At 37.1% G+C, this 57,671-nt stretch carries 47 protein-coding genes, 2 tRNA genes and 1 pseudogene (1 of these 50 running past the window's edge); 20 read left to right on the forward strand and 30 right to left on the reverse strand.

Annotation, left to right across the window (positions count from 1 at the left end; genetic code table 11):
• Positions 1 to 214 (reverse strand): annotated as a pseudogene (locus H5968_RS09455) (photosystem II q(b) protein); the annotation flags it as partial.
• Positions 215 to 428: 214 nt separating this feature from the next.
• The gene (locus H5968_RS09460) at positions 429 to 779 is read right to left on the reverse strand and encodes a histidine triad nucleotide-binding protein (protein ID WP_187039751.1); all 351 of its coding nucleotides are present in this window, start codon (positions 777 to 779) and stop codon (positions 429 to 431) included.
• On the opposite strand from H5968_RS09460, the gene H5968_RS09465 reads away from it, so the two are divergent.
• Together H5968_RS09465 and H5968_RS09470 are read left to right on the forward strand one after the other, a co-directional pair.
• Entirely contained in the window at positions 778 to 924 is a 147-nt protein-coding gene (locus H5968_RS09465) for a hypothetical protein (protein WP_187039752.1), read from the forward strand. The genes H5968_RS09460 and H5968_RS09465 overlap by 2 nt on opposite strands.
• 157 nt (positions 925 to 1,081) lie before the next feature.
• Positions 1,082 to 1,960: an Rpn family recombination-promoting nuclease/putative transposase gene (locus H5968_RS09470; RefSeq protein ID WP_187039793.1), complete on the forward strand. Its 879-nt coding sequence runs from the start codon at positions 1,082 to 1,084 to the stop codon at positions 1,958 to 1,960.
• A 68-nt stretch (positions 1,961 to 2,028) separates the two neighbouring features.
• Here H5968_RS09470 and H5968_RS09475 read toward each other — a convergent pair whose 3' ends face one another.
• A complete protein-coding gene (locus H5968_RS09475; RefSeq protein ID WP_187039753.1) occupies positions 2,029 to 2,643 on the reverse strand; it encodes a Uma2 family endonuclease in 615 nt (204 codons plus the stop codon).
• Positions 2,644 to 2,932: 289 nt separating this feature from the next.
• Here H5968_RS09475 and H5968_RS09480 point away from each other — a divergent pair, with 289 nt between their 5' ends.
• Positions 2,933 to 3,577, forward strand: a complete 645-nt coding sequence (locus H5968_RS09480) for a fimbria/pilus outer membrane usher protein (protein ID WP_370569762.1) — start codon at positions 2,933 to 2,935, stop codon at positions 3,575 to 3,577.
• 108 nt (positions 3,578 to 3,685) lie between these two features.
• Positions 3,686 to 5,221 carry a YifB family Mg chelatase-like AAA ATPase gene (locus tag H5968_RS09485; protein ID WP_187039754.1) on the forward strand — a complete coding sequence of 512 codons (1,536 nt, stop codon included), beginning with the start codon at positions 3,686 to 3,688 and terminating at the stop codon, positions 5,219 to 5,221.
• A gap of 133 nt (positions 5,222 to 5,354) precedes the next feature.
• Here the strand turns inward: H5968_RS09485 and H5968_RS09490 are convergent, their stop codons facing one another.
• The 17 genes from H5968_RS09490 to H5968_RS09565 form a co-directional block, all read right to left on the reverse strand.
• Complete coding sequence (locus H5968_RS09490; RefSeq protein WP_137668291.1) at positions 5,355 to 5,600, reverse strand: HNH endonuclease; 246 nt, start codon at positions 5,598 to 5,600, stop codon at positions 5,355 to 5,357.
• Positions 5,597 to 6,790: a DUF2252 domain-containing protein gene (locus H5968_RS09495; protein WP_187039755.1), complete on the reverse strand. Its 1,194-nt coding sequence runs from the start codon at positions 6,788 to 6,790 to the stop codon at positions 5,597 to 5,599. The genes H5968_RS09490 and H5968_RS09495 overlap by 4 nt, the downstream gene beginning before the upstream one ends.
• A 34-nt stretch (positions 6,791 to 6,824) precedes the next feature.
• Positions 6,825 to 7,400: a Uma2 family endonuclease gene (locus H5968_RS09500; RefSeq protein ID WP_187039756.1), complete on the reverse strand. Its 576-nt coding sequence runs from the start codon at positions 7,398 to 7,400 to the stop codon at positions 6,825 to 6,827.
• A 426-nt stretch (positions 7,401 to 7,826) separates the two neighbouring features.
• Entirely contained in the window at positions 7,827 to 8,195 is a 369-nt protein-coding gene (locus H5968_RS09505) for a KGK domain-containing protein (RefSeq protein WP_187039757.1), read from the reverse strand.
• 95 nt (positions 8,196 to 8,290) lie between these two features.
• A complete protein-coding gene (locus H5968_RS09510; RefSeq protein WP_187039758.1) occupies positions 8,291 to 10,675 on the reverse strand; it encodes a dynamin-like GTPase family protein in 2,385 nt (794 codons plus the stop codon).
• 348 nt (positions 10,676 to 11,023) lie between these two features.
• The gene (locus tag H5968_RS09515; RefSeq protein ID WP_187039759.1) at positions 11,024 to 11,752 is read right to left on the reverse strand and encodes a phosphate/phosphite/phosphonate ABC transporter substrate-binding protein; all 729 of its coding nucleotides are present in this window, start codon (positions 11,750 to 11,752) and stop codon (positions 11,024 to 11,026) included.
• 424 nt (positions 11,753 to 12,176) lie between these two features.
• On the reverse strand, positions 12,177 to 14,789 hold the full coding sequence (locus H5968_RS09520) for a U32 family peptidase (protein ID WP_187039760.1): 2,613 nt from the start codon (positions 14,787 to 14,789) through the stop codon (positions 12,177 to 12,179).
• Positions 14,790 to 14,928: 139 nt separating this feature from the next.
• Positions 14,929 to 15,078, reverse strand: coding sequence for a hypothetical protein (locus tag H5968_RS09525; protein WP_187039796.1), 150 nt, complete (start codon positions 15,076 to 15,078; stop codon positions 14,929 to 14,931).
• A gap of 57 nt (positions 15,079 to 15,135) precedes the next feature.
• Positions 15,136 to 15,360 carry a hypothetical protein gene (locus H5968_RS25100; RefSeq protein WP_222620629.1) on the reverse strand — a complete coding sequence of 75 codons (225 nt, stop codon included), beginning with the start codon at positions 15,358 to 15,360 and terminating at the stop codon, positions 15,136 to 15,138.
• The gene (locus tag H5968_RS09530) at positions 15,357 to 16,190 is read right to left on the reverse strand and encodes a ParA family protein (RefSeq protein WP_222620630.1); all 834 of its coding nucleotides are present in this window, start codon (positions 16,188 to 16,190) and stop codon (positions 15,357 to 15,359) included. The genes H5968_RS25100 and H5968_RS09530 overlap by 4 nt, the downstream gene beginning before the upstream one ends.
• A gap of 252 nt (positions 16,191 to 16,442) precedes the next feature.
• Positions 16,443 to 16,516 (reverse strand) — tRNA-Met (locus tag H5968_RS09535).
• 261 nt (positions 16,517 to 16,777) lie between these two features.
• Positions 16,778 to 19,087 carry a peptidoglycan DD-metalloendopeptidase family protein gene (locus tag H5968_RS09540; protein WP_370569761.1) on the reverse strand — a complete coding sequence of 770 codons (2,310 nt, stop codon included), beginning with the start codon at positions 19,085 to 19,087 and terminating at the stop codon, positions 16,778 to 16,780.
• Between the two features lie 810 nt (positions 19,088 to 19,897).
• Entirely contained in the window at positions 19,898 to 20,359 is a 462-nt protein-coding gene (locus H5968_RS09545; protein WP_096567441.1) for a tRNA (cytidine(34)-2'-O)-methyltransferase, read from the reverse strand.
• A gap of 306 nt (positions 20,360 to 20,665) precedes the next feature.
• On the reverse strand, positions 20,666 to 21,808 hold the full coding sequence (gene gshA, locus H5968_RS09550; RefSeq protein WP_187039762.1) for a glutamate--cysteine ligase: 1,143 nt from the start codon (positions 21,806 to 21,808) through the stop codon (positions 20,666 to 20,668).
• 160 nt (positions 21,809 to 21,968) lie between these two features.
• Positions 21,969 to 22,832 carry a hypothetical protein gene (locus tag H5968_RS09555; protein WP_255427093.1) on the reverse strand — a complete coding sequence of 288 codons (864 nt, stop codon included), beginning with the start codon at positions 22,830 to 22,832 and terminating at the stop codon, positions 21,969 to 21,971.
• Positions 22,798 to 27,126 (reverse strand): AAA domain-containing protein, encoded by a 4,329-nt coding sequence (locus tag H5968_RS09560; protein WP_187039763.1) that lies wholly within the window; start codon positions 27,124 to 27,126, stop codon positions 22,798 to 22,800. Before H5968_RS09560 ends, H5968_RS09555 begins: the two co-directional genes overlap by 35 nt.
• Positions 27,127 to 27,181: 55 nt before the next feature.
• Positions 27,182 to 28,099, reverse strand: coding sequence for a histone deacetylase (locus H5968_RS09565; protein WP_187039764.1), 918 nt, complete (start codon positions 28,097 to 28,099; stop codon positions 27,182 to 27,184).
• A 398-nt stretch (positions 28,100 to 28,497) separates the two neighbouring features.
• On the opposite strand from H5968_RS09565, the gene H5968_RS09570 reads away from it, so the two are divergent.
• From H5968_RS09570 to H5968_RS09590, 5 genes are all read left to right on the forward strand, one after another.
• Positions 28,498 to 29,505: a mechanosensitive ion channel family protein gene (locus H5968_RS09570; RefSeq protein ID WP_187039765.1), complete on the forward strand. Its 1,008-nt coding sequence runs from the start codon at positions 28,498 to 28,500 to the stop codon at positions 29,503 to 29,505.
• A gap of 225 nt (positions 29,506 to 29,730) precedes the next feature.
• Complete coding sequence (locus tag H5968_RS09575; protein WP_187039766.1) at positions 29,731 to 30,381, forward strand: DUF4178 domain-containing protein; 651 nt, start codon at positions 29,731 to 29,733, stop codon at positions 30,379 to 30,381.
• A 7-nt stretch (positions 30,382 to 30,388) separates the two neighbouring features.
• Positions 30,389 to 31,831 (forward strand): spermine synthase, encoded by a 1,443-nt coding sequence (locus H5968_RS09580; RefSeq protein ID WP_187039767.1) that lies wholly within the window; start codon positions 30,389 to 30,391, stop codon positions 31,829 to 31,831.
• 2 nt (positions 31,832 to 31,833) lie between these two features.
• Positions 31,834 to 32,904, forward strand: coding sequence for a peptidoglycan bridge formation glycyltransferase FemA/FemB family protein (locus H5968_RS09585; RefSeq protein ID WP_255427094.1), 1,071 nt, complete (start codon positions 31,834 to 31,836; stop codon positions 32,902 to 32,904).
• Entirely contained in the window at positions 32,897 to 33,766 is an 870-nt protein-coding gene (locus tag H5968_RS09590) for a DUF350 domain-containing protein (RefSeq protein ID WP_187039768.1), read from the forward strand. The genes H5968_RS09585 and H5968_RS09590 overlap by 8 nt, the downstream gene beginning before the upstream one ends.
• Before the next feature lie 96 nt (positions 33,767 to 33,862).
• On the opposite strand, the gene H5968_RS09595 is transcribed toward H5968_RS09590, so the two are convergent.
• Positions 33,863 to 34,222, reverse strand: a complete 360-nt coding sequence (locus H5968_RS09595) for an S-adenosylmethionine decarboxylase (RefSeq protein WP_187039769.1) — start codon at positions 34,220 to 34,222, stop codon at positions 33,863 to 33,865.
• A gap of 13 nt (positions 34,223 to 34,235) precedes the next feature.
• On the reverse strand, positions 34,236 to 35,738 hold the full coding sequence (locus tag H5968_RS09600; RefSeq protein WP_187039770.1) for an S-layer homology domain-containing protein: 1,503 nt from the start codon (positions 35,736 to 35,738) through the stop codon (positions 34,236 to 34,238).
• Positions 35,739 to 35,909: 171 nt separating this feature from the next.
• Here H5968_RS09600 and H5968_RS09605 point away from each other — a divergent pair, with 171 nt between their 5' ends.
• Together H5968_RS09605 and H5968_RS09610 are read left to right on the forward strand one after the other, a co-directional pair.
• Positions 35,910 to 36,812 (forward strand): alpha/beta fold hydrolase, encoded by a 903-nt coding sequence (locus H5968_RS09605; protein WP_187039771.1) that lies wholly within the window; start codon positions 35,910 to 35,912, stop codon positions 36,810 to 36,812.
• Positions 36,813 to 36,963: 151 nt separating this feature from the next.
• Positions 36,964 to 38,037: a serine/threonine-protein kinase gene (locus tag H5968_RS09610; protein ID WP_187039772.1), complete on the forward strand. Its 1,074-nt coding sequence runs from the start codon at positions 36,964 to 36,966 to the stop codon at positions 38,035 to 38,037.
• A gap of 260 nt (positions 38,038 to 38,297) precedes the next feature.
• Here H5968_RS09610 and H5968_RS09615 read toward each other — a convergent pair whose 3' ends face one another.
• On the reverse strand, positions 38,298 to 39,209 hold the full coding sequence (locus H5968_RS09615; RefSeq protein ID WP_187039773.1) for a tRNA (5-methylaminomethyl-2-thiouridine)(34)-methyltransferase MnmD: 912 nt from the start codon (positions 39,207 to 39,209) through the stop codon (positions 38,298 to 38,300).
• Between the two features lie 103 nt (positions 39,210 to 39,312).
• Between H5968_RS09615 and H5968_RS09620 the strand changes: the two genes are divergently transcribed.
• From H5968_RS09620 to H5968_RS09630, 3 genes are all read left to right on the forward strand, one after another.
• Positions 39,313 to 40,155, forward strand: a complete 843-nt coding sequence (locus tag H5968_RS09620; protein ID WP_187039774.1) for a sulfurtransferase — start codon at positions 39,313 to 39,315, stop codon at positions 40,153 to 40,155.
• Positions 40,156 to 40,548: 393 nt separating this feature from the next.
• Complete coding sequence (locus tag H5968_RS09625; protein ID WP_187039775.1) at positions 40,549 to 41,247, forward strand: YqiA/YcfP family alpha/beta fold hydrolase; 699 nt, start codon at positions 40,549 to 40,551, stop codon at positions 41,245 to 41,247.
• A gap of 371 nt (positions 41,248 to 41,618) precedes the next feature.
• Positions 41,619 to 42,767: a histidinol-phosphate transaminase gene (locus tag H5968_RS09630; protein ID WP_187039795.1), complete on the forward strand. Its 1,149-nt coding sequence runs from the start codon at positions 41,619 to 41,621 to the stop codon at positions 42,765 to 42,767.
• A 12-nt stretch (positions 42,768 to 42,779) separates the two neighbouring features.
• On the opposite strand, the gene H5968_RS09635 is transcribed toward H5968_RS09630, so the two are convergent.
• The gene (locus tag H5968_RS09635; protein ID WP_187039776.1) at positions 42,780 to 43,337 is read right to left on the reverse strand and encodes a hypothetical protein; all 558 of its coding nucleotides are present in this window, start codon (positions 43,335 to 43,337) and stop codon (positions 42,780 to 42,782) included.
• Between the two features lie 796 nt (positions 43,338 to 44,133).
• The gene (locus H5968_RS09640) at positions 44,134 to 44,754 is read right to left on the reverse strand and encodes an N-acetyltransferase (RefSeq protein ID WP_096567463.1); all 621 of its coding nucleotides are present in this window, start codon (positions 44,752 to 44,754) and stop codon (positions 44,134 to 44,136) included.
• Positions 44,755 to 45,475: 721 nt separating this feature from the next.
• Between H5968_RS09640 and H5968_RS09645 the strand changes: the two genes are divergently transcribed.
• The 3 genes from H5968_RS09645 (at position 45,476) to H5968_RS09655 (ending at position 50,308) form a co-directional block, all read left to right on the forward strand.
• Positions 45,476 to 49,048 carry a response regulator gene (locus H5968_RS09645; RefSeq protein ID WP_187039777.1) on the forward strand — a complete coding sequence of 1,191 codons (3,573 nt, stop codon included), beginning with the start codon at positions 45,476 to 45,478 and terminating at the stop codon, positions 49,046 to 49,048.
• Positions 49,049 to 49,074: 26 nt separating this feature from the next.
• A complete protein-coding gene (locus tag H5968_RS09650) occupies positions 49,075 to 50,187 on the forward strand; it encodes a hypothetical protein (protein ID WP_187039778.1) in 1,113 nt (370 codons plus the stop codon).
• A gap of 50 nt (positions 50,188 to 50,237) precedes the next feature.
• A tRNA-Gly gene (locus tag H5968_RS09655) sits at positions 50,238 to 50,308 on the forward strand.
• A gap of 195 nt (positions 50,309 to 50,503) precedes the next feature.
• Here H5968_RS09655 and pstB read toward each other — a convergent pair.
• From pstB to pstS, 4 genes are all read right to left on the reverse strand, one after another.
• A complete protein-coding gene (pstB, locus tag H5968_RS09660) occupies positions 50,504 to 51,310 on the reverse strand; it encodes a phosphate ABC transporter ATP-binding protein PstB (RefSeq protein WP_096572654.1) in 807 nt (268 codons plus the stop codon).
• 51 nt (positions 51,311 to 51,361) lie between these two features.
• Positions 51,362 to 52,243 (reverse strand): phosphate ABC transporter permease PstA, encoded by an 882-nt coding sequence (gene pstA / locus H5968_RS09665; protein WP_187039779.1) that lies wholly within the window; start codon positions 52,241 to 52,243, stop codon positions 51,362 to 51,364.
• Positions 52,244 to 52,406: 163 nt separating this feature from the next.
• Positions 52,407 to 53,357, reverse strand: a complete 951-nt coding sequence (gene pstC / locus H5968_RS09670; RefSeq protein ID WP_187039780.1) for a phosphate ABC transporter permease subunit PstC — start codon at positions 53,355 to 53,357, stop codon at positions 52,407 to 52,409.
• Positions 53,358 to 53,575: 218 nt separating this feature from the next.
• Positions 53,576 to 54,757 carry a phosphate ABC transporter substrate-binding protein PstS gene (gene pstS, locus H5968_RS09675; RefSeq protein WP_187039781.1) on the reverse strand — a complete coding sequence of 394 codons (1,182 nt, stop codon included), beginning with the start codon at positions 54,755 to 54,757 and terminating at the stop codon, positions 53,576 to 53,578.
• Between the two features lie 292 nt (positions 54,758 to 55,049).
• On the opposite strand from pstS, the gene H5968_RS09680 reads away from it, so the two are divergent.
• Entirely contained in the window at positions 55,050 to 55,637 is a 588-nt protein-coding gene (locus tag H5968_RS09680; protein WP_096567475.1) for a biotin transporter BioY, read from the forward strand.
• Between the two features lie 103 nt (positions 55,638 to 55,740).
• A complete protein-coding gene (gene lspA / locus H5968_RS09685) occupies positions 55,741 to 56,217 on the forward strand; it encodes a signal peptidase II (RefSeq protein ID WP_137666328.1) in 477 nt (158 codons plus the stop codon).
• A 379-nt stretch (positions 56,218 to 56,596) separates the two neighbouring features.
• Here lspA and H5968_RS09690 read toward each other — a convergent pair whose 3' ends face one another.
• Positions 56,597 to 57,067 (reverse strand): hypothetical protein, encoded by a 471-nt coding sequence (locus H5968_RS09690; RefSeq protein ID WP_187039782.1) that lies wholly within the window; start codon positions 57,065 to 57,067, stop codon positions 56,597 to 56,599.
• A gap of 441 nt (positions 57,068 to 57,508) precedes the next feature.
• On the opposite strand from H5968_RS09690, the gene H5968_RS09695 reads away from it, so the two are divergent.
• Positions 57,509 to 57,671 carry the start of a transglycosylase domain-containing protein gene (locus tag H5968_RS09695; RefSeq protein WP_187039783.1) on the forward strand. It continues 2,108 nt past the right edge of the window, so 163 of the gene's 2,271 nt are visible here — the first part of the coding sequence; it begins with the start codon at positions 57,509 to 57,511; its stop codon lies beyond the right edge, outside the window.

Here is a 57,671-nt window from a genome sequence, read left to right on the forward strand (position 1 = left end):
TTAATGAACCTGCAACGGGTTCACGGATGCCGTCGATGTCAACGGGAGGAGCAGCGATAAATGCGATGATGAAGCAAGTGGTTGCTGCTAACAGGGTGGGGATCATTAATACACCGAACCAGCCGATATAAAGGCGGTTGTTGGTGCTGGTGATAAATTCACAGAAACGATCCCATACGTTGGCGCTTTGGCGCTGTTGAATGGTTGCGGTCATGTTTTTATGATTGCTCTGTTTATAATATCGGCGAGTTGTTTTTCTCACCTCTGCACAAATCATAAACTGTCTATTTAGTTTTGTAAAGAGAATTAAAATTAGTTTTGTTTATAACTTTTATAGATTTTTCTAATGTAGTGGCGTTGACAGAAATGATCATGGGACGGGCAAGATGCCTATCCCATAAGATTGGTAGATGATTGATAGGTGAAGATCAACCAGGAGGCCATGCCATAGGACGACCGCCTAAGATGTGTATGTGTAGGTGATAGACAGTTTGACCGCCATCGTTACCAGTGTTCATAACCAAGCGATAACCGTTTTCTAGTCCTGCTTGGGCGGCGACTGTTTGGACTGTTAATAATAGATGTCCTAATAATGCTTGATCTTCCGGTTGGGCGGTAGCTATGTTAACTATGGGTTTTTTGGGAATGACAAGGATGTGAACTGGTGCTTGGGGGTTAACATCTGTAAAGGCTAAAGCCAAATCATCCTCATAAACGATGTTTGCGGGGATTTCCCGACGGATGATTTTACCGAAAATGGTATCTTTGGTTTCACTCATGCGGTTTTACCTAGTATATCTGTTAGAGATTTTAGGGGATAGTTGGGTGAGGTGGCGATCGCTTACCGTAGGTATCGCTTTTTTGCAGAGAAGGGAGCATCCCAATTTTGAACAAATAACCGCAGCAACACCAAAAAATCGCTGAAACTCTCTTACCTTTGTGTCCTTCGCGCCCTTTGCGGTTCAATCATATCAACCTCTTGGAGAATTGTATGTAATTAGAGAAAAATAAATTTACACATTTGGGATGCTCCCGTAGAGAAAAAGTTAAGCTGTAATTTATTCAGTGCATCTATAGCTTTATTGCCAAACCTGCGGATGTCAGCAGCAAACGTTTAATTAGTCTCGCACCCAACAACTGGGTAAAATGGGTAACACAAATCCCGGATGTAGTTGCTAAAGAAATACTCAATTCTGAATTTCAGTGGATTAGTAGAGAAAGTGATGTACTTATTCGCGCTGAGAGTCAAGAATACGGAAAATTTCTGGTTCTTAATGAACTGCAATTGCGGTATAAACCAGAAATGCCTCGAAGAATGCGAGCTTATGCAGGACTAGCTGAGGAAAAATATCAATTACCCACCTATCCTGTACTCATTAACATTCTGAAAACAGGTAATGAAGAAATACCAACTCGATATCAGTCAAATATTGCTGGTTTGGAGGTGCGTCAAGATTACCGAGTAATTAATCTTTGGGAAGTAGATGTTAAAATTGCCTTAGAACAACCTTTACCTTCTTTACTGCCTTTTGTACCAATTCTCAAAGGTGGTGAAGATGAAACTATAATTCGGGAAGCATTGCGTTTATTAAAAGCTGATGAACAGTTAAATCAATTAGAAACAGTTCTCGCTTTTTTTGCTACTTTTGTATTAGATAGTGCCTTAGTTCAAGAAATCATGAGGTGGGATATGGCTGTTTTACGTGAATCACCTTGGTATCAGGAAATATTGAAACAAGGGGAAAAACAAGGTGAAGAAAAAGGAGAACAAAAAGGGAAAAGAGAAGAAAGAATCTCAAGTATTGAGTTATCTTTAGAAGTGAAATTTGGCAATGAAGGATTAAAGTTTATGCCGAAAATATCAGAAATATCGGATTTTGAAACATTAAAAATAATTCAACGTTCAATTCTCACAGTTGAAAGTTTAGAGGAATTAAGACTGATCATGGAAAACTTGTAACCATTAATTACTCAAAGAGTGAATTGAGAATCAAGTAATGCGTAAAGAACAATAAAGATAAATATTGCTCAAATATTACCAGCTTGAAAAATTTTTTGAGCAGTCAAATTCAAATCTGGAAAAGTTGGTGATATTATCTTTTCATCATTTCTAAACTGCGTTACTTGATACTCACCATCAATTAATAAATGAATAGATATAGTAGGTTGTTTAGGACTACCTATATAACGAATACCTCCTAAAGCTAAATAATCAATAATCCAATATTCAGGAATGCCAATTTCTTCATAATCTCGTAATTTAGTTAAGTAGTCATCACGCCAATTTGTACTGACAACCTCAACAATTAAGGGAATAGAAGCAGCTTGAGTTACAGTTGATTGTTTTTGCCACAGAGGTTCATTGACTAAATTAGTCCGGTTTAATAATAGAATATCTGGAACATAACCTGATTCGCTTTCAGGTGGTTTGACTAATGCTTGTTTAGGAATGGAATAAGGAAGATTGAATCTATCAAATTCTACAGTTATTTTTCTAGCTGTAAAACCTATGATATCTTCATGTAGTCCTGTTGGTTGTGACATTTCCACAATTACTCCATTATGCAGTTCATAGCGTTCTCCATCTGGTTTCCAATCTGCAAATTCTGCAAAGGTTACTGGTTTTTGTAAAACTTGAACCATGATTTATATACCTTAACTTCACCGTTATGAATGATTTAATTATACTTGATAGAAAATGAATTGTCCCAAATATAGGACTCCTATTTGATTTTTGAACAACACTCAGTAGGTATCAGTTCTGTCTTTCCTGTTCCCTGTTCCCTGACCACACAAGTAAATTCAGGAATCAAACCGGAAGCCTATATGATCGCTATATCAATTACCAGCGTCTCACATCATCTAACCGCAGTTGCAGGGAGAGTAAAAGATGCTTAACGGGTGACGGGAAAAATTTCCCGCCAATGGTAGTATCCAGTATCGCGCTCCCTTTGGCGTTTATGAGTTAAACCTCAACCGCAATAATGGTAAAAATAGTGGTTCTGTTAATGTTTCTGGTAGTATTATCGGCATAGGAAATAGTGTTTTTCTTGCTCCTCCTGTTACCCAAAGCTTTGCACTCATGCAAGTTCCAGGGGTCAGGGGTGTGCGTGGTTATAGTAATAATCAGGAAATTGGACGTACTGATTCTCAGGGTAATTTAATAATTACTAAGCTGCGCCCTTATAATGGGAATAATTTGAAAATCCAAGATGAGGATATTCCTTTAAACTACAAAATTGATGCTAATGAAAAAGTAATTACTCCACCTTTTCGAGGTGGGGCGCTTGTGCCTTTTCCTGTGCGACTAATTCAGAGTTTTGTCGGTACTTTATCGGTAGAAACATCAGGAAAAACTGTAATTCCGTCCTATGGTCAGTTAAATATCACTGTGAATAATCAAATTATTAACTCACCTATTGGTAAGGAAGGAGATTTTTATTTAGACAGTGTTGCTCCGGGAAAATATGCAGCTAATGTGGACTATGAAGGCGGTATTTGTAATTTTGAGCTAACTATTCCCCAGTCTCAGGAACAAATGGTTAATTTAGGTAATTTAAAGTGTATCATTCCTTAAAGGGTGTTTGAAAAGTTTTTAATAACATTTGTATTCGGTGATTTCACTCATTGTTAATTTACCTGAAAATCTGCTTTGATATAATTAGGGTTTATTCATATATGAACAATGCTGGCTAGAGTCTGGAGTGCATCTATTGTTGGTATCGACGCGGTGAAGGTGGGTGTGGAAGTGGATGTTTCTGGTGGTTTACCAGGAATTGTCATTTTAGGTTTACCAGATTCCGCCATTCAAGAATCTAAAGAAAGGGTAAAAGCAACATTGAAAAATGCGGGTTTTGCTTTTCCCATGCGAAAGATTGTAATTAACCTCACTCCCGCTGATTTAAGGAAAGAAGGACCAGCTTTTGATTTACCGATTAGTGTGGGAATTTTAGCAGCTTCTGAACAAGTAAACCCTGATTTATTAGGGGATTTTTTATTTTTAGGTGAAGTTTCTTTAGATGGTAGTTTGCGTCCGGTTGCTGGTATTTTACCCATTGCTGCAACTGCTGAGAAAATGGGAATTTCTGGTTTAATTGTTCCTATGGAAAATACTCAAGAAGCTGCGGTAGTGGAAGGTTTAAATGTTTATGGATGTAGTAATATTTCTGATGTAGTTGATTTACTAAATAATCCGGGGAAATTCAAACCTGTTAAATTAAATGACAACCCAAAGACATTAGCAGAGACATCTTTAAATTTAGCAGATTTACAAGATGTCAAAGGACAAGCTCATGCACGTCGAGCTTTAGAAATTGCTGCTGCTGGAGGACATAATTTAATTTTTGTCGGACCTCCGGGAAGTGGTAAAACAATGTTAGCAAGACGTTTACCAGGTATTTTACCACCTTTGGAATTTTCGGAATCTTTAGAAGTTACTCGGATTCATTCTGTAGCTGGTTTATTAAAAAATCGTGGTTCATTAGTACGAGAAAGACCTTTTCGCAGTCCTCATCATTCTGCATCTGGTCCGTCTTTAGTTGGTGGTGGTAGTTTTCCCCGTCCTGGTGAAATTTCTTTATCTCATCGGGGGATACTTTTTTTAGATGAATTAACGGAATTTAAAAGAGATGTTTTAGAGTTTTTACGACAACCTTTAGAAGATGGTTATGTGACGATTTCTCGTACTCGGCAATCTGTAGTTTTTCCGGCACAATTTACATTAGTTGCTTCTACAAATCCCTGTCCCTGTGGTTTTTATGGTGATACAATTCAACCTTGTACTTGTTCACCTAGACAAAGAGAGCAATATTGGGCAAAATTATCAGGACCATTGATGGATAGAATTGATTTACAAGTAGCTGTAAATCGGTTAAAACCAGAAGAAATTACCCAAGCTGCAACAACAGGAGAACCATCAAAATCTGTGCGGGAAAGAGTGCAAAAAGCAAGGGATATTGCGACAAATCGTTTTCAATCAGAAGCTAATGTTAAATGTAATGCACAAATGCAAAGTCGTCATTTACAAACCTGGTGTAAATTAGATGATGCTAGTCGTAATTTATTAGAAGCAGCAATTAGAAAATTAGGGTTATCTGCAAGAGCGAGCGATCGCATTCTCAAAGTATCACGCACCATTGCAGATTTAGCAGGAGATGAAAATTTAAAACCTCAGCACGTAGCAGAAGCAATTCAATATCGAACAATTGATAGAATGCAATGATTGGTGATTGGTGATTGGGTAATCAATTTTATGTTTCCCCATTATTACCTATTCCCTATTCCCCATTCCCCATTCCCCATTCTCACAAAAGTTTATAATGGATTGCTTGTTCAGGAGGAGTTAGGGGGATCTACTAAAGATAGAAATGTCGGTAAAACCGATGATCAATTTTATTTGTTTTGTTTTGATTACAAGTTAAACAAAGGGTTTGCAGGTTACTAATATCGTTTTTTCCCCCACGGGATAAAGGGATAATATGATCAATACTGAGGTTTGTTTCTAGGGAAGTTTTACCACAGCTTTGACATTGATATTTATCTCTTTGATAAACATACTGTCTCACTTCTGGAGGTATGGGAATACGTGGGGTTTTGTTCATATTGATTGACTAAATTCTTGAAAGTCTTTTTCTACTTGTTGGGCATAATTGCGGGCATATTCTATAATAGAGTTATTATAATTATGCCCTGATGTAGTTTGAGCAAATTCAATTAATTCATCAGCGATCGCAGAACCTTGTCTACCACTACTTCGTAATTGATCCCAAGCTGTAACTTCGGCCATTGTTTGGATTAATTTTTCTAAATGTCCTAAATTTCCATCCCAAGCTTGTAAATGGACTGTATCTTTTTCTGGTTGCAATTCTTTTAAAACATAAGATTTTTCACCATCATTGATATGTTCTAATAATGCAGGTGCAATACCTTGAAAACGATTTTGAATTGCAACAACTCTTGCACCTGGAGTTTCCCATTTTGGTTGCGAAACAGTCAGATAAGGTTGTAAAGAACTGGGTTGAGTTTCTTTAAAATCTAGCAAATAGTTCTCATCCGGTGAACCATTACCTTCTACTAGAACTATATAACGTTCTAATCCTAAACTCCCATTACCAGCAATGCGTTTTTCGACATCGAGAATTTCATAAAAATCAGGATTTTGTTCTGTGGTATGATGCCATTGTGTAATTAAGTTTTTAACTTTCTTTTGTTCTGCATCTGTAGCTTTTGCAATTCGTTTATCATCAACTACTAAACGTCGCTTACCTTTCTTTTCTTTGGTGTATTTATCTAAAAATTTAGCCCGTTTTCTGTGTTCTAAACTGTCTAATAAGTCTTTAACTAAACCTTTTGCAGTTTCCTTTTCTACAGTTCTTGCTTTTCCATCAGCGAGATTTGCAGTGTAGGTTTTTAAATAAATCTCACTTAAATGTAATGCTTCTTCGTCATTTATTCCCACTGCATGAGAACCCACAATAATACTTGTGATAAATCTCACTAAATCCCAGGTACAAGGTGCAATAACTGATTCATCAAAATCATTAATATCAAAATAAACTAAACGGTTATCACCTTTATAACTTCCGAAGTTTTCTAAATGTAAATCACCACATATCCAGCTAAGAGGTGCATTATTCAAAGATGATTCTTGAGGTAAATCTTCATAGAATAAATGACAAGTTCCCCGAAAGAAAGAAAATGGATCAGTAGAGATTTTTTTGTATTTTAATTTTAATAATTCTGGATCTCTTCCGTGGTTAAAAGTTTCAATGCGGGTTTTGATGTTGTTCATAGGTGGATGTTGTTTGAATGATAATTTACAGGATTTAACGAATTAAACCTGCATTTTTAAATATATCATAAGGTGTAATTTGCAAACCTGATAATAATTCATTACTAATAATTTGCTGATTTCTATAAGTGACAGGTAGAGAAGATGAGGTAAAGACTGTGATAGTTTGCGAAACTGTATCTACTACCCAAACTAAAGAAATTCCAGCTTGTAAATAATAGGTAGCTTTTTCAATCATATCTCCAAAAGTTTGACCAGGAGAAATAATTTCAATTACTAATTCTGGTATCACTGGACAAGGTTCATCTTTTAACCAGTCAATAGGAAGACGCTCATAAGAAACATAAGTTAAATCTGGTACGGGTATCCAATCTTGTCGATTTTTGGTTAATTTGACACTCCATTCAATTACAACACGGCCTTTTTCTTGCGCCCATTTTGATAATAATATAAATAGCGATCCTGTAGTTGAACCGTGAAAAAATTTAGGTGACATTTGTTCATTTTTATATTTAGGTATAGCTTCACCGTTAACCAATTCATATATAGTGTCACTTTCAGGAAGTGCGGTAAATTCTTCGAGGGTGAGTTTATTTTTAAGTTGAATCATTTTTTGTCTGAATCAGGATGTCCAGGATTAAAGGATTTACAGGATGGGGTTGGATGCTTAGATTTGGAAATTTTTTGTATGTTTTATAACATGGAATAATTATAATAAATAATATTTTTAAATTTATTGTTTTTAACATAAATTAATTTTCTCAACATAATATAATGTCAATATCAGTATATAATTTATATCTTTTTATAACATCCAGAAAATCCTTAAATCCTGGACATCCTGATTCAGACCAAAAATATCTATGGTGAACACAGAAAAAGCCACATTCACCACAAACAATTATACCTCTTTTTATAACATCCAGAAAATCTTCAAATCCTGGATATCCTGATTCAGACAATTAAAAAAAATCTCAACCCAGCGATTAGAAATCGCGTCTACACAAACAAAGTCCACTTCGGTGGACTAATTTATTTATGATGTAGCTTCGTTTATTTTACGTCGTAAATCATCAAGGGGTGATTCAGGTTCTTTAATTTCTGGTTCATCAGGATAAAATTCTAGGGTAAATTTGACTCTAAACTTTCCAGACTCCCAATTTTTACCAGGTTTTAAAACTTTACAATCAACACCTTGCTCTATCCAATCTTTTTTATTTTTCGTAGATGGTAAAGTACGACTATTTATCTTATCTAACTTCTCATTTAATTGCTTTAATCCATCATTATCTAAAATCACTTTTGATATTGCTTGATCCAATTGACTGACTTTTAATATATGTCCATCAAAATCAATCACAATATCGCCATCTTCCAAATCAAACACTTCAAAATTATCTTCCATTTTCTTTCCTCCTCTGCGTTTTCTGCGTCTCTGCGTGAAAAAAATCTAAATTGTGGTGAACACAGAAAAACCCTGCATTCACCCAAAAAATTATACTACACCTCCTCACCCCCAATCACAGGTAACAGATGTTCATATAACTGCATAGCTTGTAGACAATTATTAATCCCCAAAACTGCTGTATTGTATTCCTGAATTTTCTCCTCAACCTGATTTAACAAACGTTGATTATTAGCAATTTTTTCCTCAGCTTCCTGTTGTAAACTCTTCTCTAAATAAGCACGCGCTTGGGGATAAAGTTGTAAAATCTCATCAGCTTGTTTTTCCCCCATTGGTAACAACTGAGTCTTAATAGTTTGGTTGATAGTTTGACGGAAAGATTGACGAATAGTGTAAGAAACTTTCGGTTCAAAATCTAATTTCAACAATTGTCTAATTGCAGGTTGAGCTTCTATCACACTTTCTGCACCATAAGATTGAGAAGTTTGTTCTAACACTTGTCGAAATTGATAAATCGAAAATGTCCCTTCATTATAAAATCTAGGACTTTCTTTCACAAATCTATCACATTCCACCCTAGCAGCAGTTACCAAAGCTTGAGTAATTAATTTCTCTACCTCTTTAACTTGTAATTCAATTCCCCCATCATTACCCAACAAACGATACAATTGACGGTAATATTCTGATTTTCTAATCTTCTCCATTAACTGTTGGAATAAATTACCAATCACCTGTTCACAAGACTCAGTTAAAATATCCTCCAACTGATTTGATAAATAATAGAAAGCTTCCACCAAAATCGCTAATAAAGGTGCGGTTGCATTTCTGGGATGACTCAAAGTTGCACGACGATAAGCATCAGCGACGGAAAAGGTATCTAATAACTCATCTAAACGACGAATCATTTTTGATTGTAATTGTCGAAAATCATTTTCAAATTCCTCACAATGATTATTAATGATTTGATTGACTTCTTCATTGATATGTTGATTGAAATATCTACCAACCTGTTGGAGTTGCTGATTTAATTTTTGCAACTCATATTCTTTCATACTTTCAATTTCTCGCGGTTGACTATCTAAATCTCGTTGGATAGTTTGATAGTGTTTTTCTAGTTTGATGCAAATATCTCCTAAGTCATCCGCAAGATTTTTAAATAACTGAGGACGTTTTTCTTTTGTCAAATACCGGGTAACTGCATTGCGAAATTCCTCAATTCCGCTATCTTGAATCAATTGTTTAATTAACGGTGTTCCCTGTTCATTTAAAATTCTCACATAGTTTTGATTAGGACTTTCAAAACCGTTAATAGAAATGCGAAATTGACTAGGAGAAAGTTTACCAGAACTCACACAATAATTATTGAAAGCATAAACAAATTGAGGTGTTTCTTCTTTCCCATCTAAACCTTTGACACTTTCTGCAAAAATCGAATCTAAACCAAATCTATCTAGTTGACTGGTTTGTTTTAGGAGACTTCCATAAAAACCTAACAAACCACTGGTTTTATAAACTCTTTGACTATCCCGAAATTGTCCATTAATTAAATCTTCTAATCTTTGTCGCAGTTGGTTATTGTACCAAGTTTCATCAATGCGGTTAAAAATATAAAAAACCCTGTCTCTAATACCTGCATTTTCCCGCATGGTTTCCAAAAGTTCTGTTTCTTCTTTTGTCATATCTCCTGCGGATGCAGGTTTGAGAACACAGACTACTGCGGATGTATCTGGATGTTGAATTTTTGCATAAGTTAATTGTGCATCTTTCGCTACTGGTGCATCAATTCCTGGTGTGTCAATAATAATATTACCATCTTCTAAAAGCGGATGATGACAATAATATTCAATCCGTTTTAAAACCGCGCTATTACTACCTCGTCTTGCATATCCCGCAGCTTCTTTGAGGTTAGAAAAGTTAAATTGTTCCATTGAATAAGTAGCATTATTCAAAGTATTGATTCTCTCCCGATTTGCTACATATCCATCTAATAATAAAGTTAATGCTTTAGCTAGTTTTGCACGTTCTGATTTACTTTCTCCCCCTTCTTTTTGAATAATCATATCACACCCTTGATGCAATAAATCAATTACATCTTGTTTGTTGATATTTTCAACAGTATTGAATCCCAATTGTTGACATAAAAAAATCGCTTGTTCTCTGATTTCTGCTTCACTCAAAAAAGTTAAAACTACCCTTTCTTCATTTGCAGACGCATATTCAATTTTACATTCTGTTCCTGTTGCGTGTCCTTCTGCACTATATAATAATTCTCTTTCCAAAAGTGCATTAATTAACATTGATTTCCCAGCACTAAAAGCACCTGCAAAGACAATTTCAAACCTGGGAGAAATTGCTTTATCTAAGGATATCTGCACAGATGTGATATCTTGAGAACGCAAAGCAGGTTCTTGATGTAGTAGTTGCAGAATCATCTCAACTTGTGTTTGCAGTTGCTGACACTGGGGCGCTAAATTTGACATGGTAAGTAGTAAATAAGTTTTATCAGTATTGTAATACTACTTATCGCAACTTGGGTAGATTTGACAGAAATACAAGTATTTTCAGGTGCGTCATACTGCAAAAATATGTAAACAATATATATAGCTGTAGACAAGTAGTTAGGACATCTATTGATAATAAAACTCTCACTACAATAAGGTTTTACTCCTGAATCCTTTGGGTTTTAGCATTACTAAAACCCTACTTACGTCCTTTGATGGCTATAGCTATAAATAAGCAAATTGGTTACCCGGTGATATATGACGCACCCTATTAATATGCTAGTTGCGTAATTCCTATCATGTCTCAATGACAATAAATAGGACGCACTATTCGGCTACAACTTGTTTTAGCTTTTCTATTTCAGATGTAGTAGGAATAATCCATTGTTCAATATTCAATTCATTTAAAATATCTTTCCCTTTGGGATTTTGATTCATTTCTAAAATAACTGAAGTCAAACTTTCCTGAATTTGAGTTGCTTTTGGCGCTAAAACAAGCTGATGAAAAACTGTTTTTTGTTCAGAAGTTGCTATATATTTCACCAGACTTTTTGTGGTTTCTCCTAATTCTTCATAGGTATCCTTATAAACAAAACCTAAAGATGCGTCATTTTCCTGATTAGCGACAGCTTTAACCACCGCTAACCAACTAGGTTTATCAATCACTTCTAAAGGTTTAATTCCTTGACTTTCCAAAGCATTTAAACCTACTTTCGTTGCTAACATACTCATCACACTCAGCAATTTAGCACCTTGAAAAGATGCAAGAGAAGGATTATTTAACTCATTGTGAGCAATAAAAACCACCTCATCATATAAATTACTGGAACGAGCTACAGAAATAAAATTGCTGTTCAACAAAGTAACGGAATCACCTGGATTAGCATAAACGATATCAGCATCATTCATTTTTTGCCGAAATTCCTGAAAATCCATTGCTAATTCAAAATGAACTGTTGCATGAAGATTAAGACTTAGATACTGTGCAAATCTAAACCAACGATCTGGTTTTTTTGCTGTATCATGGGGGCAAACCATTAAAGTTAGTTTATCCATTGTTAACTTTTCCTTAAATTAACACCATCAGATTGATTTTTGTGTTCTCTTTTCTGTTGTAATCGGTAAATTTTCTTAATTGTGATTCCTGTGACAAAAGTTCATATAAAGTATGAAAACGACTCAAATGTTTACGTAAAATTAATTCGCTTGTTGTATTTAATTTATACAAGTTTAGCAGGCATTTTGCCCGCAACACAAGACTTACAGCTATTTTCAGGTAAATAAACCACATTTTGATTTAGGTTTCGTGTCAACAATGTAGGGGTGTTCGCGAAGCGTGCTGGAAGCATCAGCATTCGGACAATTAATTATCGGTTTTTACCTAAGACTATCATCCGAATGCTTCGCCCTTACTGTGGTCTAAAGACATGAAAACTGCTGTAACAATGTGAGGATGATAAAATTTAGCTGTATAACAGCTTTAGGTCAAACCTAAAGCACCACGAGTCACACCTAATTGATTTTGTAAAAATTGATTTTGTAACTTTAATGTTTTCCACAGTTCTGAACCTGTGATTTCTCCTTGGATAAGTTGTTGATAATAATGTATGGTTTCCTGTACTTGTGCTGGTGTTTCGTTGAGAAATTCAATTCTCAAATTTTGCAAACCCAAACCTATTAATTTTTGTACGTATTCTGCCCCTGTTTGAGCAGCACCATTGTATACTGTATTTCTACATCCTGCGTCTGCTTTGAGGATGTGTTCACTACCTACCCTATCTCTAATTTTGACCTCGTGTTTTTCGCATGGTCTACCACAGTTAGTGTAGTCTGTTCCTTCAGAAAGAAAAGCACAAAAAACGCAATGTTCCATGTGGAACATAGGAATATGTTGATGTATTGTCACCTCCAAAAATTGCGGTGCATAACTGGTAATTAAATCTACGAGTTGGTTAATATTTAAATCGTAGGATGCAGTTAACCTTTCTAAATTAAACCGCTTAATAAAATAATCTGCGGTGAGAGGATTAGCAACATTTAAGGAAAAATCCCCAATACATCTTTCCCCTGCAAAATATTCTAACTGGTCGTAATTTCTAATCAAATAACCATCTGCTTGGGAATCTTTAACCTGTTTTAAAATCCAATTTTCTCCCGGTTTAGTAATGCGGGGAGGTGCTACAAAAATACTGGGGACTGGGGACTGGTGATTGGTGACTGGGTATTCTTTAAAGATTTTGACCGCTTCTCTATAATTGCGCGGATCTTCAAATTCACAGTATATTGTTTTAATATCTGCTGTTAATGCTGCTTTGAGTTGTTGAATATTTCTGACTAAAACAACCAAATTATTTTTACAATCTTCATCACAAAACCCATAACTCTCTTCAACCCTCTTTCCTTCGTGTCCTTCGCGTTCTTTGTGGTTCATTCCTCTGGAAATTATACTTAAATTTTGATTAATTAAATCCGTCCATTTTGCACTATGATTTAATTGCCAAAGTTTAGGTTTATTTCTTAACTCCTCTAATTTTGCTACTATTTGCCGACGCATTTTATTTAACTCACTCACGGGTAACATTGCATTACCAATAATCTGATTTTGCAAACTTGCTAAATGAAAAGGTGTATTTCCTAAACGTCCAAATTGTTCCTTTAATTTTTCTGATGTTAAAGGTTTAGTATGTGCTGACTGTAATAATATGTCTGATTCAACTTTGACAATATTACCAAGTTCATCATCAGCAATAGCTATTAATTTATCTCCCACTTCCCCATAGACATCTATATTAATAGGTTTGGTAAAGTTGGGATATTCACCTTCATAACTTTGACGAATTTGTTTATCTAATTCTGGGTCACTGGTTTTCCAAACTTTATCACCGATATTTATTTTATGTATGTTTAAATTATTTCTCCCAAAAGTTAAAATTACTTCTTTACCTTTGGGAATAACTTCATATATTCTTCCTCCTTCTTCTTTCGCTTCTGGGTGTCCACTATCAAACACTACCCCATCACCAGGTTTAACAGGTGCGGAAATTTTAACGGTTATTTGTTCATTTTTAATGTGAGTAACTTCTCCTAAATAAACACCGCGTTTTTTACCGAAGTTTGCATGAACCAATTCTTGATTATTTATTCCCTCAAACCAACCCGTATAAAGTCCGCGAGAAAAGGCCATTTCTAAATTATATTGGTCTTGACCTCTTGTTCCCCCTTCCCTTGTAGGGAAGGGGGTTAGGGGGTTAGGTATTTCCGCTATTTTATCTAATCCTTTTCTATAAACTTGAGTTACATTAGCAACATATTCTGCTGTTTTTAATCGTCCTTCTATTTTTAAAGAAGTCACCCCAGTTTTTACTAATTCTGGTAAAACTTCTAAACCTGCTAAATCTTGCGGACTGAGTAAATATTTTCTATTACCTAAATCTACAAATTTTCCATCTGCAATTAAATGATATGGCATTCTACAAGCTTGAGCGCATTCACCCCTATTTGCGGAACGTCCTCCTAATGCTTCGCTGGTTAAACATTGTCCAGAATATGCGACGCACAAAGCACCATGAACGAATATTTCTAAGGGTAAAATAATATTTTTTTCAGATATTTGTTGTTGAATTTTATTGATTTCTTTAATTGAACATTCTCGCGCTAAAACTACCAATTGACATCCTAAAGATTTAGCAAATTCTACCCCCGCAGCACTGGTAATAGTCATCTGGGTTGATGCGTGAATGGGAAAGTCTGGGGAAAGATGACGAATTAAACGACAAATACCCACATCTTGCACAATAACAGCATCAACACCAGCAGAAATGATGTTTTTGAGGTATTGCTCTGCTTCTGTCAGTTCTGAGGGGAAAATTAGGGTGTTTAAGGTGATATAACCTTTGACTCCCCGTAGGTGTAGAAATTCCATTAATTCGGGTAAGTCTGCAATGGTGAAATTATCTGCTCTCATTCTGGCATTAAATTTCTCTAAACCAAAATAAATTGCATCTGCACCATTTTCGACTGCTGCAGTTGCACATTCCCAGTTACCCGCAGGTGCTAAGAGTTCGGGGAGTTTGATTTTTGTGGTGGTTGTCATTTTGCGTAGTTTGATTTTATTGTGAATTTATTGATTATATCTAAATTGGGGTATGGTTGGGGGTAGATGAAAATCCTCGGCTTCTTTTTTAATCATCTCAATAAATTATTAATCTATTTGATAATTCGGGGATCTGGATTTATCTAAGATTATAAAATTTGATGAATACTGTCAACGACTGGTTCAATACTGCATCACCAACCATCAATTCATCTATAGGCCAGCGATTTCCTAACCCAAAGGTAGGATCTATATCTGCTTCATGAGCAATTTTATTTCTACGATACACGATAGAATTTAATGAGAAATTAAATCCCGAACACGCTGAATACTAATCCGAAATTGATCAAGTGCTGACTGCATAACTCGATGATAAGGCAATAATTTTATCTGCTAAATTGGAAAACGTTGTTTTAAATTCTTGTTGCTTTCTTTGATTAGCTTCTAATACTCTACCATACTGTTTTAACTGTTCAGATGTTAAAGCATAAATAGATGTAGAATGTTCTTGAGATAGGGCAATTAGACTATTGAAATTAGATATTTTTGTCATGGTCAAATTAACATTCATTCCCTGTTCAGCATATTAGGCAACAACAAATTATTTATTTCTAGAATTGGTTTTAACTTATGATTAACTGTATTTTCAATTTTTTCTATCCATATTTGAAATGCTGTGGTTTCTTTACCCCTAATAATTCTATAGTTTTGAACTATAGTTCCTAAAAATTTCAATCTAAATTCAGGAAATGGATAATTAGCTTCCTTTAATATAGGATTTTCACTTGCTTTTCTTGCCCAGGCACACCATTTTGGTAAAATTCTAGCTAGAGAATCTATAGCCATAACTGAAAAGAAATCGGCAGTTGTGGGAACTAAGAAAAAATCGCTAATCATTAATAAATTTTGATTGATAGATCCTAAACTGGGACTCATATCAATTAAAATGTAGTCAGCGTTAAATTTACTCGCAGTCTCTTCTAATAAATCATAAATTGCACCTGGTAAATTTTTTAGTGTTTGAATTGAACCACTAAGTTCTTGGGCAATTCCTAACGTTACTTCATATTCACCAAAACCCACATGACCTGGTAATAAAAATAATCCTTCTTGTCCTTGTATGGGTATACAATCTACAGCTTCAATAGCTCTTGGTTGAGATTCAAAAGCAGGTGCTAAACCTGTTTTAATATTAGAATGTGTATTGTAGATATTTTCTATTCTTGCTTCGTCTTCTTCTGTTTCTTCTTTTAAAGCCATCCCTGTCAGATTACATTGAGGATCTGTATCCACAAGTATTACTCTCTTGCCTTTTGCAGCAAGCATCCAACCTAAATTAAAGGTAGTGGTGGTTTTGCTAACACCACCTTTATGATTAAATAAGGCGATTTTCTGAACCATTGTAATTATTTTGGTAAATGTCTCATTGGAAAATCTGTATTACTTAGTATAGCCTAAGTAAATTATTTCTAACTTAATACGCTCACAACATTTGTAATAATTGAACCCGTATCTATTTCTGTTATTAAACTAAATCAAAACACTATTAACCAGCACTGGTTAAACTATATCAATACTAAAAGAAAGCCTGAAAATCAGGTTTAATTTAGCAAATAACCAATTCTGGCTTGACTATATTTATTCTTTTAAAAATGGCTCAGGTCGGATTTGAACCAACGACCCCAGGCTTATGAGTCCCGTGCTCTAACCAACTGAGCTACTGAGCCAAACGTTTCATCAACATTAATTAATATAGCACACTATTTTGGCTGTGGCAATGACCAAAACAAATTTTTTGCCAAATTTTTTCTTCCATATAGCCGTAGACAGAGTAGTTAGGACATCAATATAATAATGAACCTCTTACTACAAAACGTTTGTACTCCTGCCTCCTGCCTCCTGCCTCCTGCTATATTTCCAAAATAAAAGAGGGAGTCAAACTCCCTCCACAAACAAGACAATTACTAAATTAACCAGCAGCCAAGTATTTACAGGCGTGCCTGTGTCCGTGATGGCAAGAAAGCAATGGGGTTAACTGCGCCCTTACCTGCGGGGTGAACTTCAAAGTGGATGTGGGGACCTGTGCTAAAACCAGTGCTACCCATCGCTGCAATGGTTTGTCCTTGTTCCACTTCTTGACCTACTTGCACTAAAATCCGGCTGTTGTGAGCATAGCGGGTCAAGCTGCCATCAGCATGGCGGATATCAACTAACAGTCCATAACCACCGTTGTTCCAACCTGCTCTTTCTACCCTACCGGCAGACGAGGCGTAAATTGGTGTACCCACGCCGTTAGCAATATCAATACCTCTGTGCATTCTACCCCAGCGCCAGCCATAGCCAGAGGTAAGCACACCCTTGGCAGGCCAAATATGCGCGTTGGAAGAGGAAGGCTCTGTAGTTTCTTCAACAGATTTGGGCAGATATAAATCTACTGCTGCCAAAGGTGGTAAAGCTGGGGATACTCTGGTTCCGCGCAAGTTACCCAAGGAGTCACTAGAGTTGACACCAGCGGTAGGTACGTTTAACCTAATGCTAGAAGAACTACCAGAGGAGTTACCAGGTAAAGCTGTTTGCCTTGATATGAATTGGGGGTTAATTGGCTCGTTATTGGGTCGAGCCGCACTTATTAAGGGCTTAATCGGTGGTTGACTATAGCCTGGTTGTATGGGCTTGGGTACAGAAATTGATACCGCATTCAGTTGAGCATTAACTGGAAAATTTGTTTGATTATTGGCTTTCTCCACCACAACGGGGACTGGTGTATTTTCAGTTTCATCCACGTTAGCCACAGTTACACCAGACTTTTGAGCGCGGTATTTTTCCCTTAGTCTTTCAATTTCGGCTTGCAAGCTGCGGATACGCTCAGGACCTTTGAGCTTTGCTGTTTTTTCAGGTAGTTGTTGCTCTGTTTGTGTTTCTGTCGCAATATCCAGTTGTGAATTATCACCCCCCACTGCCAAGGAATTAGGAGCAGTGAATTCAGTTTCTGGGGTTGGCGGCAGTTGATTCCCAGCTACAGGTACGGGAATGGCAAAACTGTTATTGTTGCTTTCCACTGGTGACTGTTTGACTACAGGTACGGGAATGGCAACACTGTTATTGTTGCTTTCCACTGGTGACTGTGGAATCAGAGGTAGATTAGCTTCTGGATCAGGTTTACTCAGCGGAGAAACAGCAAGTTTGGGATTGCTGCTAGGCCGGATGAAAGTAGGAATGATTGCTACAGTTGGCTGAGTGTAACTGGTACGCTCTGCTTTAGCTGTGGGAATAATCAGTTTTTGACTGATTTGCAGCTGGTTGGGATCATCGAGATTATTAGCTTTGATGATATCGGAAACAGAAGTCCCGTAATTATCAGCAATCTCGGCTAATGTGTCTCCGGGTTTAACTTCGTAGGTTGTCGTTGCTAATTGCGCGACAACTGCGGGTGCGGGTGCAGGTGTCAATGCTTTCTGCACTGGCGCACTTGTTTGTTTATCCTGTTTTAACCTGGATATCAGGTCGGCTTGGTGAGCATCTATCACCTGTGACGACTGTACTGGCAAACTGTTATCAGCTACAGTTGTTGGTTGTGCTACGTCAATACCAGTTTCTGAGAACTTATTGGTCTCATCAGGCCGCAACTGGGCAAGACTATTTCTTAAACGGTTGGATTTTTCCTGTAAGCGATTGAGTGCGAACTCTTGCTGCGCTTTTAGTTGTGCATTAACATCATTGCTAACTGGGTTTGCTGATTCTACTATTACGACTGGGGATAGAGAATCAGCAACACCCTGATTTTGAGAAAATTGCGATTCTGTCTGGGACAGTGGTTTTTCTGTTTGTAACCGAGATTGAACTGAGTTGTTATTCAATCCCTGCTCTACTTGGGGTTGCAAGTAGATAGCATTTTTGTTAGCTTCTGATGTTTGAATTTGTACAGCCATTTCCTTGGCTGCAACTGGCCATTTAGCTTCAAGCCCAGGCATTTGCGAAACTGCTGTTGGTTCCCCGACAATGACAGGATTTTCAGGCACGCTCGCTGAAGGGACGGCTTGGGACTCCAGCTTTGTGGCCGCAAATTTTATCTCAGTGTCAGAAGCAGCAGGAATTGTTGAGGCTGCTTTTTGACTGCCAACAGGCGCGGCTGCTTGGGCTTGATCGCTTTGTCGAGTCACCAAAAGGCTGGTTGCGCCCATTGAGATTGCCAAGCCAATCATCGCGGCTTGGGTTCCCGCCCGGCGGTTTGTTTTGTGAATTGTCTCATTTGACGGCTCGATCAGGACACCATCGCTGTTGGGAGTATTGTTTAACACAGCCTTTACTCTCTTTTTCAATGCTCGTTTCAAAGACGACCTCCTATGATCACGCTTCGCTTAACTGATCTTGATTTTTCTGTTGGATATTAATCCATAATTTGAGATCACATCAAACGATAGATCAAGATCACATTTACCAGAGATACTTAGGCAAGATTAACCTGCTTCTCTGATTTAGACAAGTTCACACTTGTTAGTCAACCTTAAGATTTTTGCGTTGAATTGTCTGTTTTCACTCCTCACAAAACCCAGGATTTTTCGCTCTTGACAGTTATGCCTGATGCTCATGCTTTCAAAGCGGGGACTGGACAAATCTGATAGCTTTGATCACGTCCACTATCGCTGTTAGCATTTGCTCTGCTGCAACTTTCAAAAAAACGATGTTCCTGCTGTAGATATTTTCTAAGTTTTTTTATCTAATCAGTCTTATCAACAGGAGACTTTACGGCTTTTATTTCCTAAAAAACAACCGTACAAATCCGCCGCAGTTTCTGATATGGTCGATTGTATTTCATAATACAAATAGCTAAGATGCTTGACAGTAAATGCTTTGATGATTTTACCTCTGACAGAGATAAAATTTCAATTCACTAAAATCTATCATTGTCTCTTGGTTTGGAATCAAAGTTTCTATACAAATTTCTTATATGACTATCTTTGGACTCAGCAATTTTTTTTATCTAGGTTGATTTAGTATATAAATGTTGTTACATCTAAATCTTGTCTCAGCAATAATACTTAAACAGTTAAGTGGAGAATTTGCTTCTTTCCTAACTGATTCAGTCTTTATAAGTAAAACCTAGCTAACTATTGTAGATACCCTAACTGTCGTCGGCATTCAAACAAGCCAATAGCCACACTTACGGATAGATTCAAGCTGCGAACGCCGGGTTCGTGCATGGGTATGTAGAGGGTAGAGTGACAGACATTGAGAACATCTGGCGGTAAACCTGTGGTTTCACTGCCAAACAATAACCAATCATCGGTTTGATACTGGTAGTTAATATAGTTAAAACTGCCACGAACGCTAAACCCTAACAATCTGCCTCCACGCTGTTGATGGATGATTTGGAATGCTTCTGGGGATTCGTGATAGTGCAGTTTGACGTAAGGCCAGTAATCTAAACCTGCTCTTTTGAGGTAGCGATCGCTAATTTCAAACCCTAATGGACCGACCAAATGCAATTCTGTCCCTGTAGCGGCACAAGTACGGGCAATATTGCCTGTATTTGGAGGAATTTGCGGGTTAACTAAAACTACCTGGGGCATAAGACAAGTCAAAAGTTAAAAGTTAAAAGTCAAAATCCAGTAGAAACCAAGGAAGATACTGGGGTTTATGAGTATATCAGAGAAAATATACCGAAAAACACATATAGACGATATATAGGTTTTGTTAATAGGCATTAACCACTAGGGACACATTAGATTTTTAAAACAAATAAGGTCAAGGAGGCAGGAGAATTTTAGATTTTAGATTTTAGATTTTAGATTTTAGATTTTAGATTTTAGATTTTAGATTGGAGTCAACAAAAACAATCCAAAATCCAAAATCCAAAATTGTCTCCCCAGTCACCACTAGGTGACGACAGAAGAACACAATAATTTGCTTTCTAGTTCTTGTTCCCGTTCTTGGGTGGCAATGATGGCTTGTTTAATGACTTGCTGGGCATCGACACCAAGTTTGTGTAACTGTAACCATTGTTGGGCTTCGTTGCCTTCACGGAGAATTTTCTGTAAGGGAGACAGGAAACAACCGAAGCCTTGTTGTTTGGCTATGCCCCAAACTTCTTGATATAGCTGGTTAATCCAATCTCTGGCGAGTATGGTACTACCATCTTGCCAATGTTGCAATTGGGCATCAAGACTGGATGTGGCTGCTGCCATTTCATTTTTAGCGGTTATATTAATTAGTTCTTCAGGTGAGAAACTGCTTTGGGTTAAGGGGTCAATATTGGGGTTGTCAATGATTTGCAATAACCGCGCTTCTAATAAGGCTGTAATTGCTAATAAGAAAATAGGATCTGTGACTAAATCACAAATTCGCAATTCTAAGCGATTTAAATCATAAGGACGGCGATCGCCATTTGGTCTAACTGATGTCCACAAATGTCGGACATTTTGCATTGTTCTAGCTTTTAACTGTGCTTCCACCCATTGAATATGATGGTCATGACTGGCAAATAGAGGTACATGACTGGGAGTTTGGGGGAAGAGTCCCCAACGGGTAGAATGATAACCTGTGGCTTTACCATCTAAAAATGGTGATGAGGCGCTTAGGGCAAGGAAAAGTGGCGCTTCTATACGGATAATCCGACAGGCACGCATTAATATTTCTGGATCGGGAATGCCAATATTAATATGTACGCTGGCGGTGACAACTTTTGTCCCGTAGGTTTGCTCAATGTAGTCATGATAAGGGTTAGTGAGGTCAGAACGGTAAAAGCGATCGCTTCTTCCCAAGGACAGGGTACTCCCTGGTATCAATGTGTAATTGTTTAACCGCTGCAAATATTTCCGTAACTGCTGACGTGGGCGCAATAAACCACACAATTGATTTTCGTAACTGGTGGAAGCTTTAGTGATGTATTCTACGTTGCGGCTATCTGGCTCTCGCATAAATCCCTGTAAATCCGCAACAATTTGGTCGGAGAGACCAACTATTTCACCTTGAGGTGTGCCAGTATACATCTCAATTTCAAAGCCTTTCGTTAAGACCACTTTATTTTGCTCCTTGGCTCTCCTAATTTTGATAAATTGTATCAAATTTAACGATTTTTTGCATCTGGGGATTGGGGATTGGGGATTGGGGATTGGTGATTGGTGATTGGTGATTGGGTAGTAATTTATAATTACGAATTACTTATTACCTATTACCCAATTATGAATTACTCATTATTTTTGCTCTTGCAGAATTGATTGTTGCATCAGATAAATCACATAATGCTGCTAAGGAAATTCTGCCTTCATTTAATAAGGAAGTTACCCTAGTTGATGCTGCTTCTGATATGCGCTTACCGCTACGAATTTGAATTTTAAATTTGTCAGCTATACCATCGAAAATCACCAAAAGAGATATATTTTTCCAAATAATTTGTGTAGGTTGAATCACCTTAAAAGCAGTGACTATTTTTCCTGCTTCTGGTACATGAAATGTTAATCCTGAGTTTTGAATAATCTGCTGTATTCTTTCCAAAGGTAAAATAGAGATATCAATATTTATATGTTCTATTTTCACCAAGTTGGCTAAATCAGGTAATTTCATAGAGACATCATTATTTAAATCTTCGTTTTTACAGGTAAGTTTACCTTCTAAAAAATCGGTAACTGCATAAATTTCCACTGTATAAGCCGGCAGTGGTACTGTACCTTTTTCATAAAATAATTGTCCTTCTGGGGTAACGGTAATAGGTGATTTCAATGCCAAAGTTTGTAATGATTGAAGTGTGGAAATTGTACTGTGAACAAATACAGGATCAAGTCCCAGGATAGATGCTAATTCATCTCCTGTTGGTGGGGGTTCAAATTCCAGTCCAGCACGGATGATAAACTCTTCCATGACATTAAATGGACGTGGTTCTTTAACTGTTAATTCTAAGGTATTTTTACGCAAACTATAGCGAAATTGACGGGCTGCAAAAACTGATAATTGGGGATTTTCTGTTTCAATTTCGGTAACTATATTTTTGAGATGCGGATCAATATTTCTATCAACAGAACCAGGAAACATCAATAAAACCTCCATGACGAGTGGCGAGATTTGCTACTTCTGAATACATTCGACCAACTTTACCAGAGTTGCTGGTAAATAAATCGTGACAACCAACAATTACTAATAATTCTTGAGCGCGAGAAAAAGCGACGTTTACCCTTTCTGGTTTTTTAGCAAATCCCACATCTCCTAAAGGATTATTCCGCACCATACTCACAATTACAACTGGTCTTTCCATACCTTGAAATCTATCAACTGTACCTGTTCTAATGTGCAAGGATGGAAAAAGTTCCGGTTGTAAACGTTCATCTATTTTTCGCAGTTGAGCGCCATAAAATGTAATAACTGCTATTTCTTTTTTAGGTTCACCATTAGCAACTCTAGAACGCCAAGCATTTTCAAAATCTTGACAGATTTTTTCAATGACATCTACTTCTTGGGGATTAAAAAATGATGTTCCTAATTTTTCTTCTGCAAATTCATCTTCTCTAGGCGTTGTCACCCACAGTAAATGATGTTCTGGTTTAATGATTTCACCTGCTAAATTATGGGCGCGTTTGCTATCTGGTTCTAAAATGCCACATTCTAATTTACCATCATAAAACTGATTGATTGCTCCCATAATATTGGGGTGCATTCGATATTGGGTATTGAGCATTTGTTTAATGCTATTATCGGCATTTTCAAACTGAAATTTAAATAAGGATTCTTCGAGAAATCCCATTTCTTCTCTAGAATGTCCCATTGTTTCTGCGACTTCTTCTATTGTGTCAATTTCTAGCATTGGTGGTAGTTGTCGGTGATCTCCTACCATGACTAATTTTTTGGCTTTCAATGCGGGGATAACTAATTCTGGAGGTGTACATTTACTTACTTCATCAATAATGACAACATCAAAATATTTAAATTCTTCCGAGAAGTTGTAATTTGCAGCTTGCACGCAGGTGATACCAACGACGTTAGCGTTATCTAAATAAATTTGTCTTAAATCGTTACTATCTCTTTCTGAAGGTTGACGTAGTTTGGTAATCCAATCTTGGACAAAGTTTTGATATTTCCGCAAATAATCTTCTTCATTTTGTAGTTGTTGTTGCCAAAGATCAAATTGTTGTTTTATCTGCTGCAAAAATTCCAAATTCAAGAAATCTGTTTCTGTGGTTTTGGGCTGAGGTTTAAATTGATCAGGTATTTGTTGCCAAGTCATCTCGCAGCAATTTTTTTCTATGATTAAATCATTGGAGATATGGGATTTTAATTTTTCTTCTATTTCATTTAATTTAATTTTTGCTTTTTCAAGTTTTTGTAAAGAGTTTTTGCTGGTTTTATTTATTTTTACTAGTTCCTCTTTTAAAGATTCTTGAATATTCTCGAATACTGAGAAAGCATCTAAGGAGGAATTTAAATCATCCAGATGAGTTATGCAAGTTTCCCAAAGCTGCACTTGTTTCTCAAATTCCTGATGCTGTTCCCAAATATTTGCTTGTTTTGCTAAATATTGTTGTGTGAGATTTCGTAATTTTACAGGTAGCTGTGGTTGTTTATTCAGCTGTTCCAAAATTTTTACAACTCTTTCCAGCAGTAAATTAGCATCTTGACTGGCTTTTTCTACCTGAGTTTGAGTTGCTAATATTTGTTCTTGGGTAATTTGATTATTTGGAGGTTGATTTAACTGTTGTTGTTTGTGCAAATTATTAAGTTGTTTCTCTGCTTCTGTTTTTAATTTGAGAACACATTGACGAGCATTAGCAAGAATTGTATCTAATAATTCTTGGGTAATTCTAGTTAAAGTAGAATCCAGGTTATTTAATTCATAAGATGCACTGTAGGTTTGTTGCAGTTGAATTAAAAAACTCTGGGCATTTTCAACTAATAATTGACGTTGTTTTGTAGTGAGTAATTGATACTTTTGAAACTGTTGATATGTTGCTTGCCATTTTTGGCGATCGCTCTTTTCCAAGAATAAGAGAATTTGACTAAAATTTTGCTGCATAAAATAGCTAAAATTATGCTTTTTACCCCTTCTGTCACTAAAATTACCATCAATTTCATAAGACAATGCTTTGATTAGTAATTCCCATTCTGGTAATTTAATTTGGTAATTATTTGGTAAGATTGGCAAGTTTAAGTTTTTAGCAAACATCAATAAACCCAGTGGTAAATGCAGCATTTCTTCAGTCAATAATAAATCAGATTGCTGGCAATTTTTCAAAACTTGGTAAAGGTGGGAATATGCTGTAGTTTTCCACTCTTTAACTGCTGCGATAATATAATCAATTTCTCGTTTACGGTTTTCCCAATTTTGAATAGTTGGTTGTAGCTTTTGATCCTGATTAATAGACTTTTGATACTCTGTTTGTAACTGATGTAAATAGGCTGATTTTTTTTGGAAACCCTGTACTAATTTTGCTAAGTCTGACATAGCGATAGTTGCATCATAAGCATAGGTGAATGTTGATTGAAATCCGGCAATTTCCTTGGCTATAGTTTCCCGCAACCAGACAGCTAAACCGAATGCACCACGCACAGGACAAATAACCCCCAGTTCATCGGTATACTTAATAGCTTGATTGACTTTTTCCCGAAAATCTCCTACTAGATTATTTTCTAATGTATAAGGTTGTAAACGGGGTAAAAAATCTTTAATTTCTGGATCATCCCAATTGATATTTTGTGGTTTATTGATAATATCTTTCACCCCATTAATTAAAGATTCAATTTCATTTTTATGCTCAAGCAATTCATGATATACAGTTTCTTGAGTTCTGTAAACATTCTCTAACTTTATCTTTTCATCTTTTAATTTCTTTTGTTTATGATTGACTTTTTCCACTAATTTTAAGTAATCTGTAAATCTTTTCGATGTTGTTAATAGCTGCTGAAGAATTTGTATATTTTCTCTGTGTTGATTGAGATTATTTTCACAGTCATTAGCAGTATTTTCTAACCATCTGTTAATTACTTGGTCTTCTAAAAATCCTTGTCCTTCTTCTCCAACTTTTTCAGCTTTTCCTTTTCTGACAGCGCGGATAACTGGGTTGTGAACTAAGCGACTTAAAGCATTATCAACTGCTAAATTAGCTTGGGAAGTAATTAATGTGCGACCACCACGCAAAGCTATTTGATAGCAAATTTCGGCAATTACAGTCGTTTTACCTGTTCCTGGTGGACCTTGAATCAAAACTAAATCTTCTGCGGCCATTACCTTTTCTACAGATGCTTTTTGACCTGAATTTGCAGCAGATAATAACAAATCTTGTGGTTTTAGTTTAACAGTTTTTTGAATAGGTCTGGCTTGGGAAGCGTCAAATAAGAAATCTCCTAAATATGGGTTTTGTGTCCGTCCTTGTTTTAATTGTTCTAATGCTTTTTCTTTACGCTTAATTTGTTTAATATCACCAGCAGCATCAAAAAATAAGTATCCTTTTGTTGGTATTTGATAATTTTCCGATGCTATATATTCTACTAATTCCCGCTCAAGTCTGATGTGAATAAGATTATTTCTGTGGTCAATTTTTTCAATATTTCCTAATTGACGACTAGTGCGACGAGTTATTTCAGTAGGTACAGAATCAGAAAATTTGATATCTTGATTTTTTGCCTGTTTTACCCGTTCCCAAAAGTTTTCTACATCTAAATAATTCTCTTCATCACCATCAAGGGTAGCTGAGTTAATATCAATTTTTAAGGCGATTTCTTTTTGTTGGCAGTCATATTCGGAGTGGAAAAATTTGACACAAAATTGTCTGGCTTTAGCAATACGTTCTTCAATTTTCAAAAAAGCTTTCCATGCTTGTAGTTGGTCTTCGGTGGGTATATGATTACCGCATATTGGCATTTTATTTATTTGTGCCAATCTCTTGGGAGAAATATTTATAGGCTCATAATAATTAGGAACTAACTGCAATGGTAATGGTAAAGCATAAGCGTCAATTCTTCCTCTTGATAGTGGTAATAAATAAACTGAGAGAATTTTTAAACCACCAGTACCATTTTTTTTCACTGCGGCTCTCAATCCTAAAGTTTTATTTAGTTCTTTCAATCTTTTGGGTAGTTGAAACTCACTGTCATCTGTAGCAATGGTTAAATCCCAAATTTCTTCTCCTGTATCTTTTCCCTTACCTTGACGGCGAAGATAAAATAGGCAAGTTTTTTTACCTATACATTCAAAAATCAATTCATGAGCGCGTTCTTTTTTTTCTCGAAAGTTGGAATATGATGTAACTGCTTGTTGTCCTTCAAAGCTACGAATTAAGTTATCAATTGTGGAATTTAATAAGCTATAGCCAAAGGTTTCTGAATTGTTTATTTTTACTAATTTCTGTTGCATGGATGTCCTGATTGTTTTTGATTTCACACCAAGAGGAATAAGGTTAGATATAGTTTTAAAGATGAAACTGGTGATAAACCTGACTGGCGGCTCGATGTAATAAAGAATGTCTCCAAACAAGAGATTTCATATCATCTGCATAACCACCGCCAATAACACAAGCTACTGGATAACCAGCGCTAACGCAGGTGGTTAAAACCTGCATTTCTCGTCGAAAAACTCCAGTGTCGGTGAGAGATAATTTTCCTAGTTTATCATCTATATGGGTGTCAACTCCAGCGTCATACAATACTATATCTGGCTTGATTTCTGTTAGCAAGTCTGGTAAGTAATTAGCTAAGGTTTGTAAATAAGCATCGTCTTCCATTCCTAGTGGTAATGGTACATCTAAATCACTTGTTTGTTTGGTGCTAGGGAAGTTAATTTCGCAGTGCATGGAAAATGTAAAAACGCTGTGATCATTTTCAAATATAAACGCTGTTCCATCTCCTTGATGTACGTCTAAGTCAACAATTAAAATCTTTTTAGCAAGTCCTAATTTTTGTAAAACGCGAGTAGCAATTGCTAAATCATTAAAAATACAAAAACCAGATCCATAATTAGGAAAAGCGTGATGTGTTCCACCAGCAGTATTACAAGCTAAACCTTGATTTAATGCTAATTTAGCCGTTAATATTGTTCCACCGACTGCTACACAGGTACGATTTGCTAAAGCTGGACTCCAAGGTAAACCAATGCGCCTTTGTGCTTTTGCTTCTAATGTTCCTTCGCAGTAAGCTTGTACATAACTTTTGGTGTGGACTAATTCTATTAATTCTTGCGGTGGACATTCAGGAGTGTGAAACTGTTCTGGATATGCTACCCTGTCAGCTAACAGCAATTCATGCAGTTGTCTAAATTTCGACATGGGGAAGCGATGTCCAAGCGGCAGAGGTGCAATATAATCTTGATGGTAAATAATTGGTAGATCCATTACTTAGGTGAAGTACACCAATAAATTTTGAGGTTAACTACTACTGATACTGAGGATTAAGTCTCCAAAATCAGTCTCCAGCTAGATTGTCATCAGAAAACAATTAATTTATTTATGTTTTTCAAGTAATAAAAGTCACCTTTTTTCAGGTAGAAATCGGATTTTAGTAAACATATCATCAATTATTTATCATTAATGTATCACATATTTTTGCTCGGATGATCATTATACATCAATTTCTCTGGAAAAACTTAGCGAGTTTAATTTGCTAATTGTTGATATCCTAATTTTCAGGTCAGCATTCAGCTTTTCGCTTCTAGCTATATTCCTGAGTTAACGATCATTCTCAATCTTGACTCTTGTAATTTTCATTTGTCAATTCACTATCAAATATAACTATGATGCAATGGATTATACCTCTTCTATTTATTCTAGTTGGCTTTCTGGCTGGCATAATTGGCGAAAAAGTTATTTTTAATAGAATTAAAAGCTTTGTTATTAAGCGGCAAATTCCCGGGAGTGAGATTATATTTCAATCACTGCACAGAATGACCTTTATTTGGTTTGTTTTGGCAGGTTTTTTTTGGGCTATTCTTAGTTCTCCTGTTAAACCAGGTATTGCTAATGTTCTGCAGAAAATCATTACCATAATTTTATTATATTCTGTAACTTTAGTTTTAGCTAGACTGACTGCCGGTTTTGTTAATTTATTTGTCCAACGTACCGAGGGAGTTTCTACATCCCTGCTTTCCAATTTAGCTAAAACAATTGTTTTAGTTTTGGGAACATTAATTCTTTTGCAAACTGTGGGTATTGAAATTACTCCCATAGTTACCACCTTGGGAATTGGAGGTTTAGCTGTTGGTTTAGCTCTCCAAGACACCTTAGCTAATTTATTTTCTGGTTTTTATTTAGTTATTTCTAAGCAGGTAAGAGCAGGGGATTATGTTAAATTAGATGATGGTCATCAAGGTTATGTCACAGATATTACTTGGCGAAATACCACAATCAAGGAAATTTCTAATAATGTGATTATTGTTCCTAATTCTAAGTTGGCTTCGGCAATTTTTACTAATTATCATCTACCTGCAAAAGAAATTACTTTAACTATGAATGTGGGTGTTAGTTATGATAGCGATTTGGAATTAGTGGAAAAAGTGACTATAGAAGTCGCTAAAGAAGTGATGCAGGAAATTGCACCAGAATTAATTCAGATTGAACCTTATCTAAGGTTTCACACTTTCAATGATTTTAGCATAGATTATACCCTTTATATGCGAGTCAGTGAATATTTTGACCAGCGCATTGGTAAACATTTGTTGGTGAAGAAGTTACACAAACGCTATCAACAAGAAGGTATTGAAATTCCTTTTCCAATTAGAGAAGTTTATATGCGTATCGTTTAATTTAATTTAATTACGTATAATTTTGTAGAGTTTTAGCATTGCTAAATCCGAAAAAGATGCCATTTTCATCAGATTTAGTTTATACAGTTAGATAGAGGGAACAGGGTAAAACTCTATTTTGTAAAGTGATTTAAAATTTTCTAGCAAAAAACGAGAAATAGATCATATAGTAATGTAACTCTCAACTCGGTTATGAAAGTTACAGTTAATCATAGTTAAACCTGTATGTATACAGTTAGCATTGAAACTCAAGTTCATGCCTTGCGTCCGGGCGATCGCCTGAGATATTCTGGTGTAGACTGGGATATAAAAGATTACAGCACCTACCAAGATCCTCAAGGTTATCAAACAGAGGAATGGTTGTTAGTCTCCTCCGGTGGTTCGGAATATTACTTATTGCGAGAATATGACCCCAGCGAAGAAATTAACTCTGTAACTTGGTATATTTCCAATCAATTACAGAATGTGTCTTTATATACTCCAGATTTTCCCAAAAACCCACTACAACTAACTACATTATGGAAAGAAATGCAAGCATTAAATACCCCTTATCCAGAACTAAAACTTTTCTATAAATCCTATTATTTCGATTCACAAACTGAAGGAAGTTATGATTCTGAAGGGAAAACAAAATCTCGCATTACTTGGGATTATTGGGATAAAGACCATTGTGTAAATTTAGCAATAGAAGCTTTTCCCAATCTACAATTAGATATTTACTCAACCAAAATAGTCAAGCCTGAAGAATTTCATAATATTCAAAAAGGTGTAGGTTCGGAACGCCAGCTATTGAGGTGGAAACCTGAATTAATTATTGAATTAATAATTGCGCTCATATTTTTGTCCATCGGTATATTTTTAATGATATTTGGGTAAAGTGTTTATGTCTATTTCCTTATTTATTGAAAACTATGATCATGGTATTGCCTTTTATATCAATGGAGATTTGCAATTTGATAGTGCGGATGAGGCAATTTATCATGAAAATTTAGTAATTCCTGCTCTATCTTTAGCTATCCAAAGATTTCCTGACACAGCTTTACGGGTTTTGATTTGTGGTGGTGGTGATGGATTAGCTGCTAGGGATGTACTACGTTTTGCTCAGGTAAAAAACATTGATTTAGTAGACTATAATCCAGATGTTATCGAATTAGCAAACACAGTATTTAAACCTTATAATTTAGGCAGTTTAGAACATGAAAAAGTTACAGTATACACTCAAGAAGCCTTTGGATTTGTCAGAGAATTAGTTGATAATTATTATCATGTTGTAATTTGTGATTTCACTTGTCCTAAATCGGCTGAAGATGCAAAAATCTATAGTCAGGAATGGTTTCAAGAAGTTAATCGCATTTTAATTCCTTCTGGAATAGTAGCTGTTAACGGAGTTTCACCAAATTATGATACTCACGCTTTTTGGTGTTTGTATCAAACTTTGCTATCAGTGAATTTTGCAACTAAACCCTTACAAATTCAAATTCCCTCATTTTCTAACCATGATTATGGTGATTGGGGTTTCTTTTTAGGTTCAACACAAAGAATTTTGAGGACAGAAATTGAAAACATTGATTTCCCAAATAATTTAAATTATTTAAACCGTGAAAATTTACTCCCTGTCTTTAAATTTGAACAAAAAATAGCAGCATATCGGCATCAAGTAACTATCGACACACTGGAAAACGAACGGTTATTTTATTATCTTTTGAATTATCTATCAAACCCAGAAGATATCCTATTAAATTCTGGTGAATATGTGGATTTTTTAGATATTAATGAACAGTTCAACGCCGAAATAGAAAATATTAATTCCTTAGATTTGGAATCTGTAGCTAAGTTTTGGCTAGAAAATATTTATGCTGCTCCTAATGCAGACAAAGACTTACCAAATATTAATCAATTTGTACCAGTACGTCATCCCTATCACGAACCCAAGATGACAACATATTGGTTAGATAATCTCCAAGGATTATTATCAGAAATAGACGTTAACAAATTACTCAATAGTTTACTAACTAGAGTGCAGGAATTACCACCACAAATTGCTAGTGAATTGAGGACTTTTGCTGATAAAATTAAATATAATCAGCCTTTAGGCACGTTAAACCCTAAAATGGTTGAATTGATTACTTTGTTGTCTATAACGTTGTTAATGACTAATCTAGTAGCACCAGATTCAGTATTTGCTAAAGGCTCATATTATGGTAGTCGTAGCAGTAGCAGTAGTTATAACGATGGTACTGGTGATAGTAAATGGGTAGGTTTTATATTTACTTGCTTTAGTAGTTACTGGATATATAGCATTATTAAGAGAATGCGAAATAATTAAAGATGAATATTATGAATGTTGATAATTATCACCCAACCATAGCAGAGAAAAATAACTTATCTTTAACAGTCAGAGAATTACAAGCTTCAGAAAAAACAGCTTGGAATTTGTTAGTTAAATCTACTCCCAAGGGTTGCTTTATGCAAACTACAAGTTGGGCTGATTTTAAAGAAATAGAAGGTTATAAAACTTTTCGTTATGGATTATTTTCAGAAAATAATGATTTAGTGGGTGGGTGTATTTATTATTTATACCCCCACACTAATAAAGCCAATTTATTATTTACTTCTGGTGGACCAATATTACCAGAAAATACTTCAGAAATAGGGATGCAGTTATTGTTAGAGAAAGGAGAAACTTTAGCCAGAAAACAGGGTGCAGTTGCTCTTCGTATTGAACCATTATGGCAGGAAAAACCTGATTATCTTCAAGATTTTGTTCGCGCACCTGCTGACTTATTACCCTGTGAAACTTTATTAATTGATTTAAGCCCACGTACAGATGAAATTCTAGCATCTATGAAACCTAAAGGGCGTTACAATATTCGTCTTAGTCAACGTTATGGGGTAAAAATTGAATTTAGTAATGATTCCCAAACTATTCCTTTATTTTATAATTTATTTTGGGAAACTGTCGAACGTCAAGAATTTTTTGGTGAACCCTACAGCTTTTTTATCAATCTCTGTCAAACGTTATTTAAAGAAAATATGGCAGAAATTGGTTTAGCTAGTTGGAATGGAGAAATATTAGCTGCTATTTTAGTAGTATATTGTGGTCGTACAGCAACTTATTTATATGGTGGCAGTAACTTATTACATAAAGAAGTAATGGCAAATTATGGCTTACATTGGCAAGCTATCCAAAGGGCAAAAAATCGCGGTTGCCAAGTTTATGATTTCTATGGTTTTACCCATGACACTAATCATGGTTATGCCAAATTTTCCCAGTTTAAAAGTCAATTTGGAGGTAAACCTATTAAAACAATTGGCGCTCATGATTACTTTTTTTATGACCAATTAGCAGATACATTAATTAGTTTATTGCAAAAGCTTTCAGGGGGTTACAATGAATGAAATTATTAGCAATTTTTTCACTCAAGCTGGTATTATTATTATAGAATTAGTAGTAGGATTTGGCTTATTTTGGACAGGACAATTAGCTTATCAAAAGTTATTTCGTCCCCGCTTAGAATTAAATTTAGAATTGTTTGTAAAAGATAATCCTGCGGTAGCTATTGCTTTAGTAGGTTACTATTTTGGGATTGTGATTGCTTTGGGTGGTGTTTTAGGAGAAACTGCAATTAATTGGCAAGATAAAGCGATTAATTTAGCTACCTATGGTGCAACAGCAATTATTTTTATGTTAGCTGGTGCATGGGTAGGAGATAAATTCATTTTACTTCAATTTAATTGTGAACGGGAAATTATTCAAGATAGAAATTTAGGTGCTGCTAATGTGGAGGCAGGAAATCACATTGCTAATGGTTTAATTTTAAATTCGGCTCTAGCTGGTAAAAATGGTAGTTGGTGGGTATCTTTGGTATGTTGGTTAATAGGTTTAGTGACACTGATTTTAGTCAGTTCTCTTTATCCCCGTGTGACTAAATATAATGTATTTGCGGAAATAGAAAAACGCAATAACCCCGCCGCTGGTGTAGCTTTAGCAGGGTTATTAATTGCCACTGGTAATATAGTTAGAGTGGCTTTTTATCCAGAGTTTACAAATTGGTTTGTGAGTTTTACTCAATATGGTTTAATTTTAGTATTTTGCTTGCTTTCTTTAATTGGTATTCGTTGGTTAGCAGATTTAATTTTAGTGCCTGGTGTGAAAATTTCTGATGAAATTGTGAATCAAGAAATACCTAATATGGGTGCGGGTTTAATAGAATCTTTTGCTTATATTGCTGCGTCTTTTTTAATCGCTTGGTGTTTTTAAAAATAGGTAATTGGTAATAACCCTCTTTCCTTCGTGTCTTCGTGGTTTATTATTCTGTGACTTGTGGGTAAGTCCTAAGTTTTAATCTAAATTATTTTAGCCACTAACAGATAAATAATGCCAATTATTAAGATATTCACAACTACTAAATTCTTGTGTGATTATCTGTGTTAAAAATTGCGCTTTTTGTAAATTATCCTTTTGATAATCACAGATATGAATATCAATAGTAACTTTACTTTCCTCTGGCCAAAAGTGTAACGCTATATGAGATTCAGCTAATAAAATCACTGCTGATACTCCTTGGGGTTGAAATGCAAAACTCACTTCACCGATGACAGTTAATTCAGCAGTATCAGCAGCATTTTTCAACACTTCTATAAAATCTGTTTTCTGCCAATTAAATGCTGTTTTATTTACTGGTAAGATGGCAGAAAAATGGTGTGACTTAATCACTTTTACCTCACTGTCACCTGTCACCTTTTCTAACAGGTTTAACTGTATATTTGGAAGCAAAGTCAGCAGTTTCACCTGCACTTACCATAGACCTATATAACAAGGCACTAACTTCGGCTCTGGTAGCTTGCTTGTCACCGTTTAATAATTTTACATTGGGATAGTTGACAATTACGCCATTTTCCGTCATTGCGGCGATAAATTCGCGGTGTTCGCTTCTGATAGTGGAAGCATCATTATAAATAGACAAAATATCTTTTGTAGAACCGCTAAATTTATAATTCAATCCTTTAGCTAAGGTGATTAAAACATCGAGACGTTTCAGTTTTTGTGTGGGGTTAAAGTTTCTGCTGTTAACAACTGTGAAAAAGCCCATTTCGTAAGTTTCGCGGATGGCATCATACGCCCAATAATTTTTAGGAACATCTCGAAAATTTATGGCTTTACGCACTTTACTTTTAATAAATGTCTTTTGCAAGAGGGCTGCTAGTTGGGCGCGAGTAACTGGGGCGTTAGGGCGAAATGTACCATCAGGATAGCCATCAATGATTTCCATTGCTGCCAATTCGGCGATATAATCTTTAGCCCAGTAATCTTTGGGAATATCAGAAAAGTTGACTCGAATACCTTGAGCTACACCCACTGAGCGATATTTACCCAATAACTCGTGAAGTTGAAATGTGGAGTGGTTACCGAGTTGGGTTAACTTTACCAAACTGCCAGGAATAGATAATAGGGCTGGTGCTAATTTAGGATCATAGACGGTAATGGTTTTACCTGCTAAGGCAAACTCGCCTTCACTAAAGGTTGCAGGATAAACGCTTGTTTGAGCAACGTTAGCAAAACCCGCTGCTTGGTATGGAGTAATGTCGATATTTTCGGAACTGGTGAGGAAGGTAACTTTTTGGTTTTTGAGTTCTGTGAAGTAGTCGTAGTTGATAGCTGCATCTCTGTCAACGATGCCATCTTCGTTATTATCAACACCATAAAAAACGCGAACTACGAGATTTTCGCTTGGTTTGGCTGGTAAAATCAGATTTACTGCTGTATGATCAGGTAAACAAGCAAATTCTGTGTAGCCAATAAAACGGTTTTTAGTGTCATACAATCGGACAACAATGCGATCGCCCAATTTAAAACCGTTCACAAATTTGGCTTTCTGCTTAATTTTATATTTGTAATCGCCTAAAAATCTTTCTTTGAGATATTTATCACCATATTTCCCTTTAATAGATATCCGGGCAATTACTTCTGATATTTTACCACCTGGTTGCCAGATATATAAAGTAAATCCTGACTTTTCTCTCCTGGCAGAAGCAGTAGGAGTTGATGTTTCTTCTGCTTGAGTAGTTTCTTGTGCTAAAAGCTGCTGCTGAGCATTGATTGTTGATGGGATTGTAACAGATACAGCAGATAGTTGAGATGCAGCCAAGGTAGAATGTATTGGCGACAAGGCTATGAGAGAAACTGACGCTATCAGGACTTTCCTAAAATTAGTTAATCTACTTAAAATCATAGTATTTTATTTGATATTAAATCACTACGCAAGTAAAATCTAGTAGTGATTTTGATGCTACGTGAAAGTTACAGGTGCTAGTGTACATCTTATGTAGTTTTTTCGCTCATGTTTTGTCTAGAATGCCAGGAGGATTAGCATAAAGAAACAATACTTTAGGAATCTTAACGAATGACGATTACAACCCAGAATTTACAAACCATAGAAAAACAAGTTTGGACTTGGCAAGATTATAAAATTCAATATACTGTGATGGGTACAGGTCAACCCTTGGTACTCATTCACGGTTTTGGTGCTTCTATAGGACACTGGCGCAAAAATATAGCTGTTTTAGCCAATGCTGGTTATCGGGTGTTTGCTTTAGACTTACTAGGTTTTGGTGGTTCGGACAAAGCGACCGTGAATTATAGCATGGAAGTGTGGGTAGAACTGTTAAAAGATTTTTATGATGCACACATTCAAACACCGGCTATATTTATAGGAAATTCCATTGGCGCACTGTTGAGTTTAATAATTCTCACAGAACATCCTGAAATTGCTGCTGGGGGAGTATTAATAAATTCTGCTGGTGGTTTGAGTCATCGTCCCCATGAATTAAACCCGGTTTTAAGGGTTTTCATGGCTACGTTTAACAAGTTGGTAGCTAACCCAGTCACAGGAAAATTCGTTTTTAACCGCATTCGCCAAAAATCACAAATTCGCCGCACATTGTATCAAGTATATTGCGATCGCAATGCTGTAACAGATGAACTTGTTGATTTACTTTATACACCATCTTGCGATCCAGGAGCGCAACAAGTTTTTGCTTCCATTCTCACCGCACCTCCAGGACCTGCTCCCGAAGAACTATTACCGCAGTTAAAATGGCGTTTATTAGTAATTTGGGGTGCTAATGATCCTTGGACTCCAATTACCGGCGCTAAAATTTACGAAGAGGCGGGTAACAATGGTAAAGATATTCAAATTGTGCCTATTCCTAACGCCGGTCATTGTCCCCATGATGAAGTACCAGATATTGTCAACACTGCAATTATTGACTGGTTAGCACAGAAAAACTGGAAGTCCGTAGGGTAAAACATCAAAACCATCTGGAATTGGTAATGGGTAATGGGTAATTTGTGAAGCACGTAGATTACCTTTTACTCATTCCTATGTCAACTGAGGACAATTTTTGAAAATGTATTTTATGATTTTGTTTTGTCAAAACAAAACTGGTGTGTATTTTATGATAGAGTTTAATGTAAATCATGGATACAAAAAGACAAAATTCTGCAAAAATTATCCAGATTTTTCCGCATTTGGCTATCAAGTAATTCGAGAATTAGGCAGAAACTCAGAAGGAGGACGCATTACTTATTTAGCTAATCATATCAACTCTCAAAAACAAGTAGTAATTAAGGAATTTTGTTTTGCAAATACAACTGCTGACTGGTATGGAGTGAAAGCTTATGAAAGGGAAATGCAGTTTTTACAAAGATTAAATCATCCCCGCATTCCTCGTTATATAAATTCTTTTGAAACACCAGGATGTTTCTATTTAGTCCAAGAATATAAAAATGCTCCATCATTAGGTTTGAGCCGCTGCTTTCATCCCCAAGAAATAAAGGAAATTGCTTTATCAATTTTAGATATTTTAGTTTATCTACAAGAACAAAAACCTAAAATTATTCATCGAGATATCAAGCCAGATAATATTTTATTAGACCAGCAATTACAAGCTTATTTAGTAGATTTTGGTTTAGCAAAGACACAGGATAAAAGAGCAGTTTTGAGTACATTGGTTGCTGGTACTCCGGGGTTTATTCCCCCAGAAGCAGAATTTGGATATCCTTTAACAGCAGCAGCTGATTTATATAGTTTAGGTGTAACATTAATTTGCTTGTTGACAAATATTCGGTCTGCGGATATTGGTAAATTAATGGATGATAAATGTCGCTTTAATTTTCAGGAATTACTTCCTGATATCAGTCCAAGTTTTTGTTCATGGTTAAAGAAAATGGTTGCACCAAATCGTAAATATCGTTATGCTAATGCTGCGGATGCTTTAGCAGCACTAATACCTATTCCGGTGATGGGTTCTGGTACAATATCAGATCAGATATTAGATATTTTTTGGATCGCAATAAATCAACAAAAAATTATAGCTATGCTAGGTTTAAGTGTGACGGGAATTTTATTAGGTTTAGGTTCAAATTTGATGATTTCTCAACTAGGTGATGCTGTAAATTCTAATGTCGATTTAAAGCCGAATTTAATAGAAGTGAATAGTAGTAAAAATACTAATTACTCAGTCAAGTAATTTACAATCTATAATCGTTTATTTATTACAAAAAAACATGGGTAAAAGTTATTGACTGATTCTCAACCAAGCAATTAATAGCTTATGAATGAATCTTTTGTAATTGTTCTAGGTTCCTGAAAATATTACTCTTAAAATATTACTTGCCTTGCGTTGAAATTCAAGTTCTGAAATAATATACCCATGATCAAGAAGTAAAACAGGCTTCTAGTCTGTTGACGGGCAATTGCGATGCACTGAGCTTGTCGAAGTGTCAAATATTAACCCTTTCCTAGCCATCGTTTGCGCCATTTTGAAGTTGTTTCTAAGGGACTCGTTTCTTGTTCTTGTCGCCTTCTGCTTAATATTAACTCACCAGTATCACTTAAAGAAGGATCTCGATAAGGAATAGCAGCACGAGTTTGTAAATGTTCTTTTTCGGCTACTGAAAGGGGATAAATCCCTGTAATGCGATGCACTGAGCTTGTCGAAGTGTCATTTACCCCATCGGGATATGCTCCAATAGTACCAGGAGTGCGTCTTCCTACAGGTGCGGTAGAACCTATTACCAACTTAGCCGCTAAAAGTGCAGTGCGTACAGCAGCAGCACAGGAATAAGTCGCTAATAACCCATCTCTGTGTAAACACTGCGTTAATTTTTGTATAAATTCCACAGTCCATAATTGGGGACAATGGGGTGGTGAAAAGGGATCAAGAAAAATAGCATCTGCTAAAAAACCTGATTTACCTACTTCTTGAATTAATTTTCTAGCATCACCTATCAGTAATTTGGCTTGTAAGCGATTTGTTTGACAATAGTGCTTAAATGCCAGTTCGTTTAAAATAGTTCTATACTCATCATCCCAATCATTAAATATATCCTGGCTCATCGCTGCTTTGGGAACTTCAGGATTTATTTCTAAACCAATAACTTCCACTATACAAGTAGGATTTTCTTGCCAAATTACTTCCAAAGCAGCCGCTGTATTGTATCCTAGTCCATAACAAACATCTAAAATTTTTACTATTCCCTTCTTGGCTACTTTCTGTACTTGAGTGGGAACTGCAAATTTTAGATAGCTCTCTTGTTTTGCTCCATAATTACTATGAAAAGCTTCATTAAATTCTGGAGAGAAAAAAGTAAAAGAACCATCTTTTGTCAATTGAAGTGTAAAATTATTTGTATCTGACATTTTTCTCGTTACCTCATTTCAATATTCATCATTCAGCAGTTAGGATACTGGGTGAGCGAAAATAACCTTCCTTCTGTCACCTGTTACCTGTCACCTGTCACCTATGATTAATCATCAATTTGTTGTTTCTCCCGAATGGCTATTTACCCATCTTAATGATTCCCAAGTAGTCATTATTGATTGTCGCTTTTCTTTGGCTGATCCACAATTAGGACAAAACCAATATCAAACAAGTCATATTCCAGGAGCTTACTATTTAGATTTAAATCAGGATTTATCTAGCCCTGTCGCTGAACATGGGGGAAGACATCCTTTACCTAACCCCAATGATTTAGCAGATAAATTAGCAAAAATTGGGGTAATATACCAAAAAACTTTAGTAGTCGCTTACGATGATTCACGTTTGGCTTTTGCATCTCGTTTGTGGTGGTTATTGCGTTACTTAGGACATGAACAAGTAGCTGTTTTAGATGGTGGTTTTGCTGGTTGGCAAATGGTTCGGCTTCGCTCACCACAAGAAGCTGGTTATCCTGTTACAGATGTAATTCCAGCACCTAAAATGGGAACTTTTACCCCTCATTTAAATGAAGAAAAAGTTGTAGACTATACTTATGTTAAAAATTTCAAAGATAGTCCAGATGTAGTTTTGGTAGATTCAAGAGATGGCGATCGCTATCGTGGAGAACGAGAACCAACCGATAAAATAGCTGGTCATATTCCCGGTGCTGTAAACTATCCTTGGCAAGCAGTCACCGCCGCTTCCGGTTTCTTACTTCCCCAATCAGAACAACGTCAACGATGGGAAAAAATAGCACCTACTAAAGAAATTTTAGTTTATTGTGGTTCTGGTGTAACCGCCTGTGTCAATTTACTTTCTTTAGAACTAGCTGGAATTTCCACAGCTAAACTTTATGCAGGTAGTTGGAGTGATTGGATTAGTTATTAGAAATAGAGAATAGGGAATAGGGAATAGGGAATAGGTGATTGGGGACTGGACACTAAAGAACTAGCTAGAAAAATCAATCGCTCTAATAACAACGCCAATAATAACTCCAACAATCGCTCTAACAATAGAGAATCTGAGCGCGAACAAAGATTTATCAACCGTCCTACCAGAGATAATTTAGGAAGAGAATCAATCAGGAATAATCCTTTGGGATCAATAGATTATTTTGTCAAAACAGGAGAAGTCATCCGCGAAAATAGACAGAATACTTCGACTCCGCACTTCGACTCCGCTCAGTGCAAGCTCAGTACAAGTAACAATCCTGGCAATAACCCTGGCAATAACCCCGGTAACAATTAAGTTTTGAGTGAATAATGGATCAGGAGTTTTAATTTGACTTCATTCATCTATCTTCATGGCTTTGCTTCCAGTCCTAAATCAACCAAAGCACAGGATTTGAGTGATCGCTTTACCCAAATTCAGATCAAGTTAAAAATTCCCGATTTAAATGCTGGTGATTTTTCCCATCTCACCATTACCCGTCAATTACATCAGGTTAAATTTTATGGTGAGCGACCTGTACTGAGCGGAGCCGAAGTAAGCCGAACCGCTGAATTTCCTGATCCATCCATACCTATAACGCTGATTGGTTCTAGTTTAGGTGGTTTAACATCTGCTCATTTGGCAGAACAAAACCCACAAGTGCAACGCTTAGTGTTACTAGCACCAGCTTTTGGATTTTTATCCCATTGGTTGCCCTCTTTAGGAGCAGAAAAAATCAAACGTTGGCATCAAGAACAATATTGCTTCGTTTATCACTATGGGGAAGGAAGAGAATTACCTTTAAGTTATAATTTCGTCACAGATGCTGCCAAATACCAGGAAAACTTGTTACAACGTCCCATTCCTACCCTGATTTTACATGGCAAACAAGATGAAGTTATTCCTATTCAAGCTAGTCGAGATTTTGCGCGATCGCGTCCTTGGGTAGAATTAATAGAATTGGATAGCGATCACACCTTGGCAAATGTAACTGATAAGATTTGGCAAGCCATTCGCTCATTCTGCAAACTGGGGAATGGTGACTGGTAACTGGCAACTGGTAACTGGTGACTGGTGACTGGTGACTGGTGACTGGTGACTGGGGAGAATAATATATTAGGGTTTGCTGAATAAATATAAAACCACGATAAATCAAGGGATTCAGGTGTAAAAAAGGTGAAAAAGCTGCAAGGAATAGACACTAAAACCATCAAAAACTGATCACTTTTATTTCCAAATCAGTCATTCTTGGCTACTTCTAATTCTCCCTCCTGACTCCTTGCCCTCACGATAAGACTTTTTCAGCAAACCCTACATTACTTCTTGCCTCCTGAACTCCTGACTCCTGCCTCCTGCCTCCTGAACTCCTGAACTTCCTGCCTTCTGTTCCCTGTTAATAGTTCCCTAACAACTAACAAATGATGCTTCCATTTATTCGTTCTGATTTAAACCAATTTTCTGCTTACAAACCCCACCCCAGCAGCAATACAAGCGAACCGGCAGCAACGCAATTTGATCGGCTGGATACTAATGAAAGTCCCTATGATTTGCCATCAGAGATCAAAGAAAAATTAGCTTGGACTTTTCAACAAGTCATTGAAAGCAATCGTTATCCTGATGGTGGACATGAGGCGCTCAAAGAAGCGATCGCCGAATATGTCAATGAGTCAGCTAACCTTTCATCCTCCACTTTCACCGCTGCTCATATTTCTGTAGGTAATGGTTCCGATGAACTCATACGTTCTTTATTAATCGCCACTTGTTTGGGGGGAGAAGGTTCTGTTTTAGTTGCTAACCCCACTTTTTCCATGTATGCTATTTTGGCGCAAACTCTAGGTATTCCTGTGGTGAGTGTGGGTAGAAATGAAAGCAATTTTGAAATAGATTTGAAAGCGGCACAATCAGCACTGGAAGAAACTCAAAATCCTCCAATTCGAGTGGTTTTCGTTGTTCATCCCAATTCTCCCACAGCTAATAGTTTGACTGCGGCAGAAGTAACATGGTTAAAAAGTTTACCAGAGGAAATTTTGGTAGTGATTGATGAAGCTTACTTTGAATTTAGCCAAACTACCTTAGTTGGGGAATTAGCACAGCATCCAAACTGGGTAGTGTTGCGGACTTTTTCCAAAGCTTTCCGGTTAGCAGCTATGCGAGTAGGCTATTGTGTAGGTCATCCCGATGCGATCGCTATTTTAGAAAAAGTCCGTCTTCCTTACAATCTACCCAGTTTTTCCCTTGCTTCCGCTTTAGTAGCTGTACAAAATCGTCAACTTTTGCTAAGTTCCATTCCCCAAACTCTGAGTGAACGCAGTAAACTGATCATGGCTTTATCCCCACACCCAGCATTAGAAATTACAGATAGTGACACTAACTTTATTTACCTGCGTCTGAAACCGAAGACTTCTCAACCAGTCAATGAAGCTTTAAAAATGATCAATCAAACACTCACAAATAAAGGCACTTTGATCAGATCACTGCCTGGGGGATTACGAATTACTCTAGGAACACCAGAAGAAAACTCTCGTACCTTGACGCGATTAAAAACAGCTTTAGCCAAGCTTGAATATTAACTATATTCACTATTAATAATCAAAACATTCGTCGTCTAAATCATTGCCAAGACGACGCAATATTGTCACTGTTTGCGGCAACACACCCACTAACATAGCAAAGGCAGCATCTGGCAAATCAGCAACCATTTCTGCTGGAAAATACTGTGCAAATTGTTCCAGAATTTTCTGTACTCTCTGTACAGGAACTGGATTTTCTGTAATTTGTTTGATTAAGCGAATCCATTGTCTTCTAATCAAGTAAGCCTTCTGAAGCTCTTCATGAGATTCAGGAGCTAATAAGGAGAGATTACCTATAGGTATGACAAACTGACAATCCCTGTCATAATCCCCACCTACAACTGCTCCAGGACCCGCAAATTCTGCATGATAGCGTTTCCCAACTATTAACCCGTTGCGCTTACGACTATTAACTATCAAAAATTTTCCGCTATGTAATGACGCAAGAATATCAGTGCTATGCGATCGCTCACTACCATCTCGCATGGTAGGTTTGTCCAGGAAACTAGTTTCAGAGCAATAAGTTGATACCATAGCAGCTTGATAGCGTTGGCGTTGTTCGCTATCCATGTTTTTCAAATTTTTAATGAAATTGACGGTAATAGAAGAAGCATTCCTATTTTGCACAGGCACAGAAATACTATAATATAGTATATTATCAAAAAAGTAAATCCCACCTATGTCGGTTGAAATTAGCCAGTGCTTTGCGGATATTCCCCCAGTTGTAACAGCTACTATCTAAAATTATCATTTAAAGACATTCTAAACATTTGCCATGCCCTGGGAATATGGACTTAAAAACGTCAATTGAGTAACTGTTTAATTACATCAAAGATTATGTTTGTATCATTAAAAACTGTTTACCAACCCTAAATAAATAGACGACAACAAAATTCAGTAGTGTTCAAAAATTAATAATTATATTACACATCTCCAAAATAGAATGTATTAATTTGTCATAAGTTGTAGGGGCGAAGCTTATGGGCGATAATTTAACGGAAAAATCAGACATCTAGATATCCCATAACTTCTTTTCTGGAGATGTCTATTTTATGGGATTGAGGCAGATTTGTCTTTAACTCCAGCAATTTTTTCTTAAAGTTTTTATAAGCACAAGTGTCGAATATTAAAGAAACTTAACTAGGGTTTGCTGAATAAACCAAAAAGCCTCATAAATCAAAGGTTTGAGGCTCATAAAAAAGACGGTAGGTGCTTTCGTTATTTCGTTATAGCGTATTGAGTCTGAAAAACCTTGCACTTTTCTGGGCGGACAGAAATGAAAAAATGTCTTTAATTCTCCTCCTGACTCCTGGCCCCTAACGAAAGGACTTTTTCAGCAAACCCTAACTATAGCAGCAGTCAGAAGTCAGGATATCAAGGAGTCAGGAGTCAGGTGTTTATGCAAGAAAATCTGCCGTGAGGGATAAAAGAAAAAGCTGTTCCAATTAGATTCAACTCCATGCACGCGATATCCCAACTTGAAATACAGCTGCCTGGCTTGATAATTATTTTCCAAGACATGAAGATATAAATCTTCAAATCCCCAGTCTTGGCACACTTGTTCACAACTAATCAGTAAACTGGAAGCCAAACCATACCGACGGTATTGTGGGTGAACAGCTAAATTAGACAAATAGGGATAACTCTTTTGAATATTTGTCCAACTATCACTGAAACGCACACCCAGTTCCACAGTTCCCAGTATTTGATGAGTGCCTGTGGTACTGATGTCAACAGCCACCAAACAGACGTGATGAGGTGTCATTGACGCTAGACGATACTTTAAGTCTTCATAAATACCCAAACGGAATAAAGGAAAAGCCCATCCCCATAAACCTTTTTGGGAGTGAAAACTTTCAGCAATGATTTGGGCAATCCCTGGTAAATCAGCAGATGTAGCTGCACGGATTTGGAACTGCCAAGAATTGAGGATACGTGTATCTGTAACTAACTGTTGGTGATGTGGGTGAAAAAACCAGGATTTCAAAGCTAGTTGAGGATTGAGGTTAATTTAAGGAAAGTTGGCTTGAGTATAGTTTTTGTAATTCGTCACTTGTCATTAGTCATGAGGTTATGCTGTAGTTGAGACTGTGGAAACTCACGGCGAAGCCTGTCACCGATCACGTTGTGATTGCTCAATAGACATCTCGTGGTAATTAAATGTGCATAATCCCCGAATCCCTGTAGGGACAATTCATGAATTGTCCCTACAATAATTGTCATCAGATGTCTAATTACCAAGAGGTACTTGTTTAATACTATACTTTATTTTGAAATATAGTTATTATATGTCATATTCATCACTCTAACATAACCTAGATCACAAAAAATCAGCTTTAAGTGTTAGTATCACGGATGGAATGGGAAAAATCAATATATAGTTTATACTCTTTTCTCTGGAGGACAGGGTCTGATGTAGCACCAGCAGGTTATAAAAGGAGGTGAGAAAAGAATTAGTCAGTTGAAATTTACACGGTGAATCAAAAATGACAATCCAATAAACTGTCCTGCGGAAGAGGGGCAAACTGCTGATGACAAATCCTGAAAAACAATAATTTCAATAACTTTGATTACACACTTTGGCATCTAGCTGTCATGTGTCCCAGCAATTTATTGGTCGAAATGCTTGAACCTTACCTGATTCAGAAATACCTTGATCTGAGCAGATTATTCTTTATCCGACTGCCGTTGCAGCAGGAAAGCTGTGCATGACATCACAAGCAAACAGAAACAGTAAGCCAAAAATTTTGGTTGTCGATGATGAGCCAGACAACCTAGACTTGCTTTACCGCAGTTTCTATCGTGAGTATCAGGTTTTGAGAGCTAACTCTGGACATGCAGCTCTGGAATTGCTGGAACAAGAAGGGGATATCGCTGTGATTATCTCTGATCAGCGGATGCCAATGATGAGCGGTACGGAATTTTTAAGTCTGACAGCAACTCAATACCCAGATATTATTCGGATTATTTTAACTGGCTACACTGATGTTGAAGACTTGGTGGAGGCGATTAACTCTGGCAAGGTATTTAAATATGTTACGAAACCTTGGGAAACTGAAGAACTGAAAGCCGTAGTCCGTCAAGCGTTGGATACCCATAATGTCTTGAAAGCCAGAACCCGCGAACTGACTCGGACTCTGCGGAGAGAATCCCTATTGAATACTGTCACTAATACTATTCGTAGCGCCCTAGACTATCGGCAAATTTTACAAACCATTGTTGATACAGTGGGGCATATGTTGGAGGTGGATGTTTGCCTGTTACGTCCCTTTCAAGATGAAAAATTGGCAGATGAAGGATTTATCTACCAAAAATCTACTCAAGCATCATTGCCAGACCAACAGAGATCTGCTACTGAGAACAATGATGCTTTTTCTCCACCTCTATCTAAAGACAATAACAAGTTAGCTACCGCAAATCAGGTTTCTATCACCCCATTACCTCTTTTAGCTCAGACAGTGTGGGAAATTGATGCAGTGCAAGTAATTCATAATGTGACTGGTGATGACCGCATTCAAAGTCATGAAAAACGGGCTGCTGCTTTTAAAGAAGCTAATATATGTTCTAGTTTAGTAGTGCCGCTGATTTGTCAACAAGAACTAAGAGCAGTATTAGCTTTGCACCAGTGCGATCAAATCCGTATTTGGGAAGAGGAAGAGGTAGAACTGGTATCAATTGTCGCTGATCAGGCAGCCTTAGCTTTATCTCAAGCCTATGCTTATGAACAAGTAGAAGCTTTGGCGAAGCGAGAAGGTTTAATTAATACAATTACTAGGGAGATTCGCTCTAGTCTAGACCCACAAGATATCTTTGCTGCTATCACTCAACGATTGGGACAAGCTATGCAGGTTGATGGCTGTGTTCTGTCTTTATGGACTCAGGAAGATGAATTTGTCCATTGTGTAGGTTTGTATGATAGTTCTAAACATCTGGAGAATTTTCCCCAAAATAACCTCACTAGAAATCGGCGAGCTTTAACTCAGCAGTTGTCTAGTTCCCAAGCTACGATCAGGAAAAATCCGATTTTTTTAGAAATATTGCGAACAAAAGAGCCTGTTGTAATTACGGATATAAATCACTCTCCCTCAGATGTCCAAGCATTTGACCTACCTTTGAAAATGCGACCGCGATCGCTCATGGTCGTTCCCTTATTAATTGATGGTCAATGTATTGGTAGTATTTCTCTGAGAGAAGGTGAGAAAATCCGTAAGTGGCTACCATCGGAAATTGAACTGGCTAAGGCCGTGGCCGCTCAAGCTGCGATCGCCGTCCAACAATCTCGTTTATACCAAACAACTCGTGAACAGGCGGAACGTTTAATCCAATTAGATCAACAAAAAACCGAATTTTTCCAAAATATCTCCCATGAATTTCGCACCCCTATCACCTTAATTCAAGGACCTTTAGAGTCAGCAGTCGAAAGCAGAGAAGGCTTAACCCCAGAGCAATGTGCGATCGCCCTCCGCAATTCTCGCCGTCTGTTACGATTGGTAAATCAACTACTCGATTTACAACGCTTGGATGCTGGTAAAATGCAACCGAGTTTCCGTCCTTGCAGTCTAGTTGAATTTGTGAACCAAATAGTCGATTCATTTCGTCCTTATTGTGAGCGAAAGGGACTGAGAGTAATTACGGATTTGTTTGAATGTCCAACAGTATACTTGGACATGGAAAAATTTGACAAGGTACTTTACAACCTGTTGTCCAATGCCATGAAATTTACTCCCGATGGGGGTAAAATCACTGTGAGATTATTCAATGACGGTAATGCTTGCGTCTTACAAGTTCAAGATACAGGAATTGGTATTCTTCCCGAACAAATTCCCCACCTATTTGAGCGATTCCGTCAAGCTGAAGGTTCAGAAAACCGCTCCTATGAAGGCAGTGGATTGGGTTTATCCCTGGTTAAAGAATTAGTAGAAATCCACGGTGGCGAAATCAGCGTCCAATCAGTTTATAGACAAGGTACTCAATTTAGTATTCGCCTGTTGACAGGTTCAGAGCATTTACCTCCAGAACAGGTACTAGATACACCCTGCGAATTAAATATCAGCCGCGCCAATGTAGAACTAGCGAATTTAGAACAGGTAGGATCAGCATCTGATCACAGAGAAATTATCACCAGAGATCCATCACCGAATCTACAAATTGTCGATTCTAACGGACAAATTGATACTACTGACCCATATCCTGAGCAATTAATCTTAGTGGTAGAAGATAACCCAGATATGCGAGACTATGTAGCCAATATTTTACGTCCGTACTATCAAGTAACTACCGCTCGTAATGGCTACGAAGGATATAATTTGGCACGAGAAATTCTCCCCAGCCTGATTATCACTGACTTAATGATGCCCTTAGTGACTGGATTAGAAATGATTCAGATGATTCGCACTGATGATTTGATGCGAGGTACACCTGTCATTCTCCTGACTGCAAAAGCTGATGACGAAACTCGTATTCAAGGAACAGAATATGGTGCAGATGCTTATTTAGCTAAACCATTTAATGATCGGGAACTGCTGGCAGAGGCACGCAATCTTTTAGCCTTGAAGGAAAATGAAAAACGAGTTTTGGAGCTAAACACTTACTTGACAGAATCTGTACTCAAACGCTTTTTACCCACTGCGTTAGTCCAGAAAGCCGCTGCGGGAACTTTGTCTCTAGATTTGCGCCCAGAACCGCGTTTAGTGACAGTTTTGTTTAGTGACATTGTGGGTTTTACCCAGCTATCCAATACTCTCAGATCCCGAAAAGTCGCAGAGGTGCTAAATGAATATTTGGAAACTATGACTAAAGTTGTGTTTCAGAATGGTGGTACTGTCGATAAATTTATGGGAGATGCTATCTTAGCTTTGTACGGAGCGCCAGAAGACCTCACACCCAATGAACAGGTGCGTCGTGCTATCAATACTGCCAGAGGAATGCAACAAGCCCTGGTAAATTTAAATAAGCGTTGGCTAGAACAGGGTATATTTGAAACAGATGGCCGTAAAGGTGTACAGTTTCGCTGTGGCATTCACCAAGGTACAGCAGTGGTGGGGATGTTTGGTAGTGAAGAACGTGCTGATTATACGGCTATTGGTCCTTCTGTGAATATTGCTGCTAGATTGCAAGCCGCGGCTATACCTGGTACTATCTTAGTTTCTGCTGCTGTTGCTGATTATTTGCAGGAAGAAGAAATTACTAAAGGTAGTCCCCTGGAACTGAAAGGAATAGATGAAACAGTCCTCACTTTTGTCGTGAGAACAGATTTAGATGCTTCTATAGCTAATGAGTAAAGTCAAGTTCTACTGGATATTCAAACATGAACAATGTCAAATCCAGTTTTAAACTGCATGATGAAACGATCAAATACAGACATACTGATCCACCTTGGTTTTGGACTGCTGTATTTACAGGTTCGATTTTCCTACATCTGTTCGTGTTTTGGTTACTGCGCTCCTATGAACCATTTCTACCGTGGACTCCCCGGTCGAATCAAGATTATATTGCTATTGATTTGATCGATATTCCATCTGCTGTAGAATCACAAGAATCACAACCCACAACCGTTAAACCAAAAGTTTCTTTTTCCAGTCAAAAGTCTGTTACAGCATCTTTACCAAAAACTACTCTCACCACTCCTGAAAACCGAGATGATCAGGTGATAAATTCTGATCTCAATCTTTCACAACAGGGAGAAAGCAAAAATACTGAGGTGAACCATCAACAATTAGAACCCACACCCACACCCACACCCACACCCACACCTACACCCACACCTACACCCACACCTACATTTACACATCAAGTACAATTTACTCCTAAACCTACTCCCACACAGACTATTCCATTCAATGATCTTCCCTGGAATCCTCGTCAAGAAATTAAGCTAGGAAAGGGAACTTTATTACCAAATGATATTCCTTCAGAATCACCAACTCCCACCCCAGAACCAGAAACTACACCAACTCCCACCCCAGAACCAGAAACTCCACCAACTCCCACTCCAGAAGAAACCACAACTCCAAAAGCAGGGGATTTACTAGCTAATATTGTGCCTATACTGAGAGATGAAATAGAACAATTAAGACAAGATGGAAAATTAAGAGTAGATGGTTTACCTGATGTACTGGCAGAATATAAAGGTTCTCCAAACAAGGAATTAGAGCTTAATTTTCTTGCAAGTGACTCTGGATTAAAAGCAGCAAATATACTAGCCAGTTTAATTATTGATAAAAACGGTAACTTTCAACAAGCAGTAATTATCAATCTCGAACCTGCGGCACTTCGCAGTGAAAAAAGTATTTATGAACAAGCATTAAATGAGATTTTTCAACAAGAAAGCTTTGTGGGTGCGTATAATCAGGATGGCTCAAAACCAGAGTTAAGCAATTTATATGTGCGGATTAGAATTGAACCGATAAATTTTCAATAAGGGCTTGCAATTTCGGGAAGGTTCTGTTATATTTAAATAGATGGAAATTCGCGGGCGTAGTTTAGTGGTAAAACTATAGCCTTCCAAGCTATTAATGCGGGTTCGATTCCCGCCGCCCGCTTTTGTTACTGTGTAAGGGTTTCACGGTTAAGTAAGTTGAAAGCACAAACTTTCTTAACTTACTTTGTTGTCTATTTTCAAAGATGAGGAGCTAAACCATAAGAATTAACAAATATAACAGGAGATAGTAAGGGTTCAGCATTGCTAAACCCCGACAAGGTTCAGGTATAAACAAACTGTGACACAACTACGATATTTAACCAAATCTACCACTAATGTAAGCTTTTGTATCTTCTTGTTGCGGATTGTTGAAAATTAATTCTGTTGGGGCGTATTCTACTAAATAGCCTGTACGTCCACCCTTTTCCGAAGTTTTAACATTAAAGAAAGCTGTTCTATCAGAAACCCGCGCAGCTTGTTGCATGTTGTGGGTAACAATCACAATCGTGTATTGTTCTTTAAGTTCGTGAATGAGTTCTTCAACCCGCAAAGTGGAAATAGGATCAAGTGCGGAACAAGGTTCATCCATGAGTATTACTTCTGGTTGCACTGCGATCGCTCTAGCAATACATAACCTTTGTTGTTGTCCACCGGAAAGAGACAAACCACTTTGGTTGAGTTTATCTTTTACTTCATCCCACAAAGCAGCTTGACGCAAACTCCGTTCTACCAATTCATCAATATTACCTCTGTAGCCGTTAATTCTCGCACCAAAAGCAATATTTTCTTTAATTGATTTAGGAAAGGGGTTTGGTCGTTGAAACACCATCCCGATGCGACGACGCACTTCTACTGGATCAATGTCAGATGCATACAAATTCTTATCATCAAAATAAACCTTGCCTTCTGCACGGAATGAGTCAATTAAATCATTCAGGCGATTATAGCAACGTAGTAATGTACTTTTACCACAACCAGAAGGACCGATAAAAGCAGTAACTTTATTTTTGGGAATATCCAACCAAATATTTTGTACAGCTAAGAAGTTACCGTAATAAATATTCAGGTTTTCTGTACGTAACACAACGTTAGCATCGTTGATTGTACTGGTGTTCATAGTCATAGATATTTTAGAGTTAGGTTGTAAAGTAGGCATAATGTTTATGAGCTTTTGTTAAGCTTTTTGCCTAGTTGCCCAGCGAGCGATAATACTTGTAATCAGAACCATCAACACCAAAATTAAAGAAGCTGCCCAAGCTAGAGACTGCCAATTTTGGAAGGGTGAAATAGCGAAGTTGTAAACTAAAACAGCTAGGGACGCGGTAGGTTTGAGTAAACCATCAGGCCAAAAAGAAGAAAAGAGTGCAGTAAACAATAATGGTGCTGTTTCTCCCGATGCTCTGGCGATCGCCAAAGTCGAACCAGTTACAATAGCTGGTAAAGCTGCTGGTACAACAACTTGTATAACTGTTTGAAAGTTAGTTGCGCCTAAACCCAAAGATGCTTGTCGTAAGTCCTGGGGGACAAGCTGTAAGGCTTCATCGGTTGTACGGACAATAATTGGCAACATTAAAATTGCTAAAGCAAACCCACCACCCAAAGCTGAGTAAGAGCCTAGATTGAGATTTGTCAATGTTAAAACCACAATCGAGTATGCAAAAACACCTGCAATAATTGAGGGAACACCACTCAAAACATTAGTAGCAAAGCGTACCCACCGAGCAATTTTACCATTACTAAATTCTGTTAAATAAATAGCTGCCAATACTCCTGTAGGAATACTGATGATAGCACCAATACCCACCATCAGCAAAGTTCCCAAAATAGCATTACCGAAACCACCGCCTTTTCTGAAAGGTGCTGGTGGTAGTTGGGTAAACACATCAAGACTGAGACTGCTGAATCCTTTAAACAATACATAAGAAAGTACAGCCAACAAAGGAAATAGCGCCAATGCTCCACATATAAACGCTACTACTGTCATCACCATGTTAAATAAAGTGCGGGGAGAAGTAGGGGAGCGAGTCAGGCTATTTTGGGGAAATAGAGAAGTCATTCTATTTTAGATTTTGGATTTTAGATTTTGGATTGACTCTACAAAAAGTCATTTTTGCTGGTATGTATAACTAGCAATCAGAAACCGAATTAGTATGAAAAAACGTGCATAATTTTAAATTTTCATCTGCACTTTTTCATGATCATTCTGATTGCTGCCGCAACTAAAATTTCTTAACTCGGAGAACAATAAACTCCGCCAGAATATTGACTAACAAGGTCAGTAAAAACAATACTAAAGCAGCGTACATCAAAGCCGAAACTTGCAGACCGCTGGCTTCAGAAAATTGATTTGCTAGTAGTGAAGAAATGGTATTAGAAGGAGCTAACAGAGAAATATTAATATTGTTAGAATTACCAATTAACATGGTGACAGCCATTGTTTCGCCCATTGCTCGGCCGAGTGCTAACATGACAGCACTGACAATACCGGAAAATGCCGCAGGAATGAGGACTTGAAAAATTGTTTCCCAACGAGTTGCACCCAGTCCTAAAGCTGCTTGACGTAAACTAGGGGGAAGGGAAATTAAAGCATCACGGGAGATAGCAGTGATAATTGGTAAAGTCATAATTGCTAAAATTACTCCTGCTGGTAACATCCCAGGTCCTGTAGGTGTAGAACTAAAAAATGGTATCCAACCTAAAGAACTGTGTAACCATTTACCCACATCATTTAAAATCGGGATTAAAACAAAAATTCCCCATACTCCATAGACAACACTAGGAATGGCAGCTAGTAATTCTACTAAAAATACTAAAACCAACCGCACCTGAGATGGGAGAAAATTCTCACTTAATAAAACCGCCGTACCCACGCCAATGGGTACAGATAACAACAAGCCAATAAAAGAACTCATCAGAGTTCCATAAATTGCTGGTAAAACTCCATAGTTATCATTAACTGGGTTCCAACTGCTTTGAACTAAAAAGCCCAACCCAAATTCTTGGATAGCAGGCCAAGCACTAGAAGCGACTTGCAACGCTATCCATAGGAGAATACCAGCGATCGCCAGAGCAAAAATCCTTGTCAACCAAATAAAGCCCCTATCTAGAGATTTATCAAGTTCCGAGCGTTGTTTAACAGCTAATGACAGATTCTGAAAATTTGTATTCATGAATACTGACTCTAGAAAGAAAATCGGAAAAAATGTGAGGGGAACCAAATAAAAGTCAAAAGTCACAAGTCAAATGCTTGCGGTGATAACCTTGGGGGTGGCTATAAATGAAATTATCATTTCGTTACCTTTTGGCATTTGATACTAAATAATCAGGGTTCCCAACTGATTGAGTAATTCAATGATTGATTATCTTGAGCATAGACGGAAGAGTGAAATTACTTACTCGCATTGGTGGAGTCACCAACAGCAATTTTATAATCAGGACTGATTTGATCAGCCGCAGCAGCTACTTTAGTAACCACATTTGCTGGTAAGGGAATATAACCTAGTTCATCAGACAGCTTTTGTCCATCAGTCAAAGCATACTCTATCGCTGCTTCCATTGCCTTCGCTTTGGCTGCATCAGGATACTTTTTATAAGCCAGAATCCAAGTATAACTGACAATGGGGTAAGAATCTGCACCTTCTGGATCAGAAATAAAGGCGCGGAGATTTTCTGGTAAAGTTACAGCTTCTAAGGTTTTAGATGTTGATTCCGCATTTGCAGTCACAAATTTACCACTTTTGTTTTCCAAAGCAGCAAATTTTAAATTGCTTTGTTTAGCGTAACCATATTCTATGTAACCAATAGCACCTTGAGTTTGTTGGATTTGGGCAGTTACACCTTCATTACCCTTACCACCAACGCCCACTGGCCATTTTACACTTTTTCCTTCACCAACTTTTTCTTTCCATTCTGGACTGATAGCACTGAGATGTTTTGTAAATACACCTGTAGTTCCACTACCATCAGCACGATGGATGACAGTTATGGGTTGGTTTGGTAACTTAGCATCAGGGTTAGCTTTGGCGATCGCTGGATCATTCCAGGTTTTGATTTTACCTAGTAGAATATCAGTATATACGGTTCGTGGTAGTTTCAGTTCAGGAACATCTGGCAGGTTATAAGCCAGGACAATGCTACCAGCAGTTACAGGCAGCATCATTACCCCTTTATCTGCTGGTATTTTGGCGATTTCCTCATCCTTCATGGCCACATCACTAGCACCAAAGTCTACAGTACCTTTGGTAAACTGTTCAACTCCAGCACCACTACCCACTGACTGATAGTTAACTTTTAAACTCGGATATTTTTTGTTCAATTCAGTAAACCAAGTTTGGTAAAGTGGAGCAGGAAAAGATGCACCAGCACCTGTCAATGTAACATCTCCACCTAAATCCAAATTTTTAGCAGGGGTAGTGGCAGCAGTATTTTGAGTATTACCTGAATTATCAGTGTTAGCAGTGTTGTTTGGGCTGGAATCTCCCCCACAAGCTGCTAAACCTAATGTCAGTGCTACTACGGAAATAGCAGTTTTGACGCGATTATTTTTAACAGAAATTTTGCGTAATAGCATTGCTGTCTAAATTTTGTAAATTGCCATAAGTAAGAGAAACGCCTCTAACATACCTCTAAATATTTAATCTCAGGTAAACAAAAGGTTAACAAACCACAAATTTTCTGTTTTCCTAATCAATTGTTGATGAAAAACTTACTCCTATAAATTCCTGCTACAAACAAATATTCTGACTTCTGACTTCTGACTTCTGACTCCTGACTCCTGAATTGATTGGTTACATTTGCGATTTTTACATATACTGGTGGTTGCTGTTAGTGTTACCTTTGGGCTATTCCCTATTGCCTGATCAATGTTTGCTGCTTCCAATCAATTATTATGGTCCATGATTGGCTTACTCCTGACAATGGGTGGCACGTTCCTAGAAGCCTATGGCACTACCTTACCTTGGAGTTGGAGTCAGCAAGGAATTAAAACCTTTTCTTTAGGTGTCAGCTATCAAGTTGGTGCAGTGCTGTTGGTAGGTTGTTTAGGAGGTAAAAATGCTGGTGCGCTTTCCCAGATTGCTTATCTAGTCATGGGATTAACATTATTGCCTGTATTTGCCGAAGGAGGTGGTATAGGATATGTTAAACTATCTCAGTTTGGCTATTTGCTCGGTTTTATTCCAGGAGCTTGGATTTGCGGATATTTTGCCTTTAAAGCCAGACCTCGTTTAGAAACCCTGGCTTTTAGTTGCCTTTGTGGTTTGTCAACGATCCACTTATGCGGTATTGCTTATTTAATGATCAGTTATCTTTTTCCCTGGAGAGGTGCAGAACATCTACCTTTAATGCAAGCAATCCTTAAATATTCCTGGTTTTCGCTCCCCGGTCAACTAGCTGTAGTCTGCGCTGTCACCATCATAGCTTATGTACTACGACATATCATGTTTTATTAATTAGGGCATTGGGCATTGGGAATAACGGTGAAATGACTAATAACTAATAACTAATAACTAATGACTCATGAGTCATGACTCATGACTAATTGACAAATTTACCATGCGTTTAAAAAATAGACTTTTTTGGATTGCTGCTTTCGTTGCTTTTGTGGTAGACCAATTAACAAAATTATGGGTAGTAAAAACCTTTGAGTTAGGAGAAACATTACCACTGCTACCAGGAATATTTCACTTTACATATCTCACCAACACAGGGGCTGCTTTTAGTATTTTAAGTGGTAAAGTAGAATGGTTGCGCTGGTTATCCTTGGGAGTGAGTTTAGTGTTGATGGCGATCGCATCCTGGGGACCAGTATTAAGTTTTTGGGAACAGTTAGGTTATGGTTTAATTTTAGGCGGAGCTATGGGTAATGGTATTGATAGATTTGCTTTAGGCTATGTCGTTGATTTTCTCGATTTTCGCCTCATCAACTTTGCAGTCTTTAATCTAGCTGATTCTTGTATTAGTATTGGTATTGTTTGCCTTTTAATTGCATCTTTCCAAAAAACACCAAATTCTCATCACAGAATACGATAACAATTGATAATTGATAATTGATAATTGATAATTGTCCATTGTCAATTTTCCCCATCCTCTCACGAACAAACCAGAGGTAAGCTGTTGTGCATTTAATTTGTATAAGTGGAACAGGCAAGATGCCTGTTCCACAAGAGTTCAGAATATTAGGATTATACAATTAAGCTGTTACACAGCTAAATTGTCAATTGTCCATTGTCAATTATTGAAATATCTCTATCGCCAATACCAGCGGTTTCTTGACATTGAAAAATCCGCTGTTTAGTGATAGAGACTATTTTTTGTTGATGCAAACTTGTAAAAAATCCCCTGATCGAACAAATAAATGTAGCGAGAGTTGTTCTTTAAGGAGTAGAAATTTGAGTTAAAAGATTCAGATTTAAGTACCAGAAGGGGCAGTTTGTTGTAAAATATTCACAGGAACTTGCTCTGGGCTAGAAAACTCTGTTACAGGAGAGCTTTCTGGAACAGGAGTCAATTGGTTGGAATTATCAGGACTTGGGTTAATTGGTGTAACTGGTACTGTGGTATTATCTACGTCGGTATTGCTCTCAATAAAATTAGTTTGTGGATTAGTTTGTGGATTAGTTTGTAGATTAGTTTCTGGTGATGAAACAGGACTCAGAAAATTCCTATCAAGTGGTATCCCACCTGGACAACGTGAGTTAAGCGGGAAACGTTGACAGAGAATTTTCATTCCTTCTGGTGACATCTTAATTTCCGCCGCTGTACCCATAGAGGAGTCACTTGATTCTACCAACAAAGATTCACTTGATTGAGCCATAGCAGCGTTACCAGTAAGCGCCAAAGTCATGGCAGTACCAATCAGGGTCAGAGATTTTCCCTTCATTCTGAAATTAACCTCAAGGTCAACGGAACACTGCGCTAATTAAATCAAACTCTTGATGGGACAAAATCAGCCTCAAGGAAGATGTAAAATTCCTTGAATAATGCTATGGGTCTTTGACAAAAGTAAAATTTAAATATTTTGTCAATTGAATAGAAGTTTTTAGGAATACACAGAGAAAGATTGTATTTGAACTTGTACCGCTGGCTTTATTGGATAAAATCAGGATTTTATGTCCAAGCAACTAATTTGTGATGTAGAAAGCAGTGACAAAAATTACAAGTTAATTTTACTTGCCAATCCATCAAAAGGTTTACTTGAATACCTTTAAATTCAGTACAGCCAATTTATTTTTGGCTTGTGAGTAAAATGGTGTAAGACTAGCATTAAAATTGCGATCCGTACGATTCTGTCTTCACCAACAGCCGTGATGTGATATAGCCGATGAGTTCCCCGCAACCGCCGCAAAAGCCACAAACCTTACTTGGTCAACTGACGCAAGCAGTAAATACAATTCAAGCCAGGGTAGATTTTTCCAAACTGGCGCTCAAGCCGAATGCCAAAGTACCGGAAATCTGGGTGCAGGATGCGGGAGCGGACAAAGCGG

The organism is Sphaerospermopsis sp. LEGE 00249 (assembly GCF_014299995.1).
GTDB classification, from domain to species: domain Bacteria; phylum Cyanobacteriota; class Cyanobacteriia; order Cyanobacteriales; family Nostocaceae; genus Sphaerospermopsis; species Sphaerospermopsis kisseleviana.

What these genes read in the sequence shown, in the direction of transcription:
- pstA (WP_187039779.1), bottom strand. Translation starts at nt 52,243, where the DNA reads ATGACTTCTCTATTTCCCCAAAATAGCCTGACTCGCTCCCCTACTTCT.
- H5968_RS09620 (WP_187039774.1), top strand. Translation starts at nt 39,313, where the DNA reads ATGATTAATCATCAATTTGTTGTTTCTCCCGAATGGCTATTTACCCAT.
- H5968_RS09505 (WP_187039757.1), bottom strand. Translation starts at nt 8,195, where the DNA reads ATGGAAGATAATTTTGAAGTGTTTGATTTGGAAGATGGCGATATTGTG.
- H5968_RS09600 (WP_187039770.1), bottom strand. Translation starts at nt 35,738, where the DNA reads ATGATTTTAAGTAGATTAACTAATTTTAGGAAAGTCCTGATAGCGTCA.
- lspA (WP_137666328.1), top strand. Translation starts at nt 55,741, where the DNA reads ATGCGTTTAAAAAATAGACTTTTTTGGATTGCTGCTTTCGTTGCTTTT.
- H5968_RS09460 (WP_187039751.1), bottom strand. Translation starts at nt 779, where the DNA reads ATGAGTGAAACCAAAGATACCATTTTCGGTAAAATCATCCGTCGGGAA.
- H5968_RS09615 (WP_187039773.1), bottom strand. Translation starts at nt 39,209, where the DNA reads ATGTCAGATACAAATAATTTTACACTTCAATTGACAAAAGATGGTTCT.
- H5968_RS09530 (WP_222620630.1), bottom strand. Translation starts at nt 16,190, where the DNA reads ATGGTTCAGAAAATCGCCTTATTTAATCATAAAGGTGGTGTTAGCAAA.
- H5968_RS09560 (WP_187039763.1), bottom strand. Translation starts at nt 27,126, where the DNA reads ATGCAACAGAAATTAGTAAAAATAAACAATTCAGAAACCTTTGGCTAT.
- H5968_RS09490 (WP_137668291.1), bottom strand. Translation starts at nt 5,600, where the DNA reads ATGAACAAAACCCCACGTATTCCCATACCTCCAGAAGTGAGACAGTAT.
- H5968_RS09485 (WP_187039754.1), top strand. Translation starts at nt 3,686, where the DNA reads ATGCTGGCTAGAGTCTGGAGTGCATCTATTGTTGGTATCGACGCGGTG.
- pstB (WP_096572654.1), bottom strand. Translation starts at nt 51,310, where the DNA reads ATGACTATGAACACCAGTACAATCAACGATGCTAACGTTGTGTTACGT.
- H5968_RS09645 (WP_187039777.1), top strand. Translation starts at nt 45,476, where the DNA reads ATGACATCACAAGCAAACAGAAACAGTAAGCCAAAAATTTTGGTTGTC.
- H5968_RS09565 (WP_187039764.1), bottom strand. Translation starts at nt 28,099, where the DNA reads ATGGATCTACCAATTATTTACCATCAAGATTATATTGCACCTCTGCCG.
- H5968_RS09630 (WP_187039795.1), top strand. Translation starts at nt 41,619, where the DNA reads ATGCTTCCATTTATTCGTTCTGATTTAAACCAATTTTCTGCTTACAAA.
- H5968_RS25100 (WP_222620629.1), bottom strand. Translation starts at nt 15,360, where the DNA reads ATGAATGTTAATTTGACCATGACAAAAATATCTAATTTCAATAGTCTA.
- H5968_RS09690 (WP_187039782.1), bottom strand. Translation starts at nt 57,067, where the DNA reads ATGAAGGGAAAATCTCTGACCCTGATTGGTACTGCCATGACTTTGGCG.
- H5968_RS09575 (WP_187039766.1), top strand. Translation starts at nt 29,731, where the DNA reads ATGTATACAGTTAGCATTGAAACTCAAGTTCATGCCTTGCGTCCGGGC.
- H5968_RS09580 (WP_187039767.1), top strand. Translation starts at nt 30,389, where the DNA reads ATGTCTATTTCCTTATTTATTGAAAACTATGATCATGGTATTGCCTTT.
- H5968_RS09585 (WP_255427094.1), top strand. Translation starts at nt 31,834, where the DNA reads ATGAATATTATGAATGTTGATAATTATCACCCAACCATAGCAGAGAAA.
- H5968_RS09465 (WP_187039752.1), top strand. Translation starts at nt 778, where the DNA reads ATGCGGTTTTACCTAGTATATCTGTTAGAGATTTTAGGGGATAGTTGG.
- H5968_RS09545 (WP_096567441.1), bottom strand. Translation starts at nt 20,359, where the DNA reads ATGCCCCAGGTAGTTTTAGTTAACCCGCAAATTCCTCCAAATACAGGC.
- H5968_RS09650 (WP_187039778.1), top strand. Translation starts at nt 49,075, where the DNA reads ATGAACAATGTCAAATCCAGTTTTAAACTGCATGATGAAACGATCAAA.
- H5968_RS09495 (WP_187039755.1), bottom strand. Translation starts at nt 6,790, where the DNA reads ATGAACAACATCAAAACCCGCATTGAAACTTTTAACCACGGAAGAGAT.
- H5968_RS09590 (WP_187039768.1), top strand. Translation starts at nt 32,897, where the DNA reads ATGAATGAAATTATTAGCAATTTTTTCACTCAAGCTGGTATTATTATT.
- H5968_RS09680 (WP_096567475.1), top strand. Translation starts at nt 55,050, where the DNA reads ATGTTTGCTGCTTCCAATCAATTATTATGGTCCATGATTGGCTTACTC.
- pstC (WP_187039780.1), bottom strand. Translation starts at nt 53,357, where the DNA reads ATGAATACAAATTTTCAGAATCTGTCATTAGCTGTTAAACAACGCTCG.
- H5968_RS09475 (WP_187039753.1), bottom strand. Translation starts at nt 2,643, where the DNA reads ATGGTTCAAGTTTTACAAAAACCAGTAACCTTTGCAGAATTTGCAGAT.
- H5968_RS09510 (WP_187039758.1), bottom strand. Translation starts at nt 10,675, where the DNA reads ATGTCAAATTTAGCGCCCCAGTGTCAGCAACTGCAAACACAAGTTGAG.
- H5968_RS09635 (WP_187039776.1), bottom strand. Translation starts at nt 43,337, where the DNA reads ATGGATAGCGAACAACGCCAACGCTATCAAGCTGCTATGGTATCAACT.
- pstS (WP_187039781.1), bottom strand. Translation starts at nt 54,757, where the DNA reads ATGCTATTACGCAAAATTTCTGTTAAAAATAATCGCGTCAAAACTGCT.
- H5968_RS09610 (WP_187039772.1), top strand. Translation starts at nt 36,964, where the DNA reads ATGATAGAGTTTAATGTAAATCATGGATACAAAAAGACAAAATTCTGC.
- H5968_RS09500 (WP_187039756.1), bottom strand. Translation starts at nt 7,400, where the DNA reads ATGATTCAACTTAAAAATAAACTCACCCTCGAAGAATTTACCGCACTT.
- H5968_RS09605 (WP_187039771.1), top strand. Translation starts at nt 35,910, where the DNA reads ATGACGATTACAACCCAGAATTTACAAACCATAGAAAAACAAGTTTGG.
- H5968_RS09515 (WP_187039759.1), bottom strand. Translation starts at nt 11,752, where the DNA reads ATGGATAAACTAACTTTAATGGTTTGCCCCCATGATACAGCAAAAAAA.
- H5968_RS09555 (WP_255427093.1), bottom strand. Translation starts at nt 22,832, where the DNA reads ATGGAGGTTTTATTGATGTTTCCTGGTTCTGTTGATAGAAATATTGAT.
- H5968_RS09570 (WP_187039765.1), top strand. Translation starts at nt 28,498, where the DNA reads ATGATGCAATGGATTATACCTCTTCTATTTATTCTAGTTGGCTTTCTG.
- H5968_RS09520 (WP_187039760.1), bottom strand. Translation starts at nt 14,789, where the DNA reads ATGACAACCACCACAAAAATCAAACTCCCCGAACTCTTAGCACCTGCG.